The organism is Kitasatospora sp. NPDC043949, assembly GCF_056435365.1.
The window spans coordinates 59835-115456 of the sequence record NZ_JBWKEQ010000018.1 but is presented as its reverse complement, the minus strand read 5'-3'; the positions used below and the strand labels follow the sequence as shown (position 1 = coordinate 115456).

Annotated in this window: 60 protein-coding genes, 1 pseudogene and 1 riboswitch (1 of these 62 only partly in view); of the genes and pseudogenes, 21 read left to right on the top strand and 40 right to left on the bottom strand. The window is 72.8% G+C overall.

Annotation, left to right across the window (positions count from 1 at the left end):
- The 3 genes from AC07AL_RS17485 to AC07AL_RS17475 form a co-directional block, all read right to left on the bottom strand.
- A protein-coding gene (locus tag AC07AL_RS17485) for an aldo/keto reductase (protein WP_363583196.1) crosses the window boundary here: on the bottom strand, positions 1–778 show its 5' portion. The gene continues 209 nt to the left of window position 1, outside the view; the window shows 778 of its 987 coding nt (coding positions 1–778); the start codon lies at positions 776–778; the stop codon falls past the left edge of the window.
- Positions 779–894: 116 nt separating this feature from the next.
- Positions 895–1716 carry an ABC transporter permease gene (locus AC07AL_RS17480; protein WP_363583194.1) on the bottom strand — a complete coding sequence of 274 codons (822 nt, stop codon included), beginning with the start codon at positions 1714–1716 and terminating at the stop codon, positions 895–897.
- Entirely contained in the window at positions 1716–2687 is a 972-nt protein-coding gene (locus AC07AL_RS17475; RefSeq protein ID WP_363627496.1) for an ATP-binding cassette domain-containing protein, read from the bottom strand. The genes AC07AL_RS17480 and AC07AL_RS17475 overlap by 1 nt, the downstream gene beginning before the upstream one ends.
- A gap of 100 nt (positions 2688–2787) precedes the next feature.
- Here AC07AL_RS17475 and AC07AL_RS17470 point away from each other — a divergent pair, with 100 nt between their 5' ends.
- Positions 2788–3522, top strand: a complete 735-nt coding sequence (locus AC07AL_RS17470) for a TetR/AcrR family transcriptional regulator (protein ID WP_363583190.1) — start codon at positions 2788–2790, stop codon at positions 3520–3522.
- A gap of 56 nt (positions 3523–3578) precedes the next feature.
- On the opposite strand, the gene AC07AL_RS17465 is transcribed toward AC07AL_RS17470, so the two are convergent.
- The 4 genes from AC07AL_RS17465 to AC07AL_RS17450 all read right to left on the bottom strand — a co-directional run bounded on the left by AC07AL_RS17465 (position 3579) and on the right by AC07AL_RS17450 (position 6661).
- Entirely contained in the window at positions 3579–5030 is a 1452-nt protein-coding gene (locus tag AC07AL_RS17465; RefSeq protein ID WP_478317744.1) for a PLP-dependent cysteine synthase family protein, read from the bottom strand.
- 240 nt (positions 5031–5270) lie between these two features.
- On the bottom strand, positions 5271–6011 hold the full coding sequence (locus tag AC07AL_RS17460; RefSeq protein ID WP_478317743.1) for a hypothetical protein: 741 nt from the start codon (positions 6009–6011) through the stop codon (positions 5271–5273).
- Positions 6012–6029: 18 nt separating this feature from the next.
- Positions 6030–6221: a hypothetical protein gene (locus tag AC07AL_RS17455; RefSeq protein WP_350887235.1), complete on the bottom strand. Its 192-nt coding sequence runs from the start codon at positions 6219–6221 to the stop codon at positions 6030–6032.
- Positions 6218–6661 carry an ATP-binding protein gene (locus AC07AL_RS17450; RefSeq protein ID WP_363618340.1) on the bottom strand — a complete coding sequence of 148 codons (444 nt, stop codon included), beginning with the start codon at positions 6659–6661 and terminating at the stop codon, positions 6218–6220. The genes AC07AL_RS17455 and AC07AL_RS17450 overlap by 4 nt, the downstream gene beginning before the upstream one ends.
- A 170-nt stretch (positions 6662–6831) precedes the next feature.
- Between AC07AL_RS17450 and AC07AL_RS17445 the strand changes: the two genes are divergently transcribed.
- The 10 genes from AC07AL_RS17445 to AC07AL_RS17400 all read left to right on the top strand — a co-directional run bounded on the left by AC07AL_RS17445 (position 6832) and on the right by AC07AL_RS17400 (position 15832).
- Entirely contained in the window at positions 6832–7692 is an 861-nt protein-coding gene (locus tag AC07AL_RS17445; protein WP_363618338.1) for a helix-turn-helix domain-containing protein, read from the top strand.
- The gene (locus AC07AL_RS17440) at positions 7689–7922 is read left to right on the top strand and encodes a DUF397 domain-containing protein (protein WP_363618336.1); all 234 of its coding nucleotides are present in this window, start codon (positions 7689–7691) and stop codon (positions 7920–7922) included. Before AC07AL_RS17445 ends, AC07AL_RS17440 begins: the two co-directional genes overlap by 4 nt.
- Positions 7923–7942: 20 nt before the next feature.
- Positions 7943–8176 (top strand): DUF397 domain-containing protein, encoded by a 234-nt coding sequence (locus AC07AL_RS17435; protein WP_363618334.1) that lies wholly within the window; start codon positions 7943–7945, stop codon positions 8174–8176.
- A gap of 418 nt (positions 8177–8594) precedes the next feature.
- Complete coding sequence (locus AC07AL_RS17430) at positions 8595–9521, top strand: hypothetical protein (protein WP_363618332.1); 927 nt, start codon at positions 8595–8597, stop codon at positions 9519–9521.
- A complete protein-coding gene (locus AC07AL_RS17425) occupies positions 9518–10084 on the top strand; it encodes an AAA family ATPase (RefSeq protein ID WP_363618330.1) in 567 nt (188 codons plus the stop codon). Before AC07AL_RS17430 ends, AC07AL_RS17425 begins: the two co-directional genes overlap by 4 nt.
- 16 nt (positions 10085–10100) lie before the next feature.
- On the top strand, positions 10101–11558 hold the full coding sequence (locus AC07AL_RS17420; RefSeq protein WP_363618328.1) for an ASCH domain-containing protein: 1458 nt from the start codon (positions 10101–10103) through the stop codon (positions 11556–11558).
- Complete coding sequence (locus AC07AL_RS17415) at positions 11555–12007, top strand: arsenate reductase/protein-tyrosine-phosphatase family protein (RefSeq protein WP_363618326.1); 453 nt, start codon at positions 11555–11557, stop codon at positions 12005–12007. Before AC07AL_RS17420 ends, AC07AL_RS17415 begins: the two co-directional genes overlap by 4 nt.
- A gap of 406 nt (positions 12008–12413) precedes the next feature.
- Positions 12414–13934 carry a glycosyl hydrolase family 18 protein gene (locus tag AC07AL_RS17410; RefSeq protein ID WP_478317742.1) on the top strand — a complete coding sequence of 507 codons (1521 nt, stop codon included), beginning with the start codon at positions 12414–12416 and terminating at the stop codon, positions 13932–13934.
- 153 nt (positions 13935–14087) lie between these two features.
- Complete coding sequence (locus AC07AL_RS17405; protein WP_400803536.1) at positions 14088–15230, top strand: serine hydrolase domain-containing protein; 1143 nt, start codon at positions 14088–14090, stop codon at positions 15228–15230.
- The gene (locus AC07AL_RS17400; protein ID WP_400986403.1) at positions 15227–15832 is read left to right on the top strand and encodes a hypothetical protein; all 606 of its coding nucleotides are present in this window, start codon (positions 15227–15229) and stop codon (positions 15830–15832) included. Before AC07AL_RS17405 ends, AC07AL_RS17400 begins: the two co-directional genes overlap by 4 nt.
- Before the next feature lie 78 nt (positions 15833–15910).
- On the opposite strand, the gene AC07AL_RS17395 is transcribed toward AC07AL_RS17400, so the two are convergent.
- The 3 genes from AC07AL_RS17395 to AC07AL_RS17385 all read right to left on the bottom strand — a co-directional run bounded on the left by AC07AL_RS17395 (position 15911) and on the right by AC07AL_RS17385 (position 18359).
- On the bottom strand, positions 15911–16051 hold the full coding sequence (locus AC07AL_RS17395) for a hypothetical protein (RefSeq protein ID WP_478317741.1): 141 nt from the start codon (positions 16049–16051) through the stop codon (positions 15911–15913).
- Positions 16052–16064: 13 nt separating this feature from the next.
- Positions 16065–16721: an alpha/beta fold hydrolase gene (locus AC07AL_RS17390; protein WP_478317740.1), complete on the bottom strand. Its 657-nt coding sequence runs from the start codon at positions 16719–16721 to the stop codon at positions 16065–16067.
- A gap of 123 nt (positions 16722–16844) precedes the next feature.
- On the bottom strand, positions 16845–18359 hold the full coding sequence (locus tag AC07AL_RS17385; protein WP_400843207.1) for an outer membrane protein assembly factor BamB family protein: 1515 nt from the start codon (positions 18357–18359) through the stop codon (positions 16845–16847).
- Between the two features lie 171 nt (positions 18360–18530).
- Here AC07AL_RS17385 and AC07AL_RS17380 point away from each other — a divergent pair, with 171 nt between their 5' ends.
- The 6 genes from AC07AL_RS17380 (at position 18531) to AC07AL_RS17355 (ending at position 23029) form a co-directional block, all read left to right on the top strand.
- A complete protein-coding gene (locus AC07AL_RS17380) occupies positions 18531–20000 on the top strand; it encodes a serine/threonine-protein kinase (RefSeq protein ID WP_363583168.1) in 1470 nt (489 codons plus the stop codon).
- Between the two features lie 191 nt (positions 20001–20191).
- Entirely contained in the window at positions 20192–20893 is a 702-nt protein-coding gene (locus AC07AL_RS17375; RefSeq protein WP_363583166.1) for an alpha/beta fold hydrolase, read from the top strand.
- Between the two features lie 84 nt (positions 20894–20977).
- Positions 20978–21331: a DUF6204 family protein gene (locus tag AC07AL_RS17370; protein ID WP_363583164.1), complete on the top strand. Its 354-nt coding sequence runs from the start codon at positions 20978–20980 to the stop codon at positions 21329–21331.
- Positions 21332–21403: 72 nt separating this feature from the next.
- Positions 21404–21937 carry a MarR family winged helix-turn-helix transcriptional regulator gene (locus AC07AL_RS17365; RefSeq protein ID WP_363583162.1) on the top strand — a complete coding sequence of 178 codons (534 nt, stop codon included), beginning with the start codon at positions 21404–21406 and terminating at the stop codon, positions 21935–21937.
- A gap of 152 nt (positions 21938–22089) precedes the next feature.
- Positions 22090–22422, top strand: a complete 333-nt coding sequence (locus tag AC07AL_RS17360; protein WP_363583160.1) for a sulfurtransferase TusA family protein — start codon at positions 22090–22092, stop codon at positions 22420–22422.
- A gap of 136 nt (positions 22423–22558) precedes the next feature.
- Positions 22559–23029: a hypothetical protein gene (locus AC07AL_RS17355; protein ID WP_363583158.1), complete on the top strand. Its 471-nt coding sequence runs from the start codon at positions 22559–22561 to the stop codon at positions 23027–23029.
- Positions 23030–23081: 52 nt separating this feature from the next.
- Here AC07AL_RS17355 and AC07AL_RS17350 read toward each other — a convergent pair whose 3' ends face one another.
- The 3 genes from AC07AL_RS17350 to def form a co-directional block, all read right to left on the bottom strand.
- The gene (locus AC07AL_RS17350) at positions 23082–24515 is read right to left on the bottom strand and encodes an RsmB/NOP family class I SAM-dependent RNA methyltransferase (protein WP_363583156.1); all 1434 of its coding nucleotides are present in this window, start codon (positions 24513–24515) and stop codon (positions 23082–23084) included.
- Positions 24516–24604: 89 nt separating this feature from the next.
- The gene (gene fmt / locus AC07AL_RS17345; RefSeq protein WP_363583154.1) at positions 24605–25549 is read right to left on the bottom strand and encodes a methionyl-tRNA formyltransferase; all 945 of its coding nucleotides are present in this window, start codon (positions 25547–25549) and stop codon (positions 24605–24607) included.
- A gap of 40 nt (positions 25550–25589) precedes the next feature.
- Positions 25590–26135 carry a peptide deformylase gene (def, locus tag AC07AL_RS17340; protein WP_063346750.1) on the bottom strand — a complete coding sequence of 182 codons (546 nt, stop codon included), beginning with the start codon at positions 26133–26135 and terminating at the stop codon, positions 25590–25592.
- Positions 26136–26423: 288 nt separating this feature from the next.
- Between def and AC07AL_RS17335 the strand changes: the two are divergent.
- A pseudogene (locus AC07AL_RS17335) lies at positions 26424–26965 on the top strand (hypothetical protein); the annotation flags it as partial.
- A 191-nt stretch (positions 26966–27156) separates the two neighbouring features.
- Here the strand turns inward: AC07AL_RS17335 and AC07AL_RS17330 are convergent.
- From AC07AL_RS17330 to pyrR, 14 genes are all read right to left on the bottom strand, one after another.
- A complete protein-coding gene (locus tag AC07AL_RS17330; RefSeq protein ID WP_478317739.1) occupies positions 27157–29253 on the bottom strand; it encodes a primosomal protein N' in 2097 nt (698 codons plus the stop codon).
- Between the two features lie 94 nt (positions 29254–29347).
- Positions 29348–30556 carry a methionine adenosyltransferase gene (gene metK, locus AC07AL_RS17325; RefSeq protein WP_350877833.1) on the bottom strand — a complete coding sequence of 403 codons (1209 nt, stop codon included), beginning with the start codon at positions 30554–30556 and terminating at the stop codon, positions 29348–29350.
- Positions 30557–30706: 150 nt separating this feature from the next.
- Positions 30707–31954 carry a bifunctional phosphopantothenoylcysteine decarboxylase/phosphopantothenate--cysteine ligase CoaBC gene (gene coaBC / locus AC07AL_RS17320; protein WP_400803551.1) on the bottom strand — a complete coding sequence of 416 codons (1248 nt, stop codon included), beginning with the start codon at positions 31952–31954 and terminating at the stop codon, positions 30707–30709.
- A 150-nt stretch (positions 31955–32104) separates the two neighbouring features.
- Positions 32105–32371 carry a DNA-directed RNA polymerase subunit omega gene (gene rpoZ / locus AC07AL_RS17315; protein WP_030240625.1) on the bottom strand — a complete coding sequence of 89 codons (267 nt, stop codon included), beginning with the start codon at positions 32369–32371 and terminating at the stop codon, positions 32105–32107.
- A gap of 37 nt (positions 32372–32408) precedes the next feature.
- A complete protein-coding gene (gene gmk / locus AC07AL_RS17310; protein WP_350877834.1) occupies positions 32409–32966 on the bottom strand; it encodes a guanylate kinase in 558 nt (185 codons plus the stop codon).
- A gap of 48 nt (positions 32967–33014) precedes the next feature.
- Positions 33015–33341 (bottom strand): integration host factor, actinobacterial type, encoded by a 327-nt coding sequence (gene mihF, locus AC07AL_RS17305; protein WP_063346755.1) that lies wholly within the window; start codon positions 33339–33341, stop codon positions 33015–33017.
- Positions 33342–33706: 365 nt separating this feature from the next.
- A complete protein-coding gene (gene pyrF, locus AC07AL_RS17300; RefSeq protein WP_350877835.1) occupies positions 33707–34540 on the bottom strand; it encodes an orotidine-5'-phosphate decarboxylase in 834 nt (277 codons plus the stop codon).
- Between the two features lie 101 nt (positions 34541–34641).
- Positions 34642–35757: a quinone-dependent dihydroorotate dehydrogenase gene (locus tag AC07AL_RS17295; protein ID WP_400803556.1), complete on the bottom strand. Its 1116-nt coding sequence runs from the start codon at positions 35755–35757 to the stop codon at positions 34642–34644.
- 106 nt (positions 35758–35863) lie between these two features.
- Entirely contained in the window at positions 35864–39172 is a 3309-nt protein-coding gene (carB, locus tag AC07AL_RS17290; RefSeq protein ID WP_363583146.1) for a carbamoyl-phosphate synthase large subunit, read from the bottom strand.
- Positions 39165–40382, bottom strand: coding sequence for a glutamine-hydrolyzing carbamoyl-phosphate synthase small subunit (gene carA, locus AC07AL_RS17285; RefSeq protein WP_363583144.1), 1218 nt, complete (start codon positions 40380–40382; stop codon positions 39165–39167). The genes carB and carA overlap by 8 nt, the downstream gene beginning before the upstream one ends.
- The gene (locus AC07AL_RS17280; protein ID WP_363583142.1) at positions 40379–40945 is read right to left on the bottom strand and encodes a PH-like domain-containing protein; all 567 of its coding nucleotides are present in this window, start codon (positions 40943–40945) and stop codon (positions 40379–40381) included. Before AC07AL_RS17280 ends, carA begins: the two co-directional genes overlap by 4 nt.
- Complete coding sequence (locus AC07AL_RS17275) at positions 40942–42246, bottom strand: dihydroorotase (RefSeq protein ID WP_478317738.1); 1305 nt, start codon at positions 42244–42246, stop codon at positions 40942–40944. Before AC07AL_RS17275 ends, AC07AL_RS17280 begins: the two co-directional genes overlap by 4 nt.
- Positions 42243–43217 (bottom strand): aspartate carbamoyltransferase catalytic subunit, encoded by a 975-nt coding sequence (locus tag AC07AL_RS17270; protein ID WP_363583140.1) that lies wholly within the window; start codon positions 43215–43217, stop codon positions 42243–42245. The genes AC07AL_RS17275 and AC07AL_RS17270 overlap by 4 nt, the downstream gene beginning before the upstream one ends.
- 5 nt (positions 43218–43222) lie before the next feature.
- Positions 43223–43870, bottom strand: a complete 648-nt coding sequence (gene pyrR, locus AC07AL_RS17265) for a bifunctional pyr operon transcriptional regulator/uracil phosphoribosyltransferase PyrR (protein WP_363583138.1) — start codon at positions 43868–43870, stop codon at positions 43223–43225.
- 330 nt (positions 43871–44200) lie between these two features.
- Between pyrR and bldD the strand changes: the two genes are divergently transcribed.
- On the top strand, positions 44201–44704 hold the full coding sequence (gene bldD / locus AC07AL_RS17260; protein ID WP_031072501.1) for a transcriptional regulator BldD: 504 nt from the start codon (positions 44201–44203) through the stop codon (positions 44702–44704).
- A gap of 124 nt (positions 44705–44828) precedes the next feature.
- On the opposite strand, the gene AC07AL_RS17255 is transcribed toward bldD, so the two are convergent.
- The 10 genes from AC07AL_RS17255 to rpmB all read right to left on the bottom strand — a co-directional run bounded on the left by AC07AL_RS17255 (position 44829) and on the right by rpmB (position 51449).
- Positions 44829–45770 carry a hypothetical protein gene (locus AC07AL_RS17255; RefSeq protein WP_400803566.1) on the bottom strand — a complete coding sequence of 314 codons (942 nt, stop codon included), beginning with the start codon at positions 45768–45770 and terminating at the stop codon, positions 44829–44831.
- Between the two features lie 220 nt (positions 45771–45990).
- Positions 45991–46818: a thioesterase family protein gene (locus AC07AL_RS17250; RefSeq protein ID WP_363583134.1), complete on the bottom strand. Its 828-nt coding sequence runs from the start codon at positions 46816–46818 to the stop codon at positions 45991–45993.
- A gap of 159 nt (positions 46819–46977) precedes the next feature.
- Positions 46978–47415, bottom strand: a complete 438-nt coding sequence (nusB, locus tag AC07AL_RS17245; protein ID WP_063346766.1) for a transcription antitermination factor NusB — start codon at positions 47413–47415, stop codon at positions 46978–46980.
- Between the two features lie 4 nt (positions 47416–47419).
- Positions 47420–47983 carry an elongation factor P gene (efp, locus tag AC07AL_RS17240; RefSeq protein ID WP_350877845.1) on the bottom strand — a complete coding sequence of 188 codons (564 nt, stop codon included), beginning with the start codon at positions 47981–47983 and terminating at the stop codon, positions 47420–47422.
- Positions 47984–48062: 79 nt separating this feature from the next.
- On the bottom strand, positions 48063–49169 hold the full coding sequence (locus tag AC07AL_RS17235) for a M24 family metallopeptidase (RefSeq protein ID WP_363583132.1): 1107 nt from the start codon (positions 49167–49169) through the stop codon (positions 48063–48065).
- Between the two features lie 90 nt (positions 49170–49259).
- Entirely contained in the window at positions 49260–49433 is a 174-nt protein-coding gene (gene rpmF, locus AC07AL_RS17230) for a 50S ribosomal protein L32 (RefSeq protein WP_063346769.1), read from the bottom strand.
- Between the two features lie 53 nt (positions 49434–49486).
- Positions 49487–49723: a 30S ribosomal protein S18 gene (gene rpsR / locus AC07AL_RS17225; protein WP_363583130.1), complete on the bottom strand. Its 237-nt coding sequence runs from the start codon at positions 49721–49723 to the stop codon at positions 49487–49489.
- A 12-nt stretch (positions 49724–49735) separates the two neighbouring features.
- A complete protein-coding gene (locus tag AC07AL_RS17220; RefSeq protein ID WP_400844160.1) occupies positions 49736–50902 on the bottom strand; it encodes a CobW family GTP-binding protein in 1167 nt (388 codons plus the stop codon).
- A gap of 5 nt (positions 50903–50907) precedes the next feature.
- Positions 50908–51213 (bottom strand): 30S ribosomal protein S14, encoded by a 306-nt coding sequence (rpsN, locus tag AC07AL_RS17215; protein ID WP_363583126.1) that lies wholly within the window; start codon positions 51211–51213, stop codon positions 50908–50910.
- On the bottom strand, positions 51213–51449 hold the full coding sequence (gene rpmB / locus AC07AL_RS17210; protein WP_363583124.1) for a 50S ribosomal protein L28: 237 nt from the start codon (positions 51447–51449) through the stop codon (positions 51213–51215). The genes rpsN and rpmB overlap by 1 nt, the downstream gene beginning before the upstream one ends.
- 125 nt (positions 51450–51574) lie before the next feature.
- On the opposite strand from rpmB, the gene rpmG reads away from it, so the two are divergent.
- Positions 51575–51739 carry a 50S ribosomal protein L33 gene (rpmG, locus tag AC07AL_RS17205; RefSeq protein WP_363583122.1) on the top strand — a complete coding sequence of 55 codons (165 nt, stop codon included), beginning with the start codon at positions 51575–51577 and terminating at the stop codon, positions 51737–51739.
- 112 nt (positions 51740–51851) lie between these two features.
- Here rpmG and nicT read toward each other — a convergent pair whose 3' ends face one another.
- A complete protein-coding gene (nicT, locus tag AC07AL_RS17200; protein WP_478317765.1) occupies positions 51852–52964 on the bottom strand; it encodes a Nickel transporter NicT in 1113 nt (370 codons plus the stop codon).
- A gap of 30 nt (positions 52965–52994) precedes the next feature.
- Positions 52995–53208: riboswitch (cobalamin riboswitch) on the bottom strand.
- A gap of 81 nt (positions 53209–53289) precedes the next feature.
- Between nicT and AC07AL_RS17195 the strand changes: the two genes are divergently transcribed.
- Positions 53290–53673 carry an ArsR/SmtB family transcription factor gene (locus AC07AL_RS17195; RefSeq protein ID WP_363583120.1) on the top strand — a complete coding sequence of 128 codons (384 nt, stop codon included), beginning with the start codon at positions 53290–53292 and terminating at the stop codon, positions 53671–53673.
- A 54-nt stretch (positions 53674–53727) separates the two neighbouring features.
- Here AC07AL_RS17195 and AC07AL_RS17190 read toward each other — a convergent pair whose 3' ends face one another.
- Complete coding sequence (locus tag AC07AL_RS17190; RefSeq protein WP_400803582.1) at positions 53728–54537, bottom strand: Fpg/Nei family DNA glycosylase; 810 nt, start codon at positions 54535–54537, stop codon at positions 53728–53730.
- An 80-nt stretch (positions 54538–54617) separates the two neighbouring features.
- Positions 54618–55472: an AAA family ATPase gene (locus tag AC07AL_RS17185; protein WP_478317737.1), complete on the bottom strand. Its 855-nt coding sequence runs from the start codon at positions 55470–55472 to the stop codon at positions 54618–54620.
- Positions 55473–55622 lie beyond the last annotated feature (150 nt).

Sequence of the window (55622 nt, the reverse complement as noted above, 5' to 3'; positions counted from 1 at the left end):
CGGCGAGGTCCTCGTAGGCCTGGAGGCGGTCGCGGTGGGTGGCGAGGAGTGCGTCGGCCTGGGGCAGGGCGCCGCGGACGCGGGTGCCTTCGCGTTCCTTGCGGAGGATGCCGCCGAGGAGGCCGCTGCGCAGCGGGGACCAGGGCAGCAGGCCGAGGCCGTAGTGCTGGAGGGCGGGGATGACCTCCAGTTCGATGGTGCGGTCGAGGAGGTTGTAGAGCGACTGTTCGCTCACCAGGCCGAGGAAGTGGCGGGAGCGGGCGGCCTCCTGGGCCTGGGCGAGGTGCCAGCCGGCGAAGTTGCTGGAGCCGACGTAGATGATCTTACCCTGGGCGACCAGGACCTCCATCGCCTGCCAGATCTCCTCCCAGGGCGTGTCCCGGTCGATGTGGTGCATCTGGTAGAGGTCGATGTGGTCGGTGTTCAGGCGCCGCAGGCTGGCCTCGACGGCGCGGCGGATGGCGAGGGCGGAGAGCTTGCCCTCGTTGGGCCAGTCACCCATCGGCCCGTACACCTTGGTGGCGAGGACGGTGCGTTCGCGGCGGCCGCCGCCCTGGGCGAACCAGCGGCCGATGATCTCCTCGGTCCGGCCCCTGAGGTTGCCCTCGCTGTCGCGGCCGTAGGCGTTGGCGGTGTCGAAGAAGTTGATGCCCCGCTCGTGGGCGGTGTCCATGATGCGGTGGGCCTCGGACTCCTCGGTGTGGGGGCCGAAGTTCATGGTGCCCAGGCAGAGTCGGGAGACGGTCAGGCCGGTGCGGCCGAGGTGGGTGTACTCCATGGCGCCCACCTTCGACCGTACCGGCAGCGGTGTCCAGCACATTCCGTCAGACGAAACGGGTGAGCGGACGGACTTACGGACGGACGGACGGACGGATGAACGACCGACCGCCCCGATCAGCGCCCGTGCGTCGCGAACTTCCGTACGGCGAGCGGCATGCAGAGCGCGAGCAGCAGACCGCTCCAGAGCACCGAGGCGAGGACGGCGTGCTGCATGGGCCAGGCGTCGCCGGCCGCCGAGGGGTTGCCGAAAAGTTCGCGGCAGGCCTGGACGACGGCGCTGACCGGGTTCCAGTCGGCGACGACCCGCAGCCACCCGGGCATGCCGCCGGTGGGGACGTAGGCGTTGGTGACCATCGCGATCGGGAAGACCGCGACGGAGAGTTGGCCGGCGGCGTCCTCCTTGCCGATGGCCAGGCCGAGGCAGGTGCCGACCCAGGTCATCACGAAGCGGAAGAGCAGCAGCAGGGCGAACGCGCCCGCCGCGTCCCCGGCGCCCTCGCGCACGCGCCAGCCGGCGGCGAGGCCGACGAGCGCGAGGAGGGTCAGGACGACGACGCTGACCAGCAGGTCGGCGAGGGTCTGCCCGAGCAGCAGTCCGGTGCGGGAGACGGGCATGGAGCGCAGCCGGTCGGTGATGCCGCGGCCGACGTCGCGGGCGGCGCCGACCATGGTCACCATGACGCCGTTGGTGGCGACCATGGCGAACAGGCCGGGCATCAGGAACTCGCGGTAGTCGCCGCCGCCCGGGATCCGCATGGCGCTGCCGAAGACGTACCCGAAGACCACCACCATGATCACGGGGACGCCCAGCGAGGCGGCCAACAGGCCTGGCGAGTGGCGGTAGTTGAGGAGGATGCGGAGCATCGACGTCCAGGTGTCGACGGCCAGCCGGGCGGGGCGGGACGGCATCGGCGCGGGGGCGTACACGGCGGCCATCAGGCGGCCCTCCTCAGGGTTTCGGCGGATTCGCGGGTGAGCGCGAGGAACACGTCGTCCAGCGAGGGGGCCCGTACGGCGGCGTCCTCGGCGGTGATCCCGACGGTGTCCAACTCCCGTACCAGCGAGGGCAGCAGGACGGACACGCCGGGCTGGGTCAGCACCGTCACGGTCCGTTCGGCCGCGTCCACGTGCGCGTCGCCGCCCGAGAGGGTGGACAGCACCACGGCGGCGGCGGCGAGTTGGGCCGGGTCGGCGAGGGTGACGGACAGCTGACTGCCGATCGCGGCCTTGAGCCGGGCCGGTGGGCCGGTGGCGATGGCGGCGCCGTGATCGACGACGACGATGTCGTCGGCGAGCCGGTCGGCCTCCTCCAGGTACTGGGTGGTGAGCAGCACGGTGGTGCCCCCGTCGGCCAACTCCTTGACGGTGTCCCAGATTTCCTGACGGCTGCGCGGGTCGAGCCCGGTGGTCGGCTCGTCGAGGAAGAGCACCGGGGGGCTGGTGACCAGGCTGGCGATGAGGTCGAGGCGCCGGCGCATGCCGCCGGAGTAGGTGCGGACGAGCCGGTCGCCGGCCTCGGTGAGGTCGAAGCGTTCGAGCAGTTCGTCGGCGCGGGCACGGGCGCGGCGGGCGCCGAGGCGGTGCAGCCGACCGAACAGGTGGAGGTTGTCGCGCCCGGTGATGCCCTCGTCGACGGCGGCGTACTGCCCGGCGAGGCCGATGGCCCGGCGGACGTCCTCGGCGGCGCTGACGACGTCGTGGCCGGCGACGCGGACGGTGCCCCGGTCTGGGGCGACGAGGGTGGCGAGGACGCGGACGGCGGTGGTCTTGCCGGCGCCGTTGGGGCCGAGCAACCCGCAGACGGTGCCGGCGGGAACGGCGAGGTCGAGGCCGCGGAGGGCCTCGGTGGTCCCGAATCGTTTCTCCACGCCTGCCATCTCGATGGCGGGTCGGGCGGTGTCGGACATGGCTCTGCCCCTTCTCTAGGTACAGCGTACGTAGAAGCGTGGGTCAGATGCTACTACGTACGTCGTACGTATCTAAGATGGGGGGCGAGGTGATCACCCAGTGCCGTCCAACGAACCCCCCAGCACCAGCGAGCGCCCGGCCGCCCCCGAGGCGCCCGAACTGATCTGGCTGCGCCCCGAACGCACCGGCCGCGGACCGAAACCGGCCCACAGCCGGACGTCCATCGCCGCCGCGGCCGTCGAGATCGCCGACGCGGAGGGCCTGGACGCCGCCTCCATGCGCCGGGTCGCGGCCGCCCTCGGGGCGGGCACCATGTCGCTCTACAACTACGTGCCGAAGAAGGAGCACCTGCTCGACCTCATGCTCGACGCCGTCACCGCCGAGTACGAGCTGCCGGCCGCGCCGAGCGGCGACGTCCGCGCCGACCTGGCGGCGCTCGCCCGCCAGCAACTCGCCATCTTCCGCCGCCACCCCTGGCTGCCGGCCCTGGTGCTCGCCCGCCCGGGCATCGGCCCCAACGCCCTGCGCTACACCGACCACTTCCTCGCCGTCACCGCCTCCACCGGCCTGGACGGCGGCGCCCGGATGGAGGCCATGGCCCTGTTCAACGGCTTCGTCTGCCAGTACGCCCAGTACGAGCAGACGGCGGCCTCAGGCGCCAAGTGGCAGGCGGAGCTGGTCGGTTACCTCACCCGGGCCGCCATGAGCGGCGAATACCCGCACCTGGCCCAGGCGTTCGCGGCGTCCGGACCGCCCTCCGATCCGGACGCCGCCTTCGACCGCTCGCTGGACCGGGTGATCACGGCCATCCTGGCCCCGCCGACGCCCCGCTGAGCCCGCTGAGCCCGCCGAACGGCCCCGCCCTCAGGCCCCGCCCCCAAACCGCGCCCTCAAGCCCCGCCCCCAAGCCGCGCCCGCGACAGCACCGCCACCGCCCGCCCGTCGACCAGCACCAACACGGCCTCGTGCGCGCCCCCCAGCGCCGCCCGCGCCTCGGCCGGCGACTGCCCGACGCCCACCGCCGGCAGCGCCGGCCCGAGCAGTGCGCCCAACGGACCACCCGGCGAATCACCCGGCGATTCACCCGACGGACCGCCCAACGGATCGCCCGGCTTGGCGCCGCCGTCCGCGAGCGCAGCCGCCAGCACCGCCCGCGACACCGAGCCGACCACCTCCGTCGCGCTCACCCCGTACGGCCTCGCCGCCCGCGCAAGCACCACCGGCGCCACCCCGTCGGGCACGGCGCGCAGCGTCTCCAGTGCCTCGCCGACCGTCGCGCCGGCGTCGACCGCGACCAGCGGGCCGGCCCCGGCGAGCAGCGACCGAAGGCTGTTCGCCGACTCCGACTCCGCCTCCGACTCCTCCAGAAATCCCCACTGTCGCATCCAGTCGTCGCTGTGCACCTTGGACAGGTAGGACCGCCCGGAGTCCGGCAGCAGCACCACGACCAGGTCGTCCGGCCCGAGCCGCCGCGCGACCCGCAGCGCCGCCGCCACCGCCGTGCCCGAGGAAGGACCGGCCAGGATGCCCTCCTCGCGGGCGAGCCGACGGGCCGTCAGCAGCGACTCGCGGTCCGGGATGCGCTCGAAGGCGTCCACCACCTCCGAGCGGTAGGCCTGCGGCCAGCGGTCCTCGACGGTGCCGGGGTGGAGGAAGTGCCCGATGCTCTCGACGAACCACGGGCTGCCGTCCCCGCCCCCGTACATCGAGGACTCCGGGTCGGCGCCGATCACGGTCACGGAGCCGCCGGACACCTGCCGGAGGTACCCGCCGGTGCCGGTGACGGTCCCGCCGGTGCCGACGCCCGCGACGAAGTGGGTCACCCGGCCGCCGGTCTGCTCCCAGATCTCGGGACCGGTGGTGCGCACATGGGCGTCAGGATTGGCCAGGTTGTCGTACTGGTTGGCGAGCCAGGCGCCGGGGATCTCCTCCACCAGCCGCTGCACGACGTTGAACAGGTGCGCCGGGTCCTCGGCGGGCACGGCCGTCGGGGCGAGCACCACCTCGGCGCCGTACGCCCGCAGGATGTCGGACTTCTCGGGCGCCGACTTGTCGGACACCCCGGCGATCACCCGGTAGCCGCGCTGCCGCCCGACGATGGTCAGCCCGATGCCGGTGTTGCCGGAGGTCGCCTCGACGATCGTCCCGCCCGGCCGCAGCAGGCCGTCCCGTTCGGCGGCCAGCACCATGGACAGCGCGGCGCGGTCCTTGACGCTGCCGCCGATGTTGAGGAACTCGGCCTTGGCGTAGATCGGCGCGGGCAGCCCGGCGCCGAGCCGGGCGAGGCGGAACAGCGGTGTCCCGCCGATCGCGTCGAGTACGGATTCGTGCACTGCGGCCATCACGGCCTCCTTCGATCGGTGTCCGCCCGAGCCTGCCCGAACGCGCGGTCAGATAGTCGCTGGCAGCCCCGGATCGTCGAGGCCGGGCACGCGAGGGTTCTCGACCGTAAAGGGGCGCGAACAAAGGCGCGTGGTACCTCTTGCGCGCCCCTCGGATTTGCCGCGCTCCAAAGTGCGCAACGGTGCGGCCCGCGCCCGCCCCACCGATCGGGGTGTGTGCGGAGAGTGATCGGCGCGCGATCAGATCAGCGGGTCGAAGAGGTCGCGCCCCCAGTGGCCGAGCCAGGACGCGGTGGTGGACCACCGGCCCTGACCTTCCACACCTTCCGTGGACTCGTCGTACGGCAGCACGGCGGTCGGGGCGAGCCAGCCCTCCCCCGGGTCGATGCGGACCCGCAGCAGCTTGAGCGGCTTGCGCAGGGCGACGAACATCCGCAGGTCGTCGGTGTGGGGGCAGTGGGTCTCGTAACGGTCGTGGACGGTACGGCAGATGGACTTGATGTCGGTGTCCGCGAGCAGGAGGTAGCGGCTGCCGGGGCCGAGGTTGACGCAGAGGCGGCGGCGGGCGGTGTCGCGGTCCGGGTACGGCAGGTTCTGGTGGTTGTCGACATGCAGGCCGAGGCACAGGCCGTTCTCGGGCAACCGGTGGGTGACCAGCTCGCCGGGCGGGTCGTCGGCCTCGTCCAGGGCGACGTGCAGCGGATCGCCGAGGAGGTCGACGAGCGCGGCGACGGTGTGGACGTCGGTGACGGTCCCAGGGAGGCGGAAGAACTCGACCAGGCCGCTGTCCTTGGTGAAGGGGCCCGGCGCGTAGCGCTCGGGGTGGTCCTCGGGGAGCGGGGACCAGTCGCCGGCGGGGACGACGGCTCCGTTCTCGTAGTCGGGCTCGCCGTGAACTCTGCGGACGTTGCCGATGTCGCAGCGGGCGCGGAGGGCCGCCGGGTCGCGGAAGGCGATGGCGGCGGGGTGCATGGTCGTCATGGGGTGAGCGGCCTCGGTTCAGTCGTTGTCGTCGTCGGAGTTGTCGCTGTGGCGGTTGATGCCGGTCATCAGGGCGGCGGCCAGGGTGGTCCACCAGACGACGTCGGCGGTGGCCGGCTCGCGCGGCGGAACGAGGTCCGAGGCGAAGCAGGCGAGGGCGAGGCTGGCGGCGGTGATCGCAGCCGTGGTGGCGAGCTTGATGACGCTCAACTTTCGGGCGAGGGAACGTTGCTGTTCGCGGTACGGAGGACGCGCGCCCAGACGCGCTTGCCCGTGCCGCACCGCGCGACCACCCCGAAGTCGACGGCGAGCCGGCGGGCGAGTTCGATCCCGCGGCCGCACTCGTTGAAACGGCCCGGACGCCGCTCCAGGAGCGGGAGGTCGCTGCGGGGGTCCCAGACTTCGAGGCGGCAGTCGCCGTCGAACTCCTGGAGGTAGAGCCGGACTTCGCCGTCGCCGTGACAGGCGTGGACGACGGCGTTGGTCACGAACTCGGAGGCGATGAGGACGAGGTCGTCGACCGGGTCACCGACCCAGCCCCAGGAGGTGAGCTGGTCACGGACCAGGCGGCGGGCGGTACGGACCGAGGTCTCGTGCTCGGTGAGGGTGGTCTCCCAGGTTCGGAGGACCGGGTTACGCAAGGTGGACATGAGTCACCCCACACCTTCAGTGGCGTGTTCGTGCGGTCACAGTGAGTGTGGGGCATGTCAATTCGAACCTGCAACCCGAACGCCACAACAATTCCGTGGATCTTGAAACGAGTTGAGCCACCTGCGCATCATGGCGAGACTGGACCCACACTCAGAGGGAGGGGCGCCACTTGAGCAAGGACCTGTCAGCGATCAGGCAGATCCGCCTCGGCGACGAGCTGCGCAACTGGAGGCTGTACAACAACAAGACCTTGACCGAGGTCACGGAGGGCCTGAAGGGTTGGAACGCCGCTCGCCTCAGCAGAATCGAGCGTGCCCACCAGCAGATCAGCGGCGCCGACCTGAAGGTGCTGCTGGACCACTACGGCATCACTGGCCAGGAGCGCGAGGACTTCGAGAGCCTTCTCAGTGACGGTCCAACCAAACAGTGGTGGCGCAATCTGGACTTCGCCAACTCGATCACCGCTGCGTTCGCCGAGTATCTCGCGCTTGAGTCTGACGCTTCACATATGCAGGAGTACTTCCTGTCAGCGTTTCCCGGACTGCTCCAGACCGAGGGCTACGCGAAAGAAATGATCGCGGCGGGTCTGAGCGCTCCCAACGAGGAGCAGATCGAGACTGCTACCGAAGTCCGGATACTGCGTCAGCGCAGGCTGATCAAGGAGCCGGTTCTCAACTTCGAGGCATACTTCGGCGAAGTGGCTCTCCTGGTAGCCGGTGACCAGAAAGTGCTCACTGACCAGATTCGCCACACGATCAAGGTAGCCCAGTACCCCAACGTCGCAGTGCACATGGTTCCCCTGAGCGCTGGACGCCAAGGCATTCTCACCTCGGGGCTTGTTCTCATGCGGTTCCCGGACGAGCCCGAGGACGGCTTCGTCTTCGTCGAAGCAGTCGGAGGTATGCTCCCGCGTAGAACCGGACGCGATGTGCGGCGAGCCGAGCGGGCATTCGCCCGAGTCAAGCGGTGCGCGCTGTCTCCAGAGGAGACCATCGCAGCCCTTGAGCGCAAGTTGGAAGAGTTGACGTGACCGAAAAGCGCGACCCGTACAACCACGATCCCGCCTCTGCCGCCTGGGTCAAGTCCCCCTTCTCCGGGGACGACAACGGCAGTTGCGTCATCATCGCGCGCTTCGACAACGGCGACATCTGGCTCGGCGACGACAAAAACCCGAACCGCCCCCACCTCGCCTTCGACCAGGCCGAATGGACCGCCTTCATCCAGGCCATCGAAGCCCGCGACCCCCGCTTCACCGCCTAACTGGCCACCGGGAGGCCCACATGCCCGACCGGCACGACCCCTACGATCACAACCCCGCCGACGCCGACTGGACCAAGTCCCCCTTCTCCGGCGACTCCAATGGCAACTGCGTGATCATCGCCCGCTTCCCCAACGGCGACGTCTGGCTCGGCGACGACAAGAACCCCGGCCGCCCCCACCTCGCCTTCGACCAGGCCGAATGGACCGCCTTCGTCCAGGCCATCGAAGCCCGCGACCCCCGCTTCACCGCCTGAGCCCACCGCACCACCACCCCACCAGGGCCCGTCCGCCACGGCCGGGCCCTGGTGCTGTCGCGACTCGTTGCGCGACGGCCGTGCGGTCGGATCATCAGCACGATGCGCTTCTCAGGGTGCGCGCGTACGGCGGGTGGCCGGTCGGGGGAATGAACTCGGCCAGGGCGGCGAAGACGTGGAACACCTGCCGCCTGCCCGGGTGATGGTGTCCAGGCGCTCGTGCAGCACGGCGGTATTTTCGATCTCGAGTCGGCGACCTTCGTTCAACGAAGGCTCTTGACGCCCGACGCGAAAATAATCGACGTAGCGTCAACTCCCTTCACCAGACTGGGTGTTTTCTGGGCACACTACTGGGCTCTTTCTGGGCACCGGTGCTTCACTGGATTCCTCACACCGAGGAAGGGGTGAGCCACCGATCATGACGACCGCCGTCGAACAACGATCCGCTTCCCTGGCCGAACGTGAAGCGTCCGGCCTGACCGAAGAACTGCGCCTGCTGGCCCGTAAGGGCCTGCCGTTGGAGCCGGGCGGCGACTGGCCACGGCTGACCGCGCTGGCGAGCGTCACCGCGAGGGCCGGGGAGGACACCAGTCCAGCCGCCCGCACCGAAGCGCTCGACTGGGTGCTGCGTCGCGTCCTGGCACGGCTGGAGCCGGAAGGGCTGCGCGGGCCGGCGAAAGCCCTGTTCGGCCTGCCGCCCGCCGTGGCGGGCTCGAACCTGACTCTTCGCCGCGAAGCCGCGGCGACGGCGGCGGACCGCGAGGTCCACCACTTTCGCAAGCGGGTCGAGCCGCAGCTCCTCACCGCGCTCGCCCACGCGCTGGAGCGGGACGCCGCTGCCCAGTTGAAGCCCTGGGCGTCCCCGCCACCGGTCCGCCCCGGCCGGCGCCGCCGGCTGCTGCCGCGCGACGTCTTCGCCTGGGAGGCCTCCGAGCACGAGGAAGCCCTCACGAGGCTGTGGGCGTGCGTGTACGGGCTGCGGGCCGAACTGCTCGCCGTCGAGCGTCAGGCCAGCATGGGCGACCAGGGCGAGGCCACCGCGGCCTCCGACTCGGCGCTGTGGCGCTACGGCCAGTTGCAGGCCGAGGCCCGCCGCTACCGCGCGGCCTACGGCGCCGCGTTGCTGCCCGACGGCGAAGCCGCCCCGCACGAGCTGGCGGCGCTCGCCGGCTGGACCCCGAAGCTCTCGCCGATCGAAACCGCGTTGGTCACCGACGCGGCGTCAGCAGCCGGTACCCACCTGTTCATGCTCGCCGTCCACGCGGCCCCCGGCGGCGTGGACCTGCTGACCACGTGGCGGACCGCGCTGACCGCCGGTCCCGAGGAAGAGGAGACGGCCCTGTGAGCACCCCGCACGACAGTCCCAAGGGCACGGCTCGCCGCTACGTCATCACCGGCGGCCCCAGTGCCGGCAAGGAAGCCATCTTCGAGGCCATCGCCGCGGCCGGCCTGCCGGCCACCGAGGGCGAGCCGGCACGCGAGATCTACCGCGCGCACCGCGAGCGTCTGGGCCGCCACCTGGAGGTCGGCGACCGGCGCGACTACTCCCGCGAGGTTCTGCGGGCGTTCGTGGACGAGTACTGCGCGCACAAGGCGGGCCTGCGGTTCTACAACCGGGGCATCCCCGACGGCTACGGCTGGGACCGGTTCTTCGGCCTCTCCCCGTACCCGGAGCTGGAGGAGGCCACCCGGATCTACCGCTACGACACCGTGTTCGTCCTGGACCCGCTGTCCACGTTCGAGGACGAGAGCGACGTGGTGTTCGCCAAGGACCGCGAGATCAGCCGGGTCCACGAGCTGATCGTCCAGGGCTACTACGACGCCGGCTACGAGCCGGTGTTCGTCCCCGCCGACGAGGCGTCGGCCCGCCTGGAGTTCATCCGCGCCAACCTCCGTCTGCCGATGTAGAGGAGAACCACCCGCGATGCCCGAGCACACAGCACCGACCCTGATCTCCCCGAACAGCGTCCTCGCGAACGCTCTCCTGCGCACCGTCGACATGATCCGTCCCCGCGTGCAGGCCATGCGCCCGGCCCGGATCGAGTTCGTCGTCGGCACGCAGATCAACGGCGCACCGCACCTGGGAACCAACCTCGTCCAGTCGAGCGCGTTCCTCCTCGCCCAGCAGGCCCGCCGTACCTTCAGGGTGGACACGGCGGTCCGGTTCTCGGCGCTGGACAACGCGCCCTACGACATCACCCTCGACCCCGAGACCCACCATGCCTACCAGCAGACCTACTTCCACGCGCTGGGCAAGGACGGCGTCACCGACCTGATCGGGGGCTACTACCGGCCCTTCTTCGACTCGCTGAGCGACGCCACCGACGTCGAGTACGCCACCGAGACCTACACCGACCAGCAGGCGAGTCCCGCGTTCCGCGCGGAGTTCCTGCGCACCCTGGAGGTGCTGGACGACCTGCGGTGGTGGCTCAACCCGTCCACCGGCGTCGTCCACACCCGCCTGCCCTGCCCCGCCTGCGGCTGGGCGGAGAAGCGCGCCGAGCGCACCCGCCTGGCCCGGCTGGACGACGCCGGCGCCATCTTCACCGCGGTCTGCCACGACCACGGCAGCTACGAGCTGTGCATCGACCCCGTCGACGGCGGCTACCTCGACCTGGCCACGCTCTACCGCAACCTGGTCAAGGAACGCAGCTTCGCCCGGGACACCACCACGCTGCACGTGATGCTCAAGGGCGGCGACTGGGCGTTCGGATGCCAGCTCGTGGACGGCGCGCTCGCCACGCTGGGCACCCCGGCCGGCGGCATGCCGGTGCGGATCTTCACGCCGCAGGTGCTCTCCGACTCCGGTGGCAAGCTCTCCAAGTCCCTGATACGAGCCGCCGGGGGACCTTCCGACTTCCCCGGCGTCGAGCCCTGGATGCTCTCCACCACCGACTGGCCCGGCACCACCGACGGTTATGTGGACGCGCTCCTGTGGCTCGTCGGCGGCCTGCTGGCCGACCCCAAGCACTTCTTCCGCTCCTTCACCGCTCAAGAGTTAGGACGACTCATGACCTCGCGCCCTGCCAACCTCGCCACCGCCACCCGCGCCCGCGACATGCCGATCTACAAGCGGTACTACGACCTCATCGCCAACGGCTCCAAGACGATCGAGGTCCGCGTCGCCTACACCTCGATGCTGCGGATCAAGGCCGGCGACCAGATCCGCTTCACCTGCCGCGACGAGAACACCCTCACCCGGGTCAAGCGCGTCAGCCGCTACAACAGCTTTGACGAGATGTTCGACCACGAGCGCGCCGAAGCCATCAACCCGACCGCCGGACGCGCCGAACAGCTTCAGGCGATCCGGGAGATCTTCCCTGCCGAGAAGGAAGCCCTCGGCGTGCTCGCCATCGAGGTCGAGAAGGTGTCGGCCCGGTGAGCGCCGACGGCCAGGCTCGGCGGCCCCGAAGGCTCCTGACGGTCTGCAAGGGCGGCCACTGCCGGGCCCCGCTCGCCGCCGCCGTCCTCGCACACCACGGCGGGCCGGCGGTCGAGACCCGGGCCGCCGCCATCAGGAACTGGCACCTCGGCGAGGGCGCCCACCCGACCATGGTCGCTGCCGCCGCCCGCGCCGGCTACGACCTCACCGGCCACCGGGGCGTCCAGGTCAGCTCCGAACTCCTCGACTGGGCCGATGTCGTGCTCGCCATGGACGGCGCCGTCCTGGACGCGCTGCGCGAACTCGCCGACGCCGGCACCGCGCCGAAACTGGCGCTCTACCTCGAAGGCCACGACGTCCCCGACCCGTGGAAGCAGCCAGACGGGGCATTCACCACCTGCGTGACGGTGATCGAGGCTGGTGCCGAACAGCACCTGGTCGCCGCGTAGGCGGCAACACCGAGTACGTCGAAGGGCGGTCCCGGCTGTCCAGGCCGGGGCCGCCCTTCGACGTGCGGGCTGTTGGCCTGCCACCGGCGCTTCCTCGGCCACCTGCTGTCCGGGCACGGTGATGCGAGGGCCGAGGTCCAGGCGGGGGTTCGTGTCGAGCTCGAACCTGTATGGTTCTCTCGCCAGTTCGGCGAGAGAACCATACAGGTTCACGTGCGTCCAGAGCAGCGGCGACAGGACCGTAGCTTTGCGAGTACAGAGCCGGCTACCGCGCCCCTGACGTCTCGTCAACTAGTTCACCCGAACCCGCCCGCATCGCCCGATCCGGTCACTACCCTGCTCAAGCACGGTCACGCCCGGCACCACACCGGGCACTTTCCGCTAGCGCGATGCAGGGAGAACTGTCATGAGCGAGCTGGTGTACCCGTCCGACCCCGGCCTCAACGGCCAGGCGGTGGACGCGGCCGAGCGCACGTACGAGATGAACGGCTTCGACCCGGCGCGGGAGGACTCGAAGCTCTCCTTCACCCCCTGCCGGGTCGCCAAGCCCGCCTTCAACACCTACCGGCGCAGCGGCGAGCAGACCGTGTCCGGCTTCCTGGACACCACCTGGGCCTACGACAGCCGCCTGACCGACGACAGCGGAGGCCCCACCGGCGGGCCGGGCGCGGACCTGACCCGGCTGGAGGCCGCGAACGGCGCCTTCGACGAGATCGTCCTCGGCCTGGTCGGCCTCGTCGGCGGCCGGGGCAGCCTGGGGCCCGCCACCGCCCAGGCCGCCCAGGACTTCGGCATCGCCTCCTCCGAGCGCGGCGCCGTGACCTTCATCGACGCCTGGAGCGCGGCGGCCGCCTACCTCGGCTACGGGTTCGACGGCTGGGTCTCCAACGACTACCAGGACCTGTTCACCCAGCAGCAGGCCCAGGGCCTGCTGGGCGCCGCCCGTCGCCTCAAGGAGCGCAACCCGGACCTCGCGGTCGGACTGCACATCGGCGGCTGGGACCTGAGCGAGGCCTTCCACGCCATCGCCCAGGAGCCCGCCTCCCGGCGGCGGTTCGCCCAGTCCGTGGTACGGATCTTCCGCGCCTTCCCGATGTTCTCCACCCTCCACCTGGACTGGCGCTGGCCCGGCTCGGCCGGCGCCCCGGAGGCGGGGTACGGCCCGGAGGACGCCGGGAACTTCGCCGAACTCATCCGCGAGACCAGGGCCGCGCTGTCCGCCGCCGACCGGAGCGCGACGATCGCCGTCGCGGTGCCGGCCTCCGCCGCCCAACTGGACGCGATGAACGTCCCGCTCCTGGTCGAGGCCGGCGCCGACCGGCTGGACCTGATGTCCTTCGACTTCTTCGGCAGCCCCTGGTCCGCCGGGCTCGGGCACCACACCTCGCTTCGCCGCGACCCGAGCAGCAGCCAGACGGACTGCGTCGACAACGCCGTCACCCACCTGATCGAGCACGCCGGCGTGGCCCCGCACCGCATCCACCTCGGCTACGCCACCACCACCCGCAACGCCAAGCGGGCCCGGCTCACCCGCAGCTCGCCCCTGCGCGGCACGTACGACACCGCGTCGGGCCAGACGGTCGGCTCCTTCGCCCCCGGCACGAGCACCTACGCCGACGTGCTGCGCAACTACCTCGACCTGGAGCAGGGCGAGGGCCGCAACGGCTTCGAGCTGTACACGGACATCTCCGCCGACGCCGACTACCTCCACAACCCGAGCACCGGCGTCTTCCTCTCCCTCGACACCCCGCGCTCCGTCCGCGCCAAGGCCGAGTACGCCCGCGCCCGGGGCCTCGGCGGCCTGTTCGCCGAGCACGCCGAGGCCGACCCCGGCGTGCTCACCAACGCCGCCCGCGAGGGCCTGGGGCACACCGCCACCGCGACGGCCGTCGACATGAAGCCCCTCTACGTCACCGGCCGCAGCTGACGGCGGGCGACGGACCACCGCCCGGGCGCCGGCTCCCCACCGCCGCCCGGGTGGGAAACCGGTCGTGCCGACCGCCCCGACGCCGTACCGTGGTCCGGTCGACGATCTTGGGGCCAGCGGCTCCACGTGAACGAAGGAACGGGGCGGAACACCATGCAGCAGTACCAGGGCTGGACCGACGAACGGTTCGGCGCCGTGGCGGACGTCTTCGCCCGCAACTTCGACGAGTTCCCCGAACTCGGCGCCGCCGTCACGGTGTTCTCCGGCGGCCGCAAGGTGGTCGAGCTGTGGGGCGGGACGGCCGACGAACGCACCGGCCGGGCCTGGACGCAGGACACCGTCGTCCCGGTCTTCTCCTGCGCCAAGGGCGCGGTGAGCATCAGCGCCCACCTGCTCGCCCAGCAGGGCCGCCTCGACCTCGACGCGCCGATCGCCCGCTACTGGCCCGAGTTCGCCCGCCACGGCAAGCAGGACATCACCACCCGCATGATCCTCGGCCACCGCGCGGGCATCCCGGCCCTGGACGCGGTGCTGTCCTTCGAGGAGATCGCCGGCTGGGCTCCCGTCGTCCGCGCGATCGAGGCGCAGGAGCCGCTCTGGGAGCCCGGCACGGCCTACGAGTACCACGGCCACGTCCTGGGCTTCGCGGTCGGCGAGGTGATCCGCCGGATCACCGGGCTCACGCCGGGCGAGTTCCTCCGCAAGGAGATCGCCGAGCCGCTCGGCCTGCCGGTCCGGATCGGCCTGCCGGAGAGTGAACTCCCGCGCTTGGCCCGGCTGGTGGAGGCGGAGGGCCGCCGTCCGATGCCCGGCCCGGAGCACCTGCTGACCCGGATCGTGACGATGAACGGCGCCCTGGTCTTCCCCGGCCTGGACGTGCCGCACGGCTGGAACGACCCGGCCCTGCACGCGATCGAGCTGCCCGGCGCGGGCGCGGTCGCCTCCGCCACCGGGCTGGCGGGGCTGTACGCGGCCGCCGCCACCGGCCTGGACGGCGGCCCGCGCCTGCTCTCGCACGAGACCGTCACCGACGCGGTGCGCGAAGTCTCCTCCGGCGCGGGCTTCCTGGGCTTCGACATGGGCGCCCGCTGGGGTTCCGGCCTGCTGCTCGACTCCCCCGCCTTCCGCCCGCTGCTGGGCGCGCGCAGCTTCGGCAACGACGGCGCGGGCGGCCAGTTCGCCTTCGGGGACGACGAGTTCGGCGTCGGCTTCGGCTACGTCGCCAACCGGATGATCGGCCACGGCGACGCCCGCGCCAACCGGCTGATCGAGGCGGTGCGCGGGTGCCTGGGATGACGGACTTCCTCGCGCGGCTCACCGCGCTGGCGGCCACCGGCGGCCTGGACGGTCCGGACGGGCTGCGCTACAACGCCCCGCTGCCCGAACTCGCCGGCCACTACGGCGATCCCTGGGACGGCGGGCGGATCCACCGCGAGTCCCGCTGGCCGCACGGCTTCAGCTGGGGCGACGTGCAGACGGTGTTCTGCCACTGCCGCCGGCTCCAGTCGCTGTCCCTGCCCGTGTGGCACGGCGAACTCGAACTCCCGCTGGCCGGTGGCGGGTTGCTGACGCTCGACACGCACGTCACCGAGTCGGCCCTGATCGCCGCGCTGACCGCCGCCGGCTGCCGCTGGGAGACCGTGACGTACGAGAACGTCCCCGACCAGCGCACCCTGGAGGTGGCGGTGGCCGAGGAGGTCCGGGTGGCGTTCGTCCTCACCGACCGCGACGGCCACCAGGCCCGCGACGGCCACGCGGCCCCCGAGGGCCATGATGACGCGCCGCCGCCAGACGACTGGGTGCTGAACAAGGCCCTGCTGTGGGGCTACGACCACACCGACTGCCCCGAGCCGGACCGCACCCTCCCGGACGACGGCTGGGGCGCCTCGCCCAACTGACGCGTGCGGTCGGCCCGTTACGCCCGGCCCGTTACGCCCCAGCGCGCAACGGGCCGGGCGCGCTCCCGGAGTGGGGGCTCACGCCAGGGCGCGCGGCAGCACCACCCGCACCCATTCCTCCGGCTGCGACAGGTGCGGTGCGTGGCCGGCACCCCGGTACAGGTGTCGTTCCACCTTCGACAGGGTGAGGTCGATGATGTCCAGCACCTCGCCGTACATCGGCGGACTGTTGTCACTCTGCGTGAGTAGAGCCGGTTCCGTGAAGCGGGCCAACGCGTTCAGGTCGAGGTCCAGGGCGTCCGGGTCCCGCAGCTCGTCCAGGTAGGTCGGCGCGTTGCGCACGTACGTGTGCCGCACCGGCGCGGGCAGCTGTGCCCAGGCCCCCGGCCCGAAGGTGACCGTCTCCACGAACAGCTCCGCCGCCGCGGCCGACTCGGCCTGCTCCAGCAGCTCCCGGACGGCGGTGATCCGGTCGGCGAGCGCGGTGGCGACCGGCCTCAGCTCGGGGTCGGCGAGCAGGATGCCGGCGCCGGGCGGCTCGTGCACGGCGATCCCCCCGCAGCAGGTCGGGCCGGGCGGCGGCGAGCCGCAGCGTGATCAGCGAACCGTACGAGTTCCCGCAGACGAACGCCGGCGCGAGTCCGAGCCCGTCGATCAGCCCGGCCAGGTCGGCCGCGTCCTCGTGGACCGAACCCTGGGTGAGCGGGTCCTCACTGCGGCTGTGGCCCCGCCGGTCGTAGGCGACGACGGTGGTCGACTCGGCCAGGCCCGGCATCACGCGCGCCCAGCTGTCGGCGTCGCTCCACGAGCCGTGCACCAGGACGACGCCGGGCCCCTCGCCACGGGCCTCGTAGTGCAGCGACACCCCGTTCACCCTGATCTCGGCCATCACGAGCCTCCCGATCTCGGCGGTGCTCCCCCACCAGCCTGACACAGCCGCTCGGGGCGGCACCCCCGGGCCGTGGCCGTGACCGAGCGTGACGAACAACGGGCGATCAAGCGCCCCGCAAGCTCAGCCCATGCCCCGAGCCGGCGGCTCGTCCCGCGTGCCGTCCTCCGCCACCACCGTGAACCGGCCGGGCCCGGAGACCGACAGGTCCACCGGGTGGACGGACTTGGAGTCGTTGACGTCCAGTTCACTGCTCTTCCGCCCGGTCGCGGCGTCGACCCGGGTCAGCTTGTCCCGGGTCAGCGCCCACACCGACGCGCCGTCCACCAGCAGCCCCGTCACCTGGTCGTCCAGCCCGGACGTCCAGCGCTTACCGCCGTCGGCGAGCGAGTAGGCGACCAGGCGCCCGGTGGCGATGCGGCTGGGGTTCTTCCCCCCGCTGATCCGGACGTCGTCCGGCTTCTCGCCGGGGACGATCAGCTGGTCGCCGACGACCACCCCGCCGAACAGCGGGCGGGCGGCGAACGCGTCGTACGCGTGGGCGCCGCCCAGCATGACGTCGAGGTCGTACTCGTCCCCCGCGACCGGGATCGACGCCCGCTGCCGCCCCGCCCCGTCGAAGCTGAGCACGGCGTGCGTCCCGCGCTCGCCCTGCGCGTCGACCCAGACCGCGAGGGGCTCGGTGGAGACCACCGCGACGTCCTTCAGCCCGCCCGTGACCGGCAGGGCGACCCGGGTCCGCTCCCGCCCGTCCGCCGGGGCCAGCGACCGCAGCACCGGCGCGGCGTCGCCGCACTGCGCGACCGTCACCACCTCCGCCGCCCCGCCCGCCACCTGCAACGGCGAGCAGCCGGCGTCCGCGTCGCCGCGCCAGGAAGCGCGCCCGTCGGCCAGGTGCACCGCGCGCCAGCCGGTCCGCTCCTGGAGGACGGCCTCGTCCCCGGCGACGGCGAGCAGATCGGGCGCCGCCGTGTCCCCGACGCGGCCGGGCGCGTCCGCCGCGGCGGTCCAGGCGGCCTTGCCGTCGGCGAGGTTGAGCGCCGTCACCGCCGCGCACGGCCGGTCGTGCGGGGAGTGGCCGAGCAGTCCGAGGCCGTGGCCCGTCCCGCGGCTCATGGCGCAGACGGAGTCCTCGCCCGGCGGCGTCCACCGCCACGCGACCTGCCCGGTGGTGCCGCGGTAGGCCACCACCTGGTCGGGCCGGACCCGCACCACCACGTCCCCGCTGGTCCAGCTGCCGACGGCGCGGATCGACGACGGCCGGTCCAGCGGCGCCTCCCAGGCGTCGTTGAGGCCGGTCCCGGCGAAGGAGACGAACGCGGCGAGCCCGAACAGGATCCCCACGGCGACCGCGGGGAGGCCGCGCCGGGGGTGGAGCAGCGCCCACAGCAGGCCGGCCCCGCAGGGCATCAGGCCGAGGATGCTGACGATGCCCATGATGTCGAGGCTCTCGCCGCCGTACCCCTGGGACGGCCCGATCAGCACGGCCAGGCCCATGCTCGCGAACATGGCCCCCAGCACCCCGCCGGAGACCACCATCCAGGCCTCCTTGTCCATGGCGAACCCGCCCCTGGCGAGGCGGACGGACCTGCGGGCCCGCCCGGCCCCGGCGGCACTGTCCACGGGCCCCTCGGCCATGTCGGTCACTCCCCCGTCAAGCGCCGCCCACGCACGAACGACGATCATCGGATGATCGCAGAGCCTGGCTCGATCCTGAACAAAGACAACGGAAAACTCCCGGCCCCGGCGACGGACGGTAGGTTGACCCGGGGGCCGGGGCGCGGCACCGGGGGCGTGAAAGGGGCGGGGATGCAGCCGGGCGACGTACTCGACGGGCGGTACGAGCTGGTCGAGCAGATCGGCGAGGGCGCCTTCGGCGCGGTCTGGAAGGCCCGCGACGCGCGGATCCAACGGCTCGTCGCCGTCAAGGTGATGCTCCCGGGCAGCAACAACACCCCCAAGGACGCGGCCCGGTTCGTCCGCGAGGTGGCCACCGCCGGCGCGCTCAACCACCCGTCCATCGTCACCGTGCACGACTTCGGCCGGCACGACGAGGCCGGCCGGCCGCTCTACTTCCTGGTCATGGAACTGCTCGACGGCGCCCCGCTCAGCCGCCACCTCGGCGACGGACCGCTGCCCCTGCGCCAGGCCCTCACCTGGGCCGTCCAGATCTCCCAGGCCCTCGCCACCGCGCACCGGGCCGGCGTCGTCCACCGGGACGTCAAGCCGGCCAACGTGATGATCCAGTCGTCCGGGGAGGTCAAGGTCGTCGACTTCGGCATCGCCCGGGTCGGCACCGCCGACGACGGCATCACCAGCACCAACGTCATCGTCGGCACCCCCGCCTACATGGCCCCCGAACGCTTCGACAGCGGCGGCCTCGACGCCCGCTCCGACCTCTACGCCTTCGGCTGCCTCCTGTACGAACTCCTCACCGGCCGCACCCCGTTCCGCGGCACCCTCTACGAACTCATCCGCCAGCACGGCGAGGTCCACCCGGCCGCCCCCGGCACCCTCCGGCCCGGCCTGCCCGCCGACGTCGACACCCTCGTCCTCGAACTGCTCGCCAAGGACCCCGACCGACGGCCGCCGCACGCCGACCAGGTCGCCGAACGCCTGATCCACCTCGCCGAGCAGGCCGAACGACCCCCGGCCGGCTACCACGCCACCGTCCGGGACGTCCCCGCCGCCGAGGAGGACCCGTACGTCCTCGCCCGCCGGCAGGAAGCGGACGCGCTGTTCCAGCGCACCCGCGACCAGGCCGCCCAGGTCGCGCTGCAATTCGAGACCAGCATCGCCCAGCGGCGCCGCCGGCTCGACCAGGACCTCGCCGACCAGCGGGCCCGCGCCGAGGCCCGGGCACAACAGATCGTCGCCGAAGCCCAGCAACGTGGCGAGGAGCTCGAACGGGAGGCCGCCGCCCGGGCGGCGGCCAGCCTCAAGCAGCTCACCGAGGCCGAACAGCGCACCGACCTGCTGCGCCGGCAGACCGACAAGCTGCGCAACGACGCCGAGAGCCTGCGCCGCACGGTCGACAACGCCCGCCGCCAGGCCTCCGACTTCCTCGCCGACGCGGCCGCCAAGGCCGGCCTCGGCCCGGCCCCCGAACCCCGCCGCTCGATCGCCCCGCCCGCCGGCACGCAAACCGGCTTTCAGAGCGGCCCGCAGACCGGCTCGCAGACCGGCTCGCAGCGCCGGAAGCTCCCGAGCATGCAGGAACTGCTCTCCGGCCGGAGCCGCTCCACCGGCGGCGGCGACCAGCCGGGCCGCCGCTCCTGACCTCGCCCCAACGCCTCGCACCCGCAGGCGAGTTGGCCCGCCCACCCAACGCCCTCCCCCCGCCCGCCAGGCCGGGCCCACGGGGGCCCCGCACCCGCGCCACCGGCTGGGCCCTGCGGCCCCTGCACGCGCACCGCGACCCGCCCGCCGAACCGTAGAATCCGGAGGTAGACACCAGGGAGGGATTTCGCGTGTTCCAGGCGCAGCGGCCGCGCACCGCACAACTGACCCCACGACTCGGCGACGACGGGACGGGGCGGGTCGACGGCGTCGCCCTGCTACTGCCCGGCGGGTTCCTGCGCAGCCGGCGCGGACCGCTGAAGGTCGCCGAACTGGGCCTGCGCAACCTCACCGCCGAACTCGCCGACCGCGGCCGCCCGCACGGCCTCGCCGTCCACCTGCTGCGCTACCGCTACAGCGGCTGGAACGGCGCCGACGCCGACACCGCCGTCGACACCCGCTGGGCCCTCGACGAACTCGCCCGCCGCTACGGCGACGTACCCGTCGTCCTCATCGGCAACTCCCTCGGCGGGCGCGCCGCCTTCTGGTGCGCCGGGCACCCGAACGTCGTCGGCGTCGCCGGCATCGCGCCCTGGCTGCCCAGCGGCGACCCCGTCGACCACCTCGCCGGCCGACGCGTCCTGATCGTCCACGGCACCGGCGACCACAGCGCCGCCAACGCCAACCAGTCCCTCGAATACGCCCTGCGGGCCCGCCCGGTCGTCCCCGACCTCGCCCGCTACGAAGCCCCCGGCGCCAACCACTACCTCATCCGGCAGACCGCCGACATCAGCGCCCTCACCACGGACTTCACCCTCGACGCCCTCAAGGCCGAACCGGCCCCGCTCGCCTCCGGCACCGTCTGCACCCGCCTGCCCGGCAGACGCGCCTAGGTCCGCCCGGGAACCCACTGTCGACCAGCGAGCGGCACGAAATCGGGTTGGCGGTCGGCCGTCCGTCCTGCCTATGGTCGGGGGATGACCACTCGAACCTTCCGCATCATGGTGCGCGGCGTCTTCGACGACCTCAGCGTCGAGCAGCACGCCGAACTCCTCGCCCGCGCGCCCGAACACGACGTGCTGCGCGCGGCCTTCACCCGCGAGGGACACCTCAGCTACGACCTCGGCGCGCGGGCCGCCTTCACCTTCCGCTTCCTCGACTCGGGCGAGGCGGAGGAGGACATCCTGGCGGCGGCCGAGCGGGCCGAGCAGGCGGCACGGGCCTGGCTGGCCGAGCGCGGCTACGGCTACAAGAACCTGCGGTCCCAGGCCGAGGACCTCTCGCAGGCACCGCTCGGCAAGCGGCAGCGCCGCGCCGCCAACGCCGGCTAGCCCCCTCCCCCCTCCCGCTACCTCCTTGACGGCTCGCCGCACCGGTATGCTTGAGTAGTCAAGGAGGTAGCAATGACAGATCCGCACGCCGACCCGCACACGAACCCACAGGTCGACCAACAGGCCGACCCGGGCACCCGACCCGACCCGCTGGACACCGCCCTGCGGCTGGTCCGCGCCCAGGCGGCCGTGGCCAAGCGCTTCGACGCGAGCCTCGGCGGCCTGCACGGCGTGAGCCTGTCCGACTTCACCCTGCTGCTCCACCTCGGCCACGCCCCCGGCGGCCGGATGCGCCGGGTCGACCTCGCCGAGGCCCTCGGCCTCACCGCCTCGGGCGTCACCCGCGGACTGGCACCGCTGGAGCGGATCGGCCTGGTGAGCCGGGAGGCGGCGGCCCGCGACGCCCGGGTCGCCTACGCGGCCCTGACGCCGACCGGCCGCGACCGGCTCGCCGAGATGCTGTACACGGCCCGGAAGGTCGCCGCCGACCTCTTCGCGGCCGACCAGTGGAGCCCCGACGACCTCGACCGCCTCGCCGTCCTGCTCACCCGCCTCGGCGGCACCGCCCCCGACCAGCGGCCGGGGGCGGCCACAGCCCGCGACTAACGGACTGTTGAACCGTCGGACTGTCGGACTGTCGGACTACGAAACCGCCAGATCCCGAACGGCGCCGCGTACCGCACCGTCCCGGCGCCTAGGCTGAGCCCGGCACCCCTGCACCCCGGCACCGCCGCACCACCGCGAAGGGCAGCAACCCCATGACCCACACCCCCGGACAGCAGCCCGGCCAGGAACCCGCCCCCGACCTGACCGTCGACGGCACCGGCCTGCTCTGCGTCCAACTGCTGCTGCGACTGCGCGCCCGGATCGCCGACCTGCCCGCCGGCGCGGTGGTGCACATCCACACCACCGACCCTGCCGCCCCCCTCGACCTGCCCGCCTGGTGCCACCTGACCGGCCACGACTACCTCGGCCCCGTCCCGCACCCGGCCACCGACCGCGAGGTGTACGCCCTGCGCCTCACCGCCGCGGCCCGCCCGACCCGCGCCGACCGCCCCTGGCACCCCGCGCCGACCCCGGCCACCGACTGACCACCCCGGCCCCCGCCCTCGGCCCGAAAGCCCCGCGCGCCCCCGCCCACCGCCGGCCGCCCGGCTCCCTTCGGCGGTCCGGTGTGCCACGATGGGGAGAGCCGAACGGCCAAGCCTCACAGGGAGGTTGACCACCATGGATCCGATCCTCAGCTGCCACTGGCACGACCAGGACGGCGAGTGGGCACTGTCCGTCAGCCGCAACGGCGACGGCTGGGAGCTGCTCGCCGCCGCGCCCCGCTGGTCCGAGTCGCTCCCGTTCGCCGGGCCGGACGACGTCCGCCGGCTCGCCCAGGCGCTGCTGGACCTGCCGTCCGATCCGGAGCCGTACGAGTTCGAATGGCGGCTCTCCCGGACGGAGTTCGAGCGCACCGAGAACGAGCGCACCCACTTCGCGACGCTCGCCGTCGGGCTGGACCCCACCGACGGCCACCGCCCCTACCTCGCCTACCAGTCGTACTACCACTTCGGGCAGGCGAGCGGGCTCGGCCTGGAGGTGATCTGCGAGGACCCCCCGGTCGACTGCCTCCGCGCCCAGGCCCACGCCCTCCTCACCGACCTCCCCGGGCCCACGCCCGCCCGGCCGCAGCCCCCCTCACCCGGCTGAGCGCACCGCCCTCCCCAGTCCCCCCGGATCACGGGATCACCGGATCACCGGATCACGCCGTCCGCCGCAGCAGCGCCAGGTACATCGCGTCCGTCCCGTGCAGGTGCGGCCAGAGCTGCACGTCCGGCCCGTCCCCGAGCGCGGGGACGCCGGGCAGCAGCGGGCGCGCGTCGATCCACTCGACCCGGCCGCCCTCGGCCCGCAGCACGTCGTCCACGACGGCCCGGGTCTCCGCGAGGTGCGGCGAGCAGGTCGCGTACCCGACCACCCCGCCGACCCGGGCGGCGTCGATCGCCGAGCGCAGCAGGTCCCGCTGGAGCGGGCCGAAGGCCGCGACGTCGGCGGGGCGGCGGCGCCAGCGCGCCTCCGGGCGGCGGCGCAGGGCGCCCAGGCCGGAGCACGGCACGTCGACCAGCACCCGGTCGAAGCCTCCGGAGCGCCAGGCCGGGCGGGTGCCGTCCGCGGTGATCACCGCGTACGGGCCGGGGTTGCCCTCCAGCGCCCGGGCGACCAGCCGCGCGCGGTGCGGCTGCTTCTCGCTCGCGACCAGCCCGGCGCCGCGTTCGGCGGCCAGCGCCGCGAGCAGCGCGGCCTTGCCGCCGGGGCCGGCACAGCCGTCCAGCCAGAGCCGGTCCGGGCCGTCCAGCGGGGCGTTGGCCAGGGCGAGGGCGACCAGCTGGCTGCCTTCGTCCTGGACGCCCGCCCGGTTGTCCCGGACGGCCTCCAGCGAGCCCGGGTCGCCGCCTTCGGCGAGCCGCAGCGCGAACGGGGACCAGCGGCCGGGCTCGGCCTCGGGCAGCGCGTCGGCGAGTTCGCCGACGTCGACCCGGCCGGGGCGGGCGACGAGGGTCACCTCGGGCCGGGCGTTGTCGGCGCGCAGCAGGTCCTCCAGGGCGCTGCGCCCGGAGGCGTCGGGCTGCCAGCGGCCGAGCGAGTCCCAGAGCGCGGAGACGACCCAGCGCGGGTGCGAGTGGACGACGGCGAGGTGGTCCTCGGCGTCCTTCTCGTACGGCGGGGCGACCTTCTCGATCCAGGCGTCCAGGTCGTGGGCGCTGATCCGGCGCAGGACGGCGTTGACGAACTTGGCCTTGCCGTCGCCGAGCACCACCCGGGCCAGCTCGACGGTGGCCGAGACCGCCGCGTGGCTGGGGATGCGGGTGGTGAGCAGCTGGTGGGCGCCGAGCGAGAGCACGTCCAGGACCGGCGGGTCGACCTTGCCGAGCGGCCGGTCGATGCAGGCGGCGATGATCGCGTCGTAGGTGCCCTGAAGGCGCAGGGTGCCGTAGACGAGCTCGGTGGCGAGGGCGGCGTCGCGCCGGTCCATGCCCTTCTGCTCGGCTTCGCGGAGCAGCGACGGCAGGATCAGGTTGGCGTACGCGTCGCGCTCGTCGACGGCGCGCAGCGCGCGGAACGCGACGATCCGGGCCGGGTCCTTCTTCGGGCGGCGGTGCGGGCGGGGGGCGCGCTGGGCGCTGGGGGTGGTCACAGGGTGCCTCAAGGTGCTGCGGTGGTTATCGGTGGTTATCAGAGGATTATCAGTGGTTATTGGACGAACAGTAACGCTAAACCTGAGCCTCAGCCCTCGGAGCCGAAGCGCTCCCCGGACTCCAGCCGCGCCCCGCGCGCCCAGTCCGCCGCCCGCATCTCCTTCTTCCCCTGCGGGCGGACCTCCCCGAGTTCGACCTCGTGGCTGCCCGTCCCGACCCGCACGCTGTTCTTGCCGACCACGGCCAGCTCCCCGGGCGCCAGGGCGGACGAGTCGGTCAGCAGCTTCACCGGCCCGGTGATCTTCAGCCGCTCGCCGCGGAACTCCGTCCAGGCGCCGGGCGCCGGGGCGCAGCCGCGCACCACGCGGTCGATCCGCAGGGCGGGGTGGCTCCACTCGACGCGCGCGTCCTCGACGGTGATCTTCGGGGCGAGCGTGACGCCCTCGGCCGGCTGCGGGAGGGCGTGCAGGGAGCCGTCCTCGATGCCGTCCATGGTGGCGGTGAGCAGGCGCGCGCCGGACACCGAGAGGCGGGTGAGCAGTTCGCCGCTGGTGTCGGTCGGGCGGATCTCCTCGGTGATCACGCCGTAGACCGGACCGGAGTCCAGGCCCTGCTCGATCAGGAAGGTGGCCGCGCCGGTGACCTCGTCGCCGGCCAGCACGGCGTGCTGGACGGGGGCCGCGCCGCGCCAGGCGGGCAGCAGCGAGAAGTGCAGGTTGACCCAGCCGTGCTTGGGGATCTCCAGGGTGCCGGGGCGCAGCAGTGCGCCGTAGGCGACCACCGGGCAGCAGTCGGGGGCGAGTTCGGTGAGCCGGGCGACGAACTCCGGGTCGCTGGGCTTCGCCGGCTTGAGGACCTCGATCCCGGCCTCCTCGGCGCGCTGGGCGACGGGGCTGGCGACCAGCTTGCGCCCTCGCCCGGCGGGGGCGTCGGGGCGGGTGACCACCGCGACGACCTCGTGCCGGTCGGAGGCGAGCAGGGCGTCCAGGGCGGGAACGGCGACCTCGGGGGTGCCGGCGAAGACGAGACGCATCAAGTGCCTTTCTGCAAAAGAACGTTGGAGATCAGAGGGTTCAGCGCGCGGCGCCGAACGTGCTGTGCGGGGAGACCTTGACGACCGGCGCGGGCGCGCCGCCCCAGTCGGTGTCACGGATCGCCTTCAGCGCGGCCTTGCGCTGCTCGCGGTCGAGCCGGTCGATGAAGATGATGCCGTCGAGGTGGTCGGTCTCGTGCTGGATGCAGCGGGCGAGCAGCTGGGTGCCCTCCAGGGTGACCGGATCCCCGTACATGGTGAAGCCCTTGGCGACCACGCCGTAGGCGCGCTTGGTGTCGTAGCGCAGTCCGGGCAGCGAGAGGCAGCCCTCGGGGCCGTCCTGCTCCTCCTCGGTCAGCGACAGGTCCGGGTTGATCAGGTGCCCGGTGACACCGTCCACGTGGTAGGTGAACACCCGCAGGGAGACGCCGAGTTGGGGCGCGGCGAGGCCGGCGCCGGGGGCGTTGAGCATGGTTTCGGTGAGGTCGCCGACCAGGGTGCGCAGTTCCTTGTCGAACGTGGTCACCGGCTGGGCGGTGGCCCGCAGGACGGGGTCTCCGAAGAGCCGGATCGGCTGGATCGCCACGGGTACGGGCTCCTGTCCGTCGAGGGTGCGGGGCTGCGGGCAACTACGGGTTCCCGGCAAGTCTATGCAACGCACCGCGCCCGCCGCCCATGCCCTCACCCGGCTCCTCACACCGCCCCGAACGCCCCTCCCCCACCCCGGCACCGGCTTCTGGCATATCCCGAGTGTGCCCGGCGGCGTTACCCCGGCCCCCGCTTCGGCGTTGGTCAAGTGAGATTGACCGGGGCCGGGCGCACGGGACACCGCGCCCCGGCCGAGCCGAACCGTACGGAAGGTGGCACGTAGGCCATGGCCGAGCAGATCAACCACGACGCCCGGGCGCGGGCGAGCCTGCACCTGCTGGTGCGGGACATCGAGCGGGTGAGGCGGCAGGTCGACGCGCTGCGGACGCTCACCGCCCAGTTGGGCAACGTCTACCGTCCGCGCCGGCCCAGCACGTCGGCCGGCTTCGTCGTGTACGGGCGGGCGCCCGCGCCGACCGTGCGCCTGGCGCAGGAGCTGAGGGAGAGCGTGGAGACCCTGGTCGCGGCGGCGGTCGAGTTCGACCGGGCGCTGGGCTTCTCCTGGGACTCGGTGGGCTCGGCCCTCGGGGTCACCAAGCAGGCCGTGCACCGCCGGTACGGGATGCGCCGCCCGACCAGCGAACTCCTCGCCGCCAGCGGCGCCGTCCCGGGCCAGAGCCGCCCGGACCGCTCGGAGGAACTGCCCGCCGCGCCGTCCGGCGGCCTGGCGGCGACCGTCCCGGCGGCCCGCCAGGGCGGCCTGGACCGCAGCAGCCTCGACCGCACCGCCCTGGAGCGCGGCAACCTCGACCGCACCGCCCTGGAGCGCGGCACCCTGGAGCGCACCGCGCTCGACCGCACCACCCCGGAACGCGGCCCCCTCGACCGCCCCCCGGTCGACCGCACCACCCCCGAGCGCACCCCGGTCGACCGCACCGGCATCCCGCTGCGCGGCTGACGCCGCCGTCCGACCAGCGCCATCCGGGGCGGGGTGGCCACTCACCCCGCCCCCGCCGGCCTCACCCGATGTCGGTCGGATCCACCCGCACCCGTACCGCCTCCGGCGTCCGCAGCGCGATCCGCGCGATCTGCGCCGCCTTGAGGACCGCCGCCAGCGCCGCCCCCTGCCCGGGCGGCACCCTCAGCAGCGCGCGCTCCTGTTCCTCCCCGCGCAGGGCCGGGGCCGGTACCGGCCCGAGCACGTCCGCCTCCGAGGGCAGCCGGATCAGCCCCAGCAGGTCGGCCACGGCCGCCGGGCTGCCGCTGACCGACGCCATCCGCGACACCGGCGGGAAGTGCAGCTGCGCCCGCTCGTCGCGTTCCAGCCCGGCGTGGCCCAGCGGGTCCCAGCGGACCAGGGCCTGCACCGGCCGCGCCGACGGCTCGGCGACCACGACCACCGAGCCGCCCTCCTCGGCGGACCGGACCAGCGCGGCGGCCGTCAACCAGAGCCGCAGCGTCTCCTCCCCGGCCCGCAGGTCGGGCCGGCCGAGCAGCGCCCAGCCGTCCAGCAGCAGCGCGGCCCCGTACCCGGTACCACCGTCCACCACCGGCTCCGCACCGGGCGTGGAGATCACCAGCGACGGCTCGTCCGGGACGGTGGCCAGCACCGCGTCCCGCCCGGAGGTGCGCACCGGGATGCGCGGGAACGCCTTGCCCAGTTCCTCCGCCGTGCGCCGGGCGCCGACCACCTGGGCGCGCAGCCGGAACGAGCCGCACTCGGGGCAGTGCCAGTCCGTCTCCGCCTCCCCGCACCAGCCGCAGTTCAGCGCGGCGTCGGCCGCGGGCGCCTCCAGCGGGCCCTCGCACCGCCGGCACCGGGCGGGGGTGCGGCAGCGCCCGCAGGACAGCCGGGGCACGTAGCCGCGCCGGGGCACCTGGATGAGCACCGGGCGCCCGGCGGCCAGCGACTCCCGGGCGGCCTCCCAGGCCACCGAGGGCAGCCGGGCGGCCTGGGCGGCGCCGTCGCGGTGCTGGTCCTGGTCGGTGACGGTCCGCACCCGCGGCGCGATCCGGCGCACGGTCTCCCGGTCGGCGGTCAGCGGGCGGGCCCACCCGGTGCTGACCAGCTGCGCGCCCTCCACCGTGACGGCGTGGCCGCCGAGCAGCACGGCCGCGCCCTCGTCGGCGGCGCGCAGCAGCGCGACCTCGCGCACGTGCGGGTGCGGGGCGCGCGGGTCGCTGTGGCTGTTGTCGCCGTCGGACCAGACGACGACCAGCCCGAGGTCGCGCACCGGCGCGAACATGGTGGCGCGGGTGCCGATCACGGCGTGCACCGAGCCGCGACTCACCGCCAGCCAGCGCCGGTAGCGCTCGCGCGGGCCGAGGTCGGCCTCCAGGGCCACGTGCCGCCCCGCGCCGAGCAGTTCGGTGAGCGCCTGGTCGACCCGGGCCACCGACCGCCCCTCGGGCAGCACGACGAGCGCGCCGCGCCCGCCCGCCAGCGTGGCGGCGACGGCGCGCGCGATCTCGTACGGCCAGCCGGGGCCGGGCAGCGCCGCCCAGACGGCGCGCGGCGAGCCGCCGTCGGCCAGCGCGGCGAGGAAGTCGGGCCCGGCCGGGTAGCGCTGCCAGCCCCCGGGGGCGGGGGCCGGGGGGCGCGGGAGCGCCGGCGGCGAGGCCTCGGCCTCGGCCTTGGCGTGGCGGGGCGGGACGGCCAGTTGGAGGACGTCGGCGAGGGTGCCGGCGTAGCGGTCGGCGACGGTCCGGCAGAGCCGGAGCAGCTGGGGGGTGAGCACGGGCTCGGGCGACAGCACCTGGGCGAGCGGGGCGAGCGGGCCGGGGAAGTCGCTCTTCTCCAACCGGGCGACGATGAACCCGTCGTGCAGTTCCCCGCCCTCGCGCTGGCCCTTCACCACGCGCGCGCCGAAGCGCACCCGCACCCGGGCGCCCGGGCGGGCCTCCTCGGCCATCGCGGCCGGCACCTCGTAGTCGAAGAACTTGTCGATGGTGAGCACGCCCTTGTCCACCACGACCCGGGCCACCGGCAGGTGCTCGGCCCGCTTGGCGCCGCGCCACGTCCGGGGTTTGGCCCGCTTGACCGTCTCCCGGATGAACGCCAGCTGCTCCGGCTCGGCCCCGTTCTCCGTGTTCTCCGTCTCCCCTGTGCTGCTCATCGCTCCCAGTACTACCAGGTCACACCGACAGAACGCACAGAAGCGGCGCCCACCCCGCCCGGGGGTAGGCGCCGCTTCCGGACGATCAGGCCGTTCAGTCCTTCACGGCCGCCTTCAGCTGCTCCACCCGGTCGGTGCGCTCCCAGGTGAACTCGGGCAGCTCACGGCCGAAGTGGCCGTACGCCGCGGTCTGGGAGTAGATCGGGCGCAGCAGGTCCAGGTCGCGGATGATCGCGGCCGGGCGCAGGTCGAAGACGTCGGTGACGGCCTTCTGGATGGTCAGCACCGGCACGGTCTCGGTGCCGAAGGTCTCGACGAACAGGCCCACGGGCTCGGCCTTGCCGATCGCGTACGCGACCTGCACCTCGGCGCGGCGGGCGAGGCCGGCGGCGACGATGTTCTTCGCCACCCAGCGCATCGCGTACGCGGCCGAGCGGTCGACCTTGGACGGGTCCTTGCCGGAGAAGGCGCCGCCACCGTGGCGGGCCATGCCGCCGTAGGTGTCGATGATGATCTTGCGGCCGGTGAGGCCGGCGTCGCCCATCGGGCCGCCGATCTCGAAGCGGCCGGTCGGGTTCACCAGCAGGCGGTAGCCCTCGGTGACCAGCTTGATGCCCTGCTCGGCGAGCGCCTTCAGCTCGGGCTCGACCACGAACTCGCGGATGTCCGGGGTGAGCAGCGACTCCAGGTCGATGTCACTGGCGTGCTGGGTGGAGACCACCACGGTGTCGAGGCGGACGGCCTTGTCGCCGTCGTACTCGATGGTGACCTGGGTCTTGCCGTCGGGGCGCAGGTACGGGATGGTCCCGTTCTTGCGGACCTCGGTCAGGCGGCGCGAGAGGCGGTGCGCGAGGGTGATCGGCAGCGGCATCAGCTCGGGCGTCTCGTCGGACGCGTAGCCGAACATCAGGCCCTGGTCGCCGGCGCCCTGCTTGTCCAGGTCGTCCTCGTCGCCTTCGACCCGAGCCTCGTACGCGGTGTCGACGCCCTGGGCGATGTCGGGCGACTGCGCGCCGATGGACACCGACACGCCGCAGGAGGCGCCGTCGAAGCCCTTCTTGGAGCTGTCGTAGCCGATCTCCAGGATCTTGTCCCGGACGAGCTGGGCGATCGGCGCGTACGCCTTGGTGGTCACCTCGCCGGCCACGTGCACCTGGCCGGTGGTGATGAGCGTCTCCACGGCGACCCGGGAGGTCGGGTCCTCCCGGAGGAGAGCGTCAAGGATGGTGTCGCTGATCTGGTCAGCGATCTTGTCGGGGTGTCCCTCGGTGACGGACTCCGAGGTGAACAGGCGGCGAGACACAGCGCTCCCTGGGGTTGCAGCGGCTGCTGACTGAAGGCCCCCGGCGAACCGGGGACATCCGGAAAGACTTGATTCCTGGAGTCTAACGGGATGCCTCCGCCGAACGTCACCCGCTTCCGGAAATCGCGACCGATCTCCAGCAGGGCTTGATCAGCCGCCGATCGTTTCCAGCCGCTTCACGACCAGGTCCCAGACCACGTCCGCCAACGCCTCCTTCGGGCCCACCGGAACGGCCGTCTCACTGCCGTCCGAGCCCAGTACCACGGCCTCGTTGACGTCCGTCCCGAAGGCCTTGCCGTTGCCCACCTCGTTGACGACCAACAGGTCGCAGCCCTTGCGGGCGAGCTTGGCGCGGCCGTTGGCGAGCACGTCGTCGGTCTCCGCCGCGAAACCCACCACGAGTTGGCCCGAACGGGCGCGGTGCGCCGCCAGCTCGGCCAGGACGTCGGGGTTGCGGACGAGGGCGACCGGCGCCGGCTCGACCCCCTCGACCTTCTTGATCTTGCCGCTGGCGTACTCGGCGGGCCGGAAGTCCGCCACGGCCGCGGCCATGACCACGGCGTCGGCCGACGCGGCCGCCTTCAGCGCCGCCTCGCGCAGCTCCAGCGCGGTCGAGACGTGCACCACGTCGACCCCGGCCGGGTCGGCGAGCTCCGCGTTGGCCGAGACCAACGTCACGCGCGCCCCACGGGCCGCGGCCGTCACGGCGAGCGCGTAGCCCTGCTTGCCGGAGGAGCGGTTGCCCAGGAAGCGCACCGGGTCCAGCGGCTCGCGGGTGCCGCCGGCCGAGACCACCACGTGTCGGCCCGCCAGGTCGGTCGGGGCGGCCCCGCCCCGGCGCAGCACGGCCCGGCAGGCGTCGAAGATCGCGGACGGCTCGGGCAGCCGCCCCTTGCCGGTGTCCTTGCCGGTGAGCCGCCCGACGGCCGGCTCCAGCACGATCACGCCCCGGCGGCGCAGCGTGGCGACGTTGTCCCGGGTGGCGGGGTGCTCCCACATCTCGGTGTGCATGGCGGGCGCCAGGACGACCGGACAGCGGGCGGTGAGCAGGGTGTTGGTGAGCAGGTCGTCGGCGAGGCCGTGGGCGGCCTTGGCGATCAGGTCGGCGGTGGCGGGGGCGACCACGACCAGGTCGGCCTGCTGGCCGATCCGCACGTGCGGCACCTCGTGCACGCGCTCCCAGGTCTCGGTGGCGGCCGGGCGGCCGGAGAGCGCGGCCCAGGTGGCCTCGCCGACGAAGTGCAGCGCCGCCTCGGTGGGCACCACGGTGACCTGGTGGCCGGACTCGGTGAACCGGCGGAGCAGCTCGCACGCCTTGTAGGCGGCGATGCCGCCGCTGACGCCGAGGGCGACGCGCGGCGCGTCCGCCGACCCGCTCCGGTCCGAAGTCGCGCTCATACTCCCGCTCTCCTCCACTCCTGGGACGTGCACACCCTACGGCCCCTCAGCCACCGCGCGCACCGTGGTCGATCCCACAGCCCCCGGGAACGCCGAAGGGCCCGGCGGAAACGATTCCGCCGGGCCCTTCCACAAGCTTCGGAGACCGCCTCAGGCGGCTTCGATCGCCTCGGCGGTCAGCATGCCCGCGTTGATCTCGCGCAGCGCGATCGACAGCGGCTTCTCGTGCACGTGGGTGTCGACCAGCGGGCCGACGTACTCGAGCAGGCCCTCACCGAGCTGGGAGTAGTACGCGTTGATCTGGCGCGCGCGCTTGGCGGCGTAGATCACGAGGCTGTACTTGGAGTCGGTGGCCTCAAGCAGCTCGTCGATCGGCGGGTTGATGATGCCCTCGGGCGCGGTCATGGAAGAGGACACGCGAAAACCTTCCGAAAGGGTGGAAAAGACAGACAGGTCAGGCTACACCGAGCAAGGCTAGCAGTTCGGCCGCTACCTGCTCGACGGAGGTGTTGACAAGGGTCGTGTCGAACTCGGGCTCGGCCGCGAGCTCGACCTTGGCCGCCTCCAGCCGCTTCGCGATCACGTCCTGCGACTCCGTGCCCCGACCGGTCAGCCGTCGGACCAGCTCGTCCCAGCTCGGCGGGGCCAGGAAGACCAGCTGCGCCTCGGGCATCGACTCGCGCACCTGGCGGGCGCCCTGGAGGTCGATCTCCAGCAGGACGGGCTCGCCGCGCTCCAGCTTCTCCAGCACCGCCGAGCGCGGGGTGCCGTAGCGGTTGCCGGCGAAGACGGCCCACTCCAGCAGCTCGCCGTTGGCGATCAGCTTGTCGAACTCGTCGTTGTCGACGAAGTGGTACTGGACCCCGTTCTGCTCGCCCGGCCTCGGGTGCCGGGTCGTCGCCGACACCGAGAGCCAGACCTCGGGGTGCTGCTTCCTCATATGAGCGACGACCGTGCTCTTGCCGACCCCCGAAGGGCCGGAGAGCACGGTCAGCCGCGGACGCTCACTCATGCACCGATTATCCCGGATCGCGGACGGTCCCGGGACCACGGGGCACGGTCAGGCGGCACCGCCGCCGAACTCCCGCTCCAGGGAGGCGATCTGGTTCGTACCGAGGCCGCGGACGCGCCGGCTCTCGCTGATGCCGAGGCGTTCCATGATCTGCTTGGCACGGACCTTGCCGACGCCGGGAAGGGACTCCAGCAGTGCGGAGACCTTCATCTTGCCGATGACGTCGTTCTCGGCCTTTCCGGCCTTGATCACCTCGTGCAGGGAGGCGCCGGAGTGCTTGAGCCGGTTCTTGACCTCGGCGCGCTCCCGGCGAGCCTCGGCGGCCTTGGCGAGCGCGGCGGTGCGCTGTTCAGGGGTAAGGGGCGGAAGAGCCACGCCGTTCACCTCAGGGTGTGGAAGGAAGGGATTGAGCTATGACTGGTTTGGATCCCAGGACACCGTCCGCAAGGGGAACCAGAGGGCCCTTGACCTGCGGGAGCTACGGGTTTCGCGGCTCGCCGATGACCTATCGCCGGACACTACCCGGATTGCGGCGCCACGTCAGGAAAAGAACACGAAAAGTCCTGGTCAGCCAAGGCCGACCAGGACTTTCCAGGGCAAAATGACCGCGATTGCGAAACTTTGACACCGCCAATGTGACGGCGCTCACGTCAACTCCGGGGAGGTCCGGGGACCCTCGCCGGGCTGCGCACACTGCGCAGGGTCATCGCCCCGCTACGCGCTCGCGCCCTCGATCGCCGCTACTTCACCGCGTCCGCGTACTCGCCGACGAACCGCTCGGCCGCCGAGCGCAGGGCCGCCACCGACGGACCGTGCTTGAGCACGTCCCGGCTGACGCTCGGCACCACGTTGATCACCGCGGCGCCGAACACCCGCGGCAGGTCGGCCATCGTCGCGCCCTGGGCGCCGATCCCGGGGGCCAGCAGCGGGCCGTTGATGGCCAGTTCCACGCCCGCGTCGGCGAGCGTCGCGCCGACGACCGCGCCGAAGGAGCCCAGCGGGGCGGCGTCGCCGTTCTCCGCCGCCAGCTGCCGCAGCACCGAGGCCGCGACCGACTCGCCGTCCGCGCCGACCGCCCGCTGCACCTCGTGGCCCTCCGGGTTGGAGGTGAGCGCCAGCGCGAACACGCCGCAGCCCTGCGCGCGGGCCAGGTCGAGGGCCGGGCGCAGCGAGCCGAAGCCCAGGTACGGGCTGACCGTGACGGCGTCCGAGAACAGCGGGCTGCCGGGCGACAGGAAGGCCTCCGCGTAGGCGGCCATGGTGGAACCGATGTCGCCGCGCTTGGCGTCCATCAGGACCAGCGCGCCGGCCGCCCTGGCCTCCTCGACGGACTTCTCCAGCACCGCGACGCCCTTGCTGCCGAAGCGCTCGAAGAAGGCGGCCTGCGGCTTGAGCACGGCCACCCGGTCGGCCAGCGCCTCGACGACGGTGCGGCTGAAGGTCTCCAGGCCGGCAAGGTCGTCGCCGAGCCCCCAGGCGGCGAGCAGGGAGGCGTGCGGGTCGATGCCGACGCAGAGCTGGCCGCGGGTGTCGAGGGCCTGGCGCAGCCGGGCGCCGAACGGGGCGAGGGTCATGTCGTCCTTCCGGAAGGTCGTGGGGAGGCCGCACGGAGGCCGTACGGGAGGTCGTGCGCGGCTCGTACGGGGCGTCGTACGAGCCGGGGCCGCACGGTGGTTCAGGAGGCGGCCCTGGTGCCGTCGACGGCACTGCCGACGGCGGCGGCCAGGTCGCGGAAGCCCGCGGCCCGGATCCGGGCGGAGAGGCCCCGGTGGATCCGGCGGCACCAGAACGGGCCCTCGTAGATGAAGGCGCTGTAGCCCTGGACGAGGTCCGCGCCGTGGACGATCCGCTGCCAGGCGTCCTCGGCGGTCTCGACGCCGCCGACCGAGACCAGCGTCAGCCGGCCCCCGGTCCGGGCGCGCAGGCGCTGGAGCACCTCCAGGGCGCGGGCCTTGAGCGGGGCGCCGGACAGGCCGCCCATGCCGATCTCCTCGACCCGGACGGCGTCGGCGCGCAGGCCCTCGCGGCCGATCGTGGTGTTGGTGGCGATGATGCCGTCCAGGCCCAGTTCCAGGGCGAGGTCGGCGACCGCGTCGACGTCCTCGTCGGCCAGGTCGGGGGCGATCTTGACCAGCAGCGGGACGTGGTGCGCGGTGGTGCGGTCGGCGGCCTCGCGGACGGCGGAGAGCAGCGGGCGCAGGTGGTCCACGGCCTGGAGGTTGCGCAGCCCGGGGGTGTTCGGCGAACTGACGTTGACGACCAGGTAGTCGGCGTACTTGGCCAGCCGCTCGGTGGACTTGACGTAGTCGGCGACGGCGTCGGCCTCCTCGACCACCTTGGTCTTGCCGATGTTGACGCCGATCACCGGGGTGGAGCTGGTGTGCGGGCGGGCGGCGAGGCGCGCGGCGACCCGGGCCGAGCCCTGGTTGTTGAAGCCCATCCGGTTGATCAGCGCGCGGTCCTCGACCAGGCGGAACAGCCGGGGCGTCGGGTTGCCCGGCTGGGGCTCGCCGGTGATGGTGCCGATCTCGACGTAGTCGAAGCCGAGCATCGCCAGGCCGTCGATGCCGACGCCGTTCTTGTCGAAGCCGGCCGCCAGGCCGAACGGCCCCGGCAGGTCGAGGCCGAGGGCGGTGGTGTGCAGCGCCCGGTCACGCGGGGCGAGCACCAGCCGCACCAGCGTGCGCAGGCCGGGCACCGAGGAGGCGAGCCGGATCCAGAAGAAGGCGAGGTGGTGGGCCTTCTCGGGGTCCATCTTCTTGAAGACGAGGTCGAACAGCAGCTTGTACAAAAACCCAACTCCCGGATCAGGGCCCGGATCTGGGCGTGAGCACCCGGATCAGGGCATGGAAGTGGGGGGCACCCGGCCGGCCTCGGTGCCCCCCACTGCGGTGGTGCTACTTGCGGCCGGCGTTGATCAGCGCGGCGTGCTCCTGGAGCGACATCACCCCGACCTCGTCGCGCAGCAGCGCGTCCATGCCCTGGACGGCCGCGCCCATCGCCTGGACCGTGGTCAGGCAGGGCACGCCGCGGGACACGGCGGCGGTGCGGATCTCGTAGCCGTCGAGGCGCCCGCCGGTGCCGTACGGCGTGTTGATGATGAGGTCGACCTCACCGTCGTGGATCAGCTGGACGATGGTCCGCTCGCCGTTGGGGCCCTCGCCCTCGCTGTGCTTGCGCACCAGCGTGGACGGGATGCCGCCGCGGTGCAGCACCTCGGCGGTGCCGGCGGTGGCGAGCACCTCGAAGCCGAGGCCGACCAGCGCGCGGGCCGGGAAGACCAGGTTGCGCTTGTCGCGGTTGGCGACCGAGACGAAGACCTTGCCCTTGGTCGGCAGCGCGCCGTAGGCGCCGGCCTGGGCCTTGGCGTAGGCCGTGCCGAAGACCTTGTCGATGCCCATGACCTCGCCGGTCGAGCGCATCTCCGGGCCGAGCACGGTGTCCACGCCGCGGCCGTGGATGTCGCGGAAGCGGCTCCACGGCATCACGGCCTCCTTGACCGCGATCGGCGCGTCGGCCGGCAGCGTGCCGCCGTCGCCCTCGGCCGGGAGCAGGCCCTCGGCCCGCAGTTCGGCGATGGTGGCGCCGAGCGAGATCCGGGCGGCGGCCTTGGCCAGCGGCACGGCGGTCGCCTTGGAGGTGAACGGCACGGTGCGGGAGGCGCGCGGGTTGGCCTCCAGCACGTACAGGATGTCCCCGGCCAGTGCGAACTGGATGTTGATCAGGCCGCGGACGCCGACGCCGCGCGCGATGGCCTCGGTGGAGGTGCGCAGGCGCTTGATGTCGTAGCCGCCGAGGGTGATCGGGGGCAGCGCGCAGGCGGAGTCGCCGGAGTGGATGCCGGCCTCCTCGATGTGCTCCATGACGCCGCCGAGGTAGAGCTCGGTGCCGTCGTAGAGCGCGTCGACGTCGATCTCCACCGCGTCGTCGAGGAAGCGGTCGATGAGCACCGGGTGCTCGGAGATCAGGCCGGCGTGGCGCTCCAGGTAGGAGGCGAGCGAGGCCTCGTCGTAGACGATCTCCATGCCGCGGCCGCCGAGCACGTACGACGGGCGGGCGAGCACCGGGTAGCCGATCTCGTCGGCGATGGCCTTGGCCTCGGCGAAGGAGAAGGCGGTGCCGTGCTTGGGGGCGGGCAGGCCGGCGTCGCGCAGCACGCGGCCGAAGGCGCCGCGCTCCTCGGCGAGGTCGATCGCCTCGGGCTGGGTGCCGACGATCGGCACGCCGTTGTCCTTGAGCGCCTGGGCCAGGCCGAGCGGGGTCTGGCCGCCGAGCTGGACGATCACGCCGGCCAGCGGGCCGGCCTGCTGCTCGGCGTGGACGATCTCCAGCACGTCCTCCAGGGTGAGCGGCTCGAAGTAGAGCCGGTCGGAGGTGTCGTAGTCGGTGGAGACGGTCTCCGGGTTGCAGTTGACCATCACGGTCTCGTACCCGGCGTCGGCCAGCGCGAAGGAGGCGTGCACGCAGGAGTAGTCGAACTCGATGCCCTGGCCGATGCGGTTCGGGCCGGAGCCGAGGATGATCACGGCCGGCTTGGTGCGCGGGGCGACCTCGTTCTCCTCGTCGTAGGACGAGTAGAAGTACGGGGTCTTGGCGGCGAACTCGGCGGCGCAGGTGTCGACGGTCTTGAACACCGGGCGGATGCCGAGCGCGTGCCGGACCTCGCGGACGACGTCCGGCTTCAGACCGCGGATCTCGCCGATCTGCTGGTCGGAGAAGCCGTGCCGCTTGGCGTGGCGCAGCAGCTCGGGGGTGAGCTCGGCGGCCTCGGTCAGCTCGCCGGCGATCTCGTCGAGCAGGAAGAGCTGGTCGACGAACCACGGGTCGATCTTGGTGGCCTCGAACACCTCCTCCGGGGTGGCGCCGGCCCGGATGGCCTGCATCACGGTGTTGATCCGGCCGTCGGTCGGCACGACTGCCTTGACCAGCAGCTCGGCCTTGTCGCCGACCGGGCCGGTCCAGGAGAACTGGGAGCCCTTCTTCTCCAGCGAGCGCAGCGCCTTCTGCAGCGCCTCGGGGAAGTTGCGGCCCATGGCCATGGCCTCGCCGACCGACTTCATGGTGGTGGTCAGCGTGGCGTCGGCGCTCGGGAACTTCTCGAACGCGAACCGGGGGACCTTCACCACGACGTAGTCGAGGGCCGGCTCGAAGGAGGCCGGGGTCTGCTCGGTGATGTCGTTGGGGATCTCGTCGAGCGTGTAGCCGACGGCCAGCTTGGCGGCGATCTTGGCGATCGGGAAGCCGGTCGCCTTCGAGGCCAGCGCGGAGGAGCGCGACACCCGCGGGTTCATCTCGATGACGATGACCCGGCCGTCGTCGGGGTTGACGGCGAACTGGATGTTGCAGCCGCCGGTGTCGACGCCGACCTCGCGGATCACGGCGATGCCGATGTCGCGCAGGATCTGGTACTCACGGTCGGTGAGGGTCATCGCCGGGGCGACGGTGATCGAGTCACCGGTGTGCACGCCCATCGGGTCGAAGTTCTCGATGGAGCAGACGACCACGACGTTGTCGTTCTTGTCGCGCATCAGCTCCAGCTCGTACTCCTTCCAGCCGAGGATGGACTCCTCCAGGAGCACCTCGGTGGTCGGCGAGAGGGCCAGGCCCTGGCCGGCGATGCGGCGCAGGTCTTCCTCGTCGTGGGCGAAGCCGGAGCCGGCGCCGCCCATGGTGAAGGAGGGGCGCACGACGACCGGGTAGCCGCCGAGCGTGTCGACGCCGGCCAGCACGTCGTCCATCGAGTGGCAGATGACCGAGCGGGCGGACTCGCCGTGGCCGATCTTGGCGTTGACCGCCTCGACGACGCCCTTGAACAGCTGGCGGTCCTCGCCCTTGTTGATCGCCACCACGTCGGCGCCGATCAGCTCGACGCCGTACTTCTCCAGCGTGCCGGCCGAGTGCAGGGAGATCGCGGTGTTGAGCGCGGTCTGCCCGCCGAGGGTCGGCAGCAGCGCGTCGGGGCGCTCCTTGGCGATGATCCGCTCGACGAACTCCGGGGTGATCGGCTCGACGTAGGTGGCGTCGGCGATCTCCGGGTCGGTCATGATCGTGGCCGGGTTGGAGTTGACCAGCACGACCCGCAGGCCCTCGGCCTTGAGGACGCGGCAGGCCTGCGTGCCCGAGTAGTCGAACTCGGCGGCCTGGCCGATCACGATCGGGCCGGACCCGATCACCAGGACGGACTTGATGTCAGTGCGCTTAGGCACGCTGGCCCTCCATGAGCTTCACGCTGTGCTTGTCGTCGCCTCGCATGAGCTCGACGAACCGGTCGAAGAGGTAGGCCGCGTCGTGCGGGCCGGCCGCCGCTTCGGGGTGGTACTGCACGCTGAAGGCGGGGACGTCGAGCGCCTGGAGGCCCTCGACCACGTCGTCGTTGAGGCAGACGTGGGAGACCTCGACCCGCCCGAAGGGGGTGTCGCTCACCCGGTCCAGCGGTGCGTCCACGGCGAAGCCGTGGTTGTGCGCGGTCACCTCGACCTTGCCGGTGGTGCGGTCCTGCACCGGCTGGTTGATGCCGCGGTGGCCGTACTTGAGCTTGTAGGTGCCGAAGCCCAGCGCGCGGCCGAGGATCTGGTTGCCGAAGCAGATCCCGAAGAACGGGGTCCCGCGTTCCAGCACGCCCTGCGCGACGGCGACCTGGTGGTCGGCGGTGGCCGGGTCGCCCGGGCCGTTGGAGAAGAACACGCCGTCCGGCTGGACCGCGTAGAGGTCCTCCAGGGTGGAGTTGGCCGGCAGCACGTGCACCTCGATGCCGCGCTCGGCCATCCGCTGCGGGGTCATCCCCTTGATGCCGAGGTCCAGCGCGGCGACGGTGAACTCCGCAGTGCCGATGGGCAGGGCTTCGCCGCCGGGACCGATCGCGGGCACGACGTACGCCTCGGTGGTGGCCACCTCGGCGCACAGGTCGGCGCCCTTCATCTCGGGCGACCGCTGCACCCGGGCGAGCAGTTCGGCCTGGTCGGTCAGCGCCTCGCCGGAGAAGATGCCGCAGCGCATCGCGCCGCGCTCGCGCAGGTGGCGGGTGAGCGCCCGGGTGTCGATGCCGCTGATGCCGACGACGCCCTGGCGGACGAGTTCCTCGTCCAGCGAGCGGGTGGAGCGCCAGTTCGACGCCACCCGGGCGGGGTCGCGCACGACGTACCCGGCGACCCAGATCCGCTTGGACTCGTCGTCCTCGTCGTTCCAGCCGGTGTTGCCGATCTGCGGGGCGGTCATCACGACCACCTGGCGGTGGTACGACGGGTCGGTGAGGGTCTCCTGGTAGCCGGACATGCCGGTGTTGAAGACGGCCTCGCCGAAGGTCTCGCCGGTCGCGCCGTAGGCCTCGCCGCGGAAGGTCCGGCCGTCCTCCAGGACGAGCACGGCGGGGGTGCGCTCCCGCCGTCGGCGCTGCGTGGTGGGGGCAGGTGCGGTCATTGAGCGGCCTCTTCCGTCTTCGTCTTCGTACGTGTTGCGAGTTGGGCGATCGCCTCGACCCAGGCGGCGTGCTCGTCCGGGTGGTCGGCCCGGAAGCCCGAGTCCAGCTCGGTGCCCTCGTGCGTCCAGGTGACGACGAGCAGCCCGGCCGGGACGACCTTGCCGGCGATCCCGGAGTCCGTGCGGGCACCGGTCAGGTGTCCGGCCGGGATCCAGAGGTCGACGTCACCGGGGCGCCGCACCAGCAGGCCGTCCTCGCCGAGGGTGAGGTCGGCGCGGCTGCGGGTGCCCAGGCCGTGCGCGACGACGCGGTCGAGCCAGTTCCCGGCGGTGGTGGAGCCGTGGTACCGCCCGCTGGTCTCCAGGATGGTCCGCCCGGCGCCGGCCGGCACGGCGGGCAGCGGCGGGATGCCGGACTGGAGGGTGCGCCGCCAGTTCCAGCCCTGCCGCATCAGCCAGTAGACGAGCCCGATGACGATCAGCAGGCCGACGGCCCAGCCGATGTACCCGGGCCAGTTGGTGACCTTGGCCTGCTCCTGGGCGAGCGCGGCCGGGCCGGTCACGCCGCCCCACCCTGCTCGGCCAGCTCGCCGGCCAGCACGGTGGCGCGCCCGCGCAGGAAGGTGGCGTGCACCCGTCCGGGCAGGTCAAGGCCCTTGTAGGGGGTGTTGCGGCTACGGGTGGCGAAGCTGTCCGGGTTCACGGCACCACGGTACGCGGGATCGAACAGCACCAGGTTGGCCGGCTCACCGACCGAGACGGGACGGCCCTGTCCGGCGAGACGGCCGATCCGGGCCGGGCGGTGCGACATGCGGTCGGCGACGCCCTCCCAGTTCAGCAGGCCGGTGTCCACCATGGTCTGCTGCACGACCGACAGCGCGGTCTCCAGGCCGACCATGCCCATCGCGGCGACGGCCCACTCGCAGTCCTTGTCCTCGTCCGGGTGCGGCGCGTGGTCGGTGGCGACGGCGTCGATGGTGCCGTCCGCGAGCGCCTTGCGCAGCGCCTGGACGTCCTCGGCGGTGCGCAGCGGCGGGTTGACCTTGTAGACCGGGTCGTAGGAGCGGACCAGCTCGTCGGTGAGCAGCAGGTGGTGCGGGGTGACCTCGGCGGTGACGTCCCAGCCCTTGGCCTTGGCCCAGCGGATGATCTCGACCGAACCGGCGGTGGAGACGTGGCAGACGTGCAGCCGGGAGCCGACGTGCGCGGCGAGCAGCACGTCCCGCGCGATGATCGACTCCTCGGCGACGGCCGGCCAGCCGCCGAGCCCGAGCTCGCCGGAGACCTGGCCCTCGTTCATCTGGGCGCCTTCGGTGAGCCGCGGCTCCTGGGCGTGCTGGGCGACGACGCCGTCGAAGGCCTTGACGTACTCCAGGGCGCGGCGCATCAGCACCGCGCCGTCCACGCACTTGCCGTCGTCGGAGAAGACCCGCACGTTCGCGGCGGACTCGTGCATCGCGCCCAGCTCGGCGAGCTTGTTGCCCTCCAGGCCGACGGTGACGGCGCCGACCGGCTGCACGTCGCAGTAGCCGGCCTCCTGGCCGAGCCGCCAGACCTGCTCGACCACGCCGGCGGTGTCGGCCACCGGGGTGGTGTTGGCCATCGCGTGCACGGCGGTGAAGCCGCCCATCGCGGCGGCCCGGGTGCCGGTGAGCACGGTCTCGGCGTCCTCGCGGCCGGGCTCGCGCAGGTGGGTGTGCAGGTCGACGAGACCGGGCAGCACGATCAGGCCGCCGGCCTCGATCTCGATGTCCGCCTCGACCGCCAGGTCGGTGCCGATCGCCTTGATCACACCGTCGGCGAGGTGGAGGTCCTGCGGGGCACCGCCGAGGATCTGGGCGTTGCGGATCAGGTAGGTGGTCACTGAGCGGTCTCCACGGAGTCGGTGCGGGCGTCGTTGAGGGTGGCTCCCCCGAGCAGCAGGTACAGGACGGCCATCCGGACCGACACGCCGTTGGCGACCTGCTCGACCACGGTGCAGCGCGGCGAGTCGGCGACCTCGGCGGTGATCTCCATGCCGCGCACCATCGGGCCGGGGTGCATCACGATGGCGTGCTCGGGCAGCTGGGACATCCGGGTGCCGTTCAGGCCGTAGCGACGGCTGTACTCGCGCTCGGTCGGGAAGAACGCGGCGTTCATCCGCTCGCGCTGCACCCGCAGCATCATCACCGCGTCCGTCTTGGGGAGCACGCGGTCCAGGTCGTAGCTGACCTCGCAGGGCCAGTTCTCGATGCCGATCGGCAGCAGCGTCGGCGGGGCGACGAAGGTCACCTGGGCACCGAGGGTGGTCAGCAGGTGCACGTTGGAACGGGCGACCCGGCTGTGCAGGATGTCGCCGACGATGGTCACCCGGCGCCCGGCGAGGTCGTGGCCCAGCCCGGCGTTGAGGTGGCGGCGCATGGTGAAGGCGTCGAGCAGGGCCTGGGTGGGGTGCTCGTGGGTGCCGTCACCGGCGTTGATCACGCTGCCGTGCAGCCAGTCGGACTGGGCGAGACGGGCCGGCGCGCCCGAGGCGTGGTGCCGGACGACGACCGCGTCGGCGCCCATCGCCTGGAGGGTGAGCGCGGTGTCCTTGAGGCTCTCACCCTTGGAGACCGAGGAGCCCTTGGCGGAGAAGTTGATGACGTCGGCGGAGAGCCGCTTCTCGGCGACCTCGAAGGAGGTCTTGGTGCGGGTCGAGTCCTCGAAGAAGAGGTTGACGACGGTCCGGCCGCGCAGCGTGGGCAGCTTCTTGACGGCCCGTCCGGAGAGCTGGGCCAGCTCCTCGGCGGTGTCCAGGATCAGCAGCGCGTCGTCGCGGGTGAGATCGGCGGCGGAGACGAGGTGGCGCTTCACGCGGGTTACTCCGAAAGGTGCGGTTCGGACGGCTGGGAGGCCAGGGCCTGCGAACCCTGTTCATCGCGCGCGGAGCGCGACGCATCGGTGTAGTCGCGGTCGCCGACCAGCACGGCGTCCACGCCGTCGCTGTCGGACAGGCGCACCTGCACGGCCTCGCGCAGCGAGGTGGGGAGGTTCTTGCCCACGTAGTCGGCCCGGATCGGCAGCTCGCGGTGGCCGCGGTCGACCAGGACGGCGAGCTGGACGGCGCGCGGGCGGCCGATGTCGTTCAGCGCGTCGAGCGCGGCCCGGATGGTGCGGCCGGAGAAGAGCACGTCGTCGACGAGGATGACGAGCTTGCCGTCGATGCCGCCGGACGGGATCTCGGTGTGCTCCAGGGCGCGGGCGGGCTTGAGCCGCAGGTCGTCCCGGTACATGGTGATGTCCAGGGCACCGAGCGGGATCTCGCGCCCGGTGATCTGGGCCAGCCGGCCGTGCAGGCGGCGGGCGAGGTGGACGCCCCTGGTGTGGATGCCGAGCAGCACGACGTCCTCTGCGCCCTTGGCGCGCTCGACGATCTCGTGCGCTATCCGGGTGACGACCCGGGCGATGTCCGTGCCGTCCAGCACCTGGTGCGGCGGTCGCGGCGTCGAATCTTGGTGTGTGGTCATGCCGAAGCGGACCTCCTTCCCCGCCTCACTGGACGGGCCTTAAAGGATGTCTGGGACTGCCCCCGCCGACCGGGCGCGGGCTTCGAGCCATCCTAGCAGCGGGCCGGGAGGCAACCGGACACGCACCATTCCGCTTCGCCGGGTTCACGCCCCGGACGCGCCGCGGATGCGGGCCATTCGCACGACTGCCCCATTCGGCTTGACGCAGCTACCTTACTCTACGTAACCTCACAGTGAGTTACGAGACGGACGTCGAACCCACCGGTAACGGCGTCGGCAATCGTCCGTGACCCACCACTGAACGCGAAGCAATCTCGTCCGGGGAGATCAATGTCCAGCGACTACGCGAAGCAACTCGGAGGCAAGCTCCGAGCGATCCGCACTCAGCAGGGTCTCTCCCTGCACGGTGTCGAGGAGAAGTCCCAGGGGCGCTGGAAGGCAGTCGTCGTCGGCTCGTACGAGCGCGGCGACCGTGCGGTCACCGTGCAGCGGCTGGCCGAGCTGGCGGAGTTCTACGGCGTCCCGGTGCAGGAGCTGCTGCCCGGCGGCACCCCCGGCGGCGCGGCCGAGCCGCCGCCGCGCCTGGTGCTCGACCTGGAGAGACTGACCCAGGTCCCGTCCGAGAAGGCCGGCCCGCTGCAGCGCTACGCGGCGACGATCCAGAGCCAGCGCGGCGACTACAACGGCAAGGTGCTGTCGATCCGCCAGGACGACCTGCGCACCCTGGCGGTCATCTACGACCAGTCGCCGTCGATCCTCACCGAGCAGCTGATCTCCTGGGGCGTGCTGAACCCCGACGCGCGCCGCGCGGTGCGCGAGGAGGAGGCGAGCTGACGCTCGCCGCACCGACTCCCGCCGGCTCGGTCCGCGGTCCGGGCCACGCCCCGGGCCGTGCAGAAACGTCACGGCGCGGCACCCCGCATCCCGGGGGCCGCGCCGTCGCGCGTCCACGGCCGGCTCAGCAGACCGTCCCCAGGCTGTAGCCGGGCTGCGCCGCCACGCCGTCCAGCCGCACCGGCCCGGCAGCCGGCGCCCAGTCCTGCCCGCCGCTCGACCAGGCCCAGGAGGCCGGCAGGAAGTGCTCGTCGGCGGCTCCGCCACGGGCGCCGCCCGCCGCCACCGAGCCCTGCGAGCCGTGCAGCACCGCCACCCCCGGCAGCTCCAGCGCCAATCCGGCGCACAGCACCGCGCAGACCAGCTCCAGGTCCTCGTCGTTGATCCGGACCACGCCGTCCTCCCACTGCAGCACCCGGGCCGCCGCGGTCAGCCGCCCGCCCGGCGCGTCCACCCGCAGCCGCAGCTCGTACACCCCGGCGCCCGCGCCGACCAGCATCCGGCGGAACACCTCGGCGCCGCGCTGGCGGGCGGCGCGCACCCAGCGGGCGTGCTCCTCGTCGACCTCGCCCGCGGCCCCGGACAGGCCGCCGTCCAGCAGCAGGTCGGCGTGGCAGAGCGTCAGCCCGTTCTCCCGGGCCCGGACCAGGCGCGGCACGAAATCCCCGGCCAGTTCCTCGCCCTGATAGGCCAACAGCTGGGTCTGCAACGGCGGATTGACCAGGTAGCGGTCGCGGGCGAGCGGCTCGGCCGGGTCCAGCCCGTGCAGCACGCAGAACTCCGCGAAGTCCTGCGGGTGGAACATCCGGGCCCGCACGGTGTCGAAGCGCTCCAGGGCGTCGGCCAGCAGCTCGGCGGTCTCGGCCAGGTAGTGCTCGTGGTCGGCGGCGTTCGACAGCCCCCAGGCACGGGCCCGGGCGAAGTCGGCCGCGCTGGTCAGGATCCCGATGACGAATACCTGCTCGGCCCCCTCGACCCGCCGCCGCTGGTGCGGCGCCCGCACCGTGGGTCGCGGGCCGCCGGCGGTGCAGTCGGAGTTGCGGCGGGCGCGGCCGTTGCGGCTCATGCGCCCACCTCGCTGCGCTCGGCACGGGCCTGCGCCCCTGCGCGCCTCTCGGTGGTTCGCTCGCTGCGCTCGCTCACGGGATGGCTCCTGGCATCGACGGGTACCGTCGGCGGGTGACGGTCAGCGGCCGGCTCGCCGCTGACCGTCTATCTCCCCATCCGCGCGCGCCGCACACGTACGGCGTGTCACAGGAATGTAACCGACGGTAAGACGATGTGATTCACGCCGTCCGCGGCACCCGGGCGAGCTGGCGGGACTGCGCGACCAGGCGGCCGGACTCGTCCCAGACCTCGGCGTCCTCCTCGAAGTACCCGCCGGCCACGTTGCGGGTGGCGTGGGTGACCCGCAGCCAGCCCGGGACCGGCCTGGCCCGCAGGTGGACGGTCAGTTCGACGGTCGGGGCCCACCCGGGCAGGCCCAGGTCGAAGGTCACCGGCGGCAGCGCGTCGGCGACCAGCAGGAGCAGCAGCGGGTCGGGATCGCGGCCGTCGGCGAGCCGGAACCAGCCCTGGATCCGCCCGTTGCCGGACGGCTGCCCGAGCGCCCAGCCGATGGTGGCCGGGTCCAGCCGCAGGTCGAAGCGCTCCAGCAGCTCGGCCTGGGCGATCAGCTCCCGGGGCGCGTGCTCGACGCCGACGCACTGGTCCGGCGGCGGCAGCTGCGGCGGCACGGCGCTGGTGCGCACCTCGCCGTCGGCGGTGGAGAGGTCGCCGTGGCTGGCGACCACCCGCAGCCGCTCCACGCCGTCCTGGCTGAGCGAGGCGGTGCCGGTGGAGAGCCCGCGGCCGGTGCGCAGCACCTCGGTGCGGACGGTGGCCGGGCCGGGCGTGGAGGCGGACAGGTAGTAACCACTGATCGACACCGGGTCGGGGTGGTCGCCGTGCTCCAGCGACAGCGCGTGTCCGGCGACGGCGAGCAGCAGCCCGCCGTTGACCCCGCCGCCGATCTGCCAGCCGGCACCGAGTTCGGCCTCGTAGCGGCCGGGCTCGTCAGGGTGCCGGGTCAGGGCGATGCCCTGGTCGAACTCGCTGCGGGTCGCGGTGGTCATGGGGGTGGCCTGCCCTTCACTGCGGGTTTCCGAACGCCAAGTTACTGGCGAGTAGGGCACCACCTTACGCCGCCCGGGTGAAACGCGCGACGGCCGCCGGACCCGGAATCCGGGTCCAGCGGCCGTTCTGCGGGTCTCACCACCGCCGGTGGTCGGGACCTACCGGCGGATGCTCGGCTTCAGCTCCAGGAAGCGGGCGAGCAGGCCGTTGACGAAGGCCGGGGAGTCGTCCGTGGAGAACTCCTTGGCGATCTCCACGGCCTCGTCCAGGACGACCGCGTCCGGGACGCCGTCCTCCCAGATCAGCTCGTAGGCGCCGAGCCGCAGGACGTTGCGGTCCACGATCGGCATCCGGTCGAGGGTCCAGCCCACCGCGTACTGCGAGATCAGGTCGTCGATCCGGCGAGCGTGCTGGACGTACCCCTCGATCAGCTCCATGGTGTACTCGCCGACCTGCGGGGTGCCCTCGTCGGGCTTCGGCTCGCGGGCGCGGGCCACCCAGTCCGCGAGGACCCGCTGCGGGTCGACCCCGCGGTGGTCGGCCTCGAAGAGGATCTGGAAGGCCCGGGTGCGGGCCTTGCTACGTGCGGCCGACACGGACTTACTTCACCCGGCCGAGGTAGCTGCCGTCGCGGGTGTCGACCTTGATCTTCTCACCGGTGACGATGAAGAGCGGCACGGCGATCTCGGCACCGGTCTCCAGCGTGGCCGGCTTGGAGCCGCCGGTGGAGCGGTCGCCCTGGACGCCCGGCTCGGTGTGGGAGATCAGCAGCTCGACGGAGGCCGGGAGCTCGATGTACAGCGGGGAGCCCTCGTACATGGCGACCAGGGCCTCGAAGCCCTCCAGCAGGTACTTGGAGGCGTCGCCGACGACGGCCGGCTCGACCACGATCTGGTCGTAGGTGTCCGTGTCCATGAACACGAAGTTCTCGCCGTCCTTGTACGAGAACTGCATGCCGCGCTTGTCGACGTTGGCGGTCTCGACCTTGGTGCCGGCGTTGAAGGTCTTGTCGACGACCTTGCCGGTCAGGACCTCCTTGAGCTTCGTGCGCACGAAGGCCGGGCCCTTGCCGGGCTTGACGTGCTGGAACTCGACGACGGACCAGAGCTTGCCGCCCTCCAGCTTGAGGACCATGCCGTTCTTGAGATCGTTCGTGGAAGCCACGGGCGCACTTACTCCTGGATATAGCTGTCAAGGAACCAAGGCTTGCGTCCTGCCGCCGACGGCCGACGGGCGGCCGCGGTCACAGGGCGAGGAGCTCCTTGGTGGTGATGGTGAGCAGCTCGGGCCCGCCCTCCTCTGGGGGACGCACCACGAGCGTGTCCTCGATCCGGACACCGCCCTTGCCCGGGAGGTGGACCCCTGGGCCGACGGTGACCGGCACGCGGCTGTCCAGTTTACCCATGTCCGACGGACCGAGGCGCGGCGCCTCCCGGATCTCCAGCCCGATGCCGTGGCCCACCGGGTGCGGGGAGGTCTCGGTGTGGCCGGCCGCCTCCAGGATCTGCCGCGCGGCCCGGTCGGGCACGTACTGCTCCACGCCCGGCCCGAGTGCCTCCCGGGCGGCCCGCTGGGCCCGGAACACCAACCGGTGCAGCTCCACCTGCCAGGGCGCGGGCGCGGCGCCGATCACGAAGGTCCGGGCGGTGGAGACGCCGTAGCCCCGGTACTGGGCGCCCATCACCACGGTGAGGAAGTCGCCCTCCTCCACCCGGCGGTCGGTCGGCTGGTGGGCGGGCTGGCCGGAGTGGCTGCCGGTGCCGACGGACACCGGGTAGGCCGCCCGGTCCGCGCCGTGGTCGATCATCCGGCGTTCCAGCTCCATCGCCAGGTGCCGTTCGGTGCGGCCGACCAGGATCGACTCCAGCAGTTCGCCGAGCGCCTGGTCGGCGATCTCGGCGGCGATCCGCAGGTCGGCGATCTCGTGCTCGTCCTTGACCACCCGCAGCCGCTCGACCACCTGCCCCAGGTCGGCCAGCCGGGCCCCCTCCGCCAGGCCCGCCACCGCGCGGTGGCGGCTGACGGTCAGGTCGTGCTCCTCCACCGCCAGGTCCGCCACGCCCAGTCGCACGGCGGCGGCGGCCGCCGCCAGGGCGGTGTCCGCCGAGGCCGCCACCGGTACCTGGGTGACGTCCGGCGCGATCAGGTGTTCCCCGGTGTCGTCCGCCGGCAGATCGTCCGGCACTGCCAGCAGCACCCGCTCCCGGGTCAGCAGCAGCGTCGCCCCGCAGGGCGCGCAGCCCGTCAGATACCGCACGTTCGCCGCCCGGGTGATCAGCGCCGCATCGGCCCCGGCCGCACTGCAGTGCTCCCTCACCCGCTCCCGCCGACCCGCGTACGCATCAGACATGCGTCGAGCCTACGAACCCCCACTCCGATCCGCCCGCCGAGCACCCCCGACAGGGCGCGCCCCCACCCCCGCACGCCCCCTCCGTGGTCGCTACGCCCCCTCCGGGTCGATCAGGCCGCGGCGGTAGGCGGGGACCAGGTTCTGGGGGACGAGCAGTTCGCGGCCGTTGAGGGTGATCGGGACGAGCTTCGGGGCCTTGCCCTTCCACTGGGCCCGGCGGTGCCGGGTGTTGCTGCGGGACGTCTTGCGCTTGGGGACGGCCATCGGGGGCTCCTTGTCGGGTGGTGACGGTGGTGGCGGTGGTGACGGTGGTCCGGTTACCGGGTGGTGCCGGCGGCGTACGGGAGGAGGGCCATCTCGCGGGCGTTCTTGACGGCCCTGGCCACGGCGCGCTGCTGCTGGACGGTGAGCCGGGTGACGCGGCGGCTCCGGATCTTGCCGCGGTCGGAGACGAAGCGCCGCAGCAGGTCGGTGTCCTTGTAGTCGATGTACTCGATGCCGGCCGTGAACAACGGGTTCGGCCGGGCCTTGGGCGGGTTCGGTCGCTTACGCACAGTGACGGCTCCTCAGTGAACGGGGTCGAGCAGGTCCCGGAAGGCGTCCGGCAGGGCCTTCCAGCCGGGTTCGCCCGCCGCGAGTTCGGCGTCGGTGAGCAGACAGGAGTCGAGCAGCCCGGTGACGCCGTCGACGTCGAGGCCCTCCGCGGTGAAGCTGAGCTGCTGCACCCGGTCGCCGTGCAGAGGGTGCCAGTCGAGGGCGGCGGCGGCCCGGCGGGCGGGCGGGTAGAGCTCCCAGGCGGCGTCGGGCAGGGAGGTGAGCCAGGGGCCGCACTCCTCGACGGCGAGGTTGGCCCCGGCGGCGTCCCAGGCGAGCATCAGGTCGGGCCGGTTGGCCAGCCAGAAGCGGCCGCGGCTGCGCTGGGCGGCGGGGACGAGCAGTTCCAGCGCCCGGTGCAGCCGCTCGGGGTGCAGCGGGCGTCGGCGCTCCCAGACCAGCGTGGTGACGCCGGCCTCGTCGCTCTCCTGCGGGAGCAGCGCGATCGCCGGGTTGACCCGGTCGCGGGCGGCGGCGACGTCGAAGCCGCCGAGGGCGGCCCGGGTGAGCGCCCCGGTGCCGAGCCGGACGACCCGGGCGGTGGGGTGGAGCTGGCGGAGCAACGCGAGCCCGGGCGCGTGCGCCGTCGCGCGCGGGACGGCGAGGGTGGTGGCGTACTCGACCTGGTGGGCGAGCGCCTCCGCGCGGGTCCGCTGGTCCTGGACGGCGGTGTGCTCGCCGTGCTCCACCAGGTCGTCGGAGACGGAGAGTTCGCCGATCAGCCGGTCCGGGTCGACGGCCGTGACCACGCCCGCGAGTTCGACGGCGTCCTCCAGGTGGCGGCCGTCCGCCTCTCCCCCGGCGATCACCTCGACGGCCGGGTGCGGGTCGCTACCGCCCCACAGTTCGACGATCGCGAGCCCGTACCGGCCTTCGTCGGCGATCCGCAGCAGTCGCGGCAGCAGGTCCTCGCGCAGGGCGCAGCAGGGGCAGTCGTTCACCAGCGGGACGTCGGCGGCGTCGAACCCGCCTCCCGCGTCGCGCAGTTCACGGTGGACGACGCCCTGCGAGGCCTCCCGCAGGTCATGGTGGAGGACCACCGCGTCCACCGCTGCCGCCGCCAACTCCCGGACGGCGGCGCGGCGTTCGTCGGCGTGCAGTCCGGCGACGACCACCACGGGCAGTTTGATCCCGTCCACGCCGCTCACCAGCTGGCCTTGCGGACGCCGGGCAGGTGGCCGGCGTGGGCGTGAACGCGGAGGTTGACCCGGGAGAGGCCGAAGGCGCGCAGGTAGCCACGGGGGCGGCCGTCGACGGCGTCGCGGTTGCGGATCCGGGTGGCGCTGGCGTCGCGAGGCTGGCGGGCGAGTTCGGCCTGGGCGTCCGCGCGTTCGGCGGGGGCGGTGCCGGGGTGGGCGATGATCCGCTTGAGCTCGGCGCGGCGCTCGGCGTACCGGGCCACGACGGCGCGGCGCTGCTCGTTCTTGGCGATCTTGCTCTGCTTGGCCATCAGACCTTCCCCCCTCGGGCGCGGATGCGGGCGACGGCGGCCTCGATGCCGATCGTGTCGATGGTGCGGATGCCCTTGGCGCTGAGGGTGAGCCGGACGTACCGGCCCTCACCGGGCAGCCAGTAGCGCTTGTGCTGGATGTTGGGGTCGAAGCGACGGCGGGTGCGGCGGTGCGAGTGCGAGATCGCGTTGCCGAATCCGGGTTGGCGGCCGGTGAGTTGGCAGTGGGCGGACATGGGTGCTCCCTGGCGTCCGGGAATGGGCGGGACGGAGCTCACGTTACACCAGATGAAAATGACTTCCATTTCGGTGTACGGTTTCGCCTCAGCCCCGAACACCCCGCCAACCCGGGAGGACACCCATGGCCCGCAGCGAACTGCGCCCCGTCATCAAGCTCCGCTCCACCGCCGACACCGGCTACACGTACGTGACCCGCAAGAACCGCCGCAACGACCCGGACCGGATGGTCCTGCGCAAGTACGACCCGGTCGCGCGCCGGCACGTCGACTTCCGCGAAGAGCGCTGAACCCCGCCCGCCCGACGACCGGCACCGGCCCGCAGCGACGAAACGGCGCCTCCCCCGGGATCCCGGGGGAGGCGCCGTCGCTGATCGCTGCCGTCGCTGATCGCAGCCGTCGCTACTCGGCGGCCACCCAGCGCTTCTCCACCCGGGCCAGCTTCCAGTAGGCGATCGCCGCGGCCCAGACCACCACGAACAGCCCGGCGATCGCGTAGCCGACGTTGTCCAGCGAGATGCCCGCGATCCAGCCGGTGACCGGGTCGGTCAGATCGAGCTTCTCGTGCAGCACGCCGACCAGTTCGATGGTGCCGATGACGAAGGCCACCGCGATCGACAGCCCAGTGATCGTCAGGTTGTAGTACACCTTCCGGACCGGGTTCGCGAAGGCCCACTGGTACGCGAAGTTCATGAACGTCCCGTCCAGGGTGTCGAACAGGCTCATCCCGGCCGCGAACAGCAGCGGCAGGCAGACGATCGCGTACCAGGGCAGCCCGGCCGCCGCGCCCGACCCGGCCATCACCATCAGGGTGACCTCGGTCGCGGTGTCGAAGCCCAGCCCCAGCACCATGCCCACCGGGAACATCTGCCCGGGCCGGGTGATCGACCGGGTCGCCCGGTTCAGCACCCGGGCCATGAAGCCGCGCGAGTTGAGGTGCTCCTCCAGCTGCGCCTCGTCGTACGACCCGGCCCGCATCGCCCGGAACACCTTCAGTATGCCGAGCAGCGCGGCCAGGTTGAGCGCGCCGATCAGGTAGAGGAACGCGCCGGAGGCCGTCGTGCCGACCATCCCGAGCCACTTGTGGGTGGTCGAGTCGTCGTCCATCAGCGTGCTGGCCAGCTGCGCGCCGCCCGCCACCAGGGCGGCCATCAGCACCACCATCGAGGAGTGCCCGAGGGCGAACCAGAAGCCGACCGAGACCGGCCGCTTGCCGTCCGCCATCAGCTTGCGGGTGGTGTTGTCGATCACCGCGATGTGGTCGGCGTCGAAGGCGTGCCGCATGCCGAGGGTGTACGCGGTGATCCCGAGGCCCACCCCGAAGACCTGGGTGCCGACCGCGTAGTTGTGGGGCGCGACCAGGAAGACGAGCGTCCCGAAGGCCACCACGTGCATGGCCAGGATCACCCCCATCAGCCCGGCCGTGCGGACGGTGTCCTCGCGCTTCCAGCGGAACGTGGGCAGCACGGACGGTGTCGCCGGCGCCTCGGCGGCGGCGGTTTCGGGCAGGGTCATTCGGGTCACGCTCCAGCACCTCGTGGAAACACTTCGTGAGATGCCGTGGCCGGTCTCCTGGCTTACGGGGGTCCCGTACCCGCCTTCCCAGGTGCGCGAGGCTCCCAGTGGCGTCGTGGGTACGGACGTCTCTCCATCGTCGACGATCACGATGGCCCGATCACAGTGGCGAGGGCCGCTCCGGACTGGGACCCCTGAGGATCCGTCACCGGTCTTCCCGAGCACCACGGCGGGGAACACCGTAGGGGCCAGGACCCACCCTTGCAAGGCTGCGCACCTGCGCAGGTGTCCAGGATCACAGGCCCCCTCCTGCAACAATGTGCGCATGCATCTCGTACCGGCCGACCGCGCGGGCCACCGCACCATCGACGGACACCGGGTCTGCGAGGCCATCGCCGCGATCGGCGACCCCGCGCACGTCCGCACCTGGGCCGAGCGGTTCTCCCTGCTCGCCGACCCCGGGCGGCTCGCCCTCCTGCTCGCCCTCCACCGGGCCGGCCCGCTCGCCGTCTCCGACCTCGCCGTCGCCACCGGCATGCGCGACCCCGCCGTGTCCCAGGCCCTGCGGCTGCTCCGCACCGCGGGCGTGGTCACCGGGGACAAGGACGGGCGGATCGTGCGCTACCGGCTCGTGGACGAGGCCCTGCGCCCCCTCCTCGACGCGTGCGCCGCCGCCGAACACCACGAGCCCAGCGCGGCCGTCGTCTGACCGGCTCCTCCGGAGGACGCGCCGGGGCCCGGCCGGAGCAACCCTCGAACGCGGTCAGGCCGCCTGGCAGGCGGGGCACCAGAAGAGGTTGCGCGCGGCGTGCTGCTCCGTCCGGACCTCGGTGCCACAGACCAGGCAGGGCATCGCGGCCCGCCGGTAGACGTACACCTCGCCGCCGTGGTCGTCGACGCGCGGCGGGCGGCCCATCGCCTCGGGGGTGTGCTCGGGGCGGACGGTGTCGATCCGGCCCGCGCCGACGCCCTCGTGCATCAGGGCGACCAGGTCGGCCCAGATCGCGTCCCACTCGCCCCGGGTGAGGTCGCGGCCGGCGCGGTGCGGGTTGATCCCGTGGCGGAACAGCACCTCGGCCCGGTAGACGTTGCCCACCCCGGCCAGCACCTTCTGGTCCATCAGCAGCGCGGCGACGGTCGTCCGGCTGGCCGATATCCGGCGCCAGGCGGCCTGCGGGTCGGCGTCGGCGCGCAGCGGGTCGGGGCCCAGCCGGGCGGCGACGGCGGCCTTCTCCGCTCCGGTGACCAGCGCGCAGGTGTTGGGGCCGCGCAGGTCCGCGTAGCCGTCGTCGTTGGCCAGCCGCAGCCGGACCAGGCCGACCGGCTCGGGCGCGGGCCCGGTACCGAAGGCGAAGCCGCCGTAGAGGCCGAGGTGGACGTGCACCCAGGCGCCCTCCTCGAAGCCGAGGAACAGGTGCTTGCCGACGGCTTCGGCCGCGGTGAGCAGCTGCCCGTCGATGGCCTTGGCCTCGTCGGCGAACCGGCCCTGCGGGCTGGACACCTCGACCGGGCGGCCGCCGAAGGCCTTCCGGTTCTCGGCGGCGAGGCGGTGGATGATGTGGCCTTCCGGCACGGGCGTCAGCTCCCCCGGGGTGGTTCGACAGGACCCGCACATCATCGCAGCCGGCACCGACACCGCCGGATCGTCGCAGATCAGCGCACCGGCATGCCCATCAGCCGGGCCAGGATGACGCGGTCCAGCTCGGCGGCGGTGCCGGCCACGTCCAGGTACGAGTTGTCGATGATCGGCAGCCCGGAGTTGTACCAGCCGGCCATCCGGCCGTGGATCCGCGCCACCTCCTCGTCACCGAGCCGCCGGGTGCCGCCGCGCCGGGCGTTGCGGTGCAGCACGGAGTCCAGGCTGGGCAGCAGCACGACCGGGATCATGCCGGGGCCGATGTGCCGCTTCCAGCCGCCGAGGCCGATGGCCGGGCGGTCCGGGAAGACGGCGTCGTCGATGATGCAGGAGATGCCGTTGGCGAGGTAGTTGCGGCAGGCGAAGCCGCAGGTGCGGCGGGCCAGCCGGTACTGCGCCTCGGAGGCGTTGTTCCAGCCGGACTGCGGGTTGGCGAAGCCGGACTGCACCCACTCGCGGACGTCGTCCAGGCTGATGTGCGCGGTCGGGCTGGGCCGGCGCTCGGCCCAGTACCGGGCGACGGTGGTCTTGCCGGCCCCGGCCGGGCCGATCAGCAGGACGGCGATCGGACTGGTGGGCGCGTGCCGCTGCGGCGGGTGGGCGGGGAGTTGCACGGGCGTGCCGGAGGGCAGCACGAAGTGCCCGGTGGACCCGACGGGGACCGGCGCGCCGGGCGCGGGTGCGGCCGGGGCGGGCGCGGCAACAGGAGCGGGCGGCACCGGAGCGGCCGGAACCGGCGGCGCGGCGGCGGGAACAGGAGCCGGAGCGGGCGGCACCGGCGGCGGCGCGGCGGCCCCCGGCGGCTGCGGCCCCGGCGGAGCGACGGGACGCGGCGGGACCTGCCCACCCCCGGCGTACTGCGTCACGGTCACCTCCCGACACCTCTCAGCGGGGAGACTACACGGCGGCCCGGGGGGGGGGGGGGGGGGGCGCCGGGGGGGGGGGGCGGGGTTGGCGTGTGGTGGGGTGTTTTGTAAGGGCGAGCACGGTCAGATCTTACACAACAAACCCAAAACCCCCCC

Coding starts and splice junctions, on each gene's coding strand:
- AC07AL_RS17480 (WP_363583194.1), bottom strand. CDS start 1,716: ATGGCCGCCGTGTACGCCCCCGCGCCGATGCCGTCCCGCCCCGCCCGG.
- AC07AL_RS17475 (WP_363627496.1), bottom strand. CDS start 2,687: ATGTCCGACACCGCCCGACCCGCCATCGAGATGGCAGGCGTGGAGAAA.
- AC07AL_RS17465 (WP_478317744.1), bottom strand. CDS start 5,030: ATGGCCGCAGTGCACGAATCCGTACTCGACGCGATCGGCGGGACACCG.
- AC07AL_RS17460 (WP_478317743.1), bottom strand. CDS start 6,011: ATGACGACCATGCACCCCGCCGCCATCGCCTTCCGCGACCCGGCGGCC.
- AC07AL_RS17450 (WP_363618340.1), bottom strand. CDS start 6,661: ATGTCCACCTTGCGTAACCCGGTCCTCCGAACCTGGGAGACCACCCTC.
- AC07AL_RS17435 (WP_363618334.1), top strand. CDS start 7,943: ATGCCCGACCGGCACGACCCCTACGATCACAACCCCGCCGACGCCGAC.
- AC07AL_RS17430 (WP_363618332.1), top strand. CDS start 8,595: ATGACGACCGCCGTCGAACAACGATCCGCTTCCCTGGCCGAACGTGAA.
- AC07AL_RS17420 (WP_363618328.1), top strand. CDS start 10,101: ATGCCCGAGCACACAGCACCGACCCTGATCTCCCCGAACAGCGTCCTC.
- AC07AL_RS17410 (WP_478317742.1), top strand. CDS start 12,414: ATGAGCGAGCTGGTGTACCCGTCCGACCCCGGCCTCAACGGCCAGGCG.
- AC07AL_RS17405 (WP_400803536.1), top strand. CDS start 14,088: ATGCAGCAGTACCAGGGCTGGACCGACGAACGGTTCGGCGCCGTGGCG.
- AC07AL_RS17400 (WP_400986403.1), top strand. CDS start 15,227: ATGACGGACTTCCTCGCGCGGCTCACCGCGCTGGCGGCCACCGGCGGC.
- AC07AL_RS17395 (WP_478317741.1), bottom strand. CDS start 16,051: ATGTACGGCGAGGTGCTGGACATCATCGACCTCACCCTGTCGAAGGTG.
- AC07AL_RS17390 (WP_478317740.1), bottom strand. CDS start 16,721: ATGGCCGAGATCAGGGTGAACGGGGTGTCGCTGCACTACGAGGCCCGT.
- AC07AL_RS17385 (WP_400843207.1), bottom strand. CDS start 18,359: ATGGCCGAGGGGCCCGTGGACAGTGCCGCCGGGGCCGGGCGGGCCCGC.
- AC07AL_RS17380 (WP_363583168.1), top strand. CDS start 18,531: ATGCAGCCGGGCGACGTACTCGACGGGCGGTACGAGCTGGTCGAGCAG.
- AC07AL_RS17370 (WP_363583164.1), top strand. CDS start 20,978: ATGACCACTCGAACCTTCCGCATCATGGTGCGCGGCGTCTTCGACGAC.
- AC07AL_RS17365 (WP_363583162.1), top strand. CDS start 21,404: ATGACAGATCCGCACGCCGACCCGCACACGAACCCACAGGTCGACCAA.
- AC07AL_RS17360 (WP_363583160.1), top strand. CDS start 22,090: ATGACCCACACCCCCGGACAGCAGCCCGGCCAGGAACCCGCCCCCGAC.
- AC07AL_RS17355 (WP_363583158.1), top strand. CDS start 22,559: ATGGATCCGATCCTCAGCTGCCACTGGCACGACCAGGACGGCGAGTGG.
- fmt (WP_363583154.1), bottom strand. CDS start 25,549: ATGCGTCTCGTCTTCGCCGGCACCCCCGAGGTCGCCGTTCCCGCCCTG.
- AC07AL_RS17330 (WP_478317739.1), bottom strand. CDS start 29,253: ATGAGCAGCACAGGGGAGACGGAGAACACGGAGAACGGGGCCGAGCCG.
- coaBC (WP_400803551.1), bottom strand. CDS start 31,954: ATGAGCGCGACTTCGGACCGGAGCGGGTCGGCGGACGCGCCGCGCGTC.
- gmk (WP_350877834.1), bottom strand. CDS start 32,966: ATGAGTGAGCGTCCGCGGCTGACCGTGCTCTCCGGCCCTTCGGGGGTC.
- pyrF (WP_350877835.1), bottom strand. CDS start 34,540: ATGACCCTCGCCCCGTTCGGCGCCCGGCTGCGCCAGGCCCTCGACACC.
- carA (WP_363583144.1), bottom strand. CDS start 40,382: ATGACCGCACCTGCCCCCACCACGCAGCGCCGACGGCGGGAGCGCACC.
- pyrR (WP_363583138.1), bottom strand. CDS start 43,870: ATGACCACACACCAAGATTCGACGCCGCGACCGCCGCACCAGGTGCTG.
- bldD (WP_031072501.1), top strand. CDS start 44,201: ATGTCCAGCGACTACGCGAAGCAACTCGGAGGCAAGCTCCGAGCGATC.
- AC07AL_RS17255 (WP_400803566.1), bottom strand. CDS start 45,770: ATGAGCCGCAACGGCCGCGCCCGCCGCAACTCCGACTGCACCGCCGGC.
- AC07AL_RS17250 (WP_363583134.1), bottom strand. CDS start 46,818: ATGACCACCGCGACCCGCAGCGAGTTCGACCAGGGCATCGCCCTGACC.
- AC07AL_RS17235 (WP_363583132.1), bottom strand. CDS start 49,169: ATGTCTGATGCGTACGCGGGTCGGCGGGAGCGGGTGAGGGAGCACTGC.
- rpmF (WP_063346769.1), bottom strand. CDS start 49,433: ATGGCCGTCCCCAAGCGCAAGACGTCCCGCAGCAACACCCGGCACCGC.
- rpsN (WP_363583126.1), bottom strand. CDS start 51,213: ATGGCCAAGCAGAGCAAGATCGCCAAGAACGAGCAGCGCCGCGCCGTC.
- rpmB (WP_363583124.1), bottom strand. CDS start 51,449: ATGTCCGCCCACTGCCAACTCACCGGCCGCCAACCCGGATTCGGCAAC.
- rpmG (WP_363583122.1), top strand. CDS start 51,575: ATGGCCCGCAGCGAACTGCGCCCCGTCATCAAGCTCCGCTCCACCGCC.
- nicT (WP_478317765.1), bottom strand. CDS start 52,964: ATGACCCTGCCCGAAACCGCCGCCGCCGAGGCGCCGGCGACACCGTCC.
- AC07AL_RS17195 (WP_363583120.1), top strand. CDS start 53,290: ATGCATCTCGTACCGGCCGACCGCGCGGGCCACCGCACCATCGACGGA.